This is a genomic window from Syntrophales bacterium, assembly GCA_023228425.1.
GTDB lineage: Bacteria > Desulfobacterota > Syntrophia > Syntrophales > UBA2210 > MLS-D.
On sequence record JALOBE010000005.1, the window covers coordinates 57,672 to 112,771 of the forward strand.

Here is a 55,100-nt window from a genome sequence, read left to right on the forward strand (position 1 = left end):
GGGGATGGTCCGCTTCGAGGCTTCACGAATCTGGAAAAGAGAGGCGGAGCGGGGCTGGTTGATGTCCTTGACCACCGTGAGAAGGGCGGGGAGGCCGGCCTCGACGATCTCCCGTCCCTCCTCCAGGAGGCGCTCCACAGTGATCAGACGGGCTTCCGGGTCGAGGCCGACGATCCTGAAGACATAGGTGAGTTGCGCGATGTCGAGCTGGCTGGCAATGCCCGGCCCCACCTGTCCCGTGTCGCCGTCGATGGCCTGTTTACCGCACAGAACGAGGTCGAATTTACCCAGTTTCCTGATTGCCAGTGCCAGGGTGTAGGAGGTGGCCCAGGAGTCCGAACCGGCAAAGGCGCGGTCGGAAAGCTGAACAGCCTCATCCACCCCCATTGCCACGGCCTCTCTGAGGGCCTTGAGAGATTGCGGAGGTCCCAGTGTCATGGCTGTAACCTTGCCCCCGAACTTCTCCTTCAGGCGAATGGCCTCTTCAATTGCGTACATGTCAACGGGGTTGATGATGCTGGGGATGCCTTCACGGATGAGGGTATGCGTCTCCGGATCGATCTTGACATCCGTTGTATCCGGTACCTGCTTCAGACAGACGACGATATTCACCGGGAACCCTCCCTCGGCGTTATAAGCCGATGCTTTACTGCGCTCTCCTTCGCCGCTGCGGCGTACCGCACAGTAGTCCTCATTCCTCAGGATGTGCGCGCCGTACCTTCAAAATCTTTTACAAGGCAATCGCGTTCGATGGTTACGACGACTTTTATTGCGGTTTCGCCAAGTATAGAAATAAGACTTGCCCGGGTCAAGGATATTCATTGCAGCCATGAAAAAACTTCTTGACTGTAGAACGTAAGTTCTATATAGTGCTATCCATGAAACAGAAACGAACCATCCAGAGCGTATCCGGACAGATTGGTCGGTTTTACCGGGAACACCGCCGCATGCCCTCATTTTCCGAGATGGTCGGCCTGTTGGGTGTCAGGTCCAAAAGCGTCGTCAATTTCTGGGTCGACAAGTTGATCGATGCCGGGCTTCTCGAAAAAGATCAGGCGGGGCGGTTGACCCTGACGAAGCGATCCTTTGCGATTCCCATGGTCGGCAGTATTCAGGCCGGGCTCCCCTCTCATGAAGAAGAGGTGCTTTCCGATGTCATTTCCCTGGACGAATACCTGGTTTCCAGGCCTGAGACCTCATTCTTGTTGCAGGTCAATGGTGATTCCATGATCGAAGCGGGCATCATGGAAGGGGATCTCGCAATCGTTGAAAAGGATAGAGAGCCAAAAACCGGTGACATTGTGATTGCCGAAGTGGACGGCGAATGGACCATGAAATATTTCCACCGGAAAGAGAACAGTATCGTGCTTGAAGCGGCAAACCCGAACTACCCCGACATCCATCCCCGCAGGAAACTCAGGATAGGGGGCGTTGTGGCCGCTGTAATCCGGAAATACCATACATGACGCTCTCGCAGAAAGTCGCTGAAACTATCGAACACCGTGTTCTTGTCAAAAGCTCTGCTGGCGCATCCGGAGGAATGAGACCCGGCTTCGAGATATGCTGCGGCGGCGAAGGAGGGAGCGCAATCAAACAACCGGCTATAGTGCCGGAGGTCATGTCCTTCGGTACCATTGTACGAAGCCGTCACAGATAATCCGGGGGCATTTTTCGAAAACCGCCGATAACCTTGCGTGAGGACGGGGTATGGAGACGCTGGGGTGTACAGATTCAAAACAACTGACCGATGGGGAGGCGGTATGTATTCGAAGCATGAAACCGGCGACATTCCTGCGACGGTTTCAGCGCCATATAGAAACATCCGACTGGGATGAGCAGATTGCCAGTGCCGGTTCCTTGTTTGACAGGATCTGCCTGGTTGCGGTTATCCTGTCGGGCATCGGCATCGTTCCCGTCATCATTGCCGTCCTCACCACGTAACCTCCTGCTTTCTTCCGAGTCTTACCATGAGAAGAATCCTGCACATCGACATGGACGCCTTCTTTGCCGCTGTGGAAGAGAAGCGAAATCCCGCGCTGAAGGGGAAACCCGTTGTCATCGGCGGCCGGGGCGATCCGACCAGGCGGGGTGTTGTTTCCACAGCCGACTATGAAGCCAGGAAATATGGTATTCATTCGGGGATGCCGCTGAGAACCGCATTCAAGCTCTGTCCCTCGGCGATTTTTCTTCCTGTAGATTGCGAGGCCTATGCCGCCGTTTCCCGTCGATTCAAAAAGGTGCTGGTCGGTGTCACGCCGATAATGGAGGATGTCGGTATTGATGAAGCCTTTCTGGATATTTCGGCTCTGCCGGACTCCAACGAAGCCATCGCCGCCGCTATCAAGGCTGGAATTTATGACGCGACGGGACTGACCTGTTCCATCGGTATCGCCCCGAACAAGCTCCTGGCAAAAATCGCATCAGACATGCGGAAGCCCGATGGTCTTACCATTCTTACCGACAACGATATAAAACGCGGGTTATGGCCCCTGCCGATCAGAAAATTACACGGGATCGGACCCAAAACGGAAGAGAACCTGAAAGCGCTGAACGTTGAAACCATCGGGCAGCTGGCACAATTCTCTCTTGAGACACTGGTCGGGCGATTCGGCCATTTCTACGGACATTACCTTCATGACGCGGCGAGAGGCATCGACGACAGACCTGTTGTAACGCACCGGGAACCAAAATCATTCAGTCGCGAGGAAACCTTTCAGGAAGATGTGAGAAACTGGCAGGCCATCGCCAGGACCATCGCGGAGCAGACAAAGGAGGTCGTTTCCGATCTCGTCGGGCAGGGCTACGGAGCAAGAACCGTGACAGTGAAAATCCGCTACAGTGACTTCCGGACGATAACGAGAAGCTGCTCAGTTTCTGAAAGTGTCAGAAAAGAAGATGACATACGACGCATGGCCTTTTCCTGTTTGAAGCGGGTCGATCTCGAGGGGAAGAAGGTCCGGCTGGTCGGCGTCAGGGTCGGCAACATCAAAACCTGTGAACCCCGGGGCAGCACCCGTTAAAAGGCACCCTTGAGGCATGTTGTTTCGATTGTGCCGTTGTGGCCGTGGGACGGTACACACTCGAGACGAGATCAATCCATATGTTCGAGGACTCTCTGTGAGGGCTGTTTTCCCAGGAGGACCATGCCGAAGTGTTCGTATTTTTCGCCTGTTCTCGGATCCGCGTCATGCCATCGCGCGAGAAACTCCCGCTCCCTCAGCCATGTGCGCCGGATCGAAGCGGGATCTTCAAACAGGAGAACATCCTTGTCAAGACCGATGGCTATGACGTAATGGCCGTGGTCCCATTCACGGCGCCACTCGTCGAGTGTCATGTACCGGTCCGCCCAGGCCTGCAGAAGGACGATCACCGGGGTTCCCATCCTGACATAATCCTTGACCTGGTTCAGCGACCAGTGCGTCCCGTATTTCACTTCGAAGCCGAAACGCCCGGCGACGCTGACAAGAGCCTGTGGAGGCGTTCCCTCTTTTTCGGATGTTTCCAGGGCTTCCATCAGCGCGTCTCCCCGGATATCCGTTCCGTAGTAATGCATCACCGTCTGCAAGGCCTGGGCACCGCAGTCGTAGTCATAGGTTTGCCTGCCACCGTGCAGATCGATCAGTGTCGGCTTCTGCGATTCGTGAATTGACCGGAGTGTCTGCACGAGGGATTCGGCAAATATCCGGCGAAGCCGGTTGATTTTCGCCACGTCGGGAGTGCCGTCCCTGTTCTTGAACAGGCCCTCACAGGTTTCCTGGATAAAGGCGGGTGCACGGGCTCCGACACGCTTTGCGGCATTGACTGAATGGGCGGCGCACACGTGGCCGTGAACACGGTAATATTCCGAACCGTTCACAGTGACCAGGACATCGGGAAGGCGCGTGCGCAGTTCGGCGGCATAGGTTTCCACGATACCATCGGGGCAGTAGTGAAGCGGCTTTTCATCGTCGTCGGTATGCTGAAAATTCATGATGTCGACCTGGTTTTCGACGATCCCGCGAGCGGGAACCGTGGAATGACCGTCGAACAGAAGTTCAGCGCCGGCGGAAATTGTCTGCTCGATGCTCCGGTGAAAGGGCTTCAGGTACTTTTCCGACCAGGCGGCACGCATGGATGGTGAGGGTTCACAGCCTTGCCGGTAAACAGGGCGTCCGAAGGCATCCAGCAGCGGGACGCTTTCTTCGATGCGGGCCGGGTCACGGTTCGCATCGAGGAGGATGCTGCAATAGGGGAAAACGATATGATGGTTCGCGAGGATATCCCGAAAATCGTAGAGCCATTGGGTATGCCAGTCGACATTTTTCACGAGGTCGGAGAGCTCGACAGACAGGTCATCGAGGGCAATTTCAGGAGGTATCACGATGCCGCTGTGGGGCACCACCACCAGGATATCCGAGCCGGTCGTGACGGTTGTCGCCCTACTTTTCACAGGCCATGATCTCCTTGCGAAAGACGAGTTTGTTGTCTTTGTCGCGATAGAAGTCTTTTAAAACGGCCGCCAGAGAGTAGCCGTGCTTTCGGTACAGGGCCCTCGCGGCTTCGTAGGGGGCCGTGGACGATGTCTCGATATAGACCGTTCCCCCTCCCTGGTCGGTGATGGAAGCCTCCATGAATGCCAGCAGTTTCGAGCCGATGCCGCGCCTTGCCGTGCCGGGATCAACGGCAATCCAGTAGAGATCGAAGGAGTGCGCCGTCATGGGAACCGGTCCGAAGCAGATATAGCCGAAAAGGGTCCTGTCCGTACCGTAAAAGCCAAAACCGCGGTACCCGCTCGCGGCTCCTTTTTGAAGAATTTCATCAACCAGTTCCATGGCCACACGGTGTTCTTCCCTGCTGAACACGCCCGTGGCCTGAAGAAGCAGGCTTACAGCGTTTCTGTCGGAAGGTGTAAGGGGTCGAATCACGGCTTGGACGTCCTGTTCAGGGCTGATGCAAGTATCCTTCCGATCATCTCCGCATAAGTGCCTCCCGTCTGCCCGAAGGCCGCGGCGAAGCCCGCGTCGGGGCTGAGGCAGGGGTTGGCGTTGATCTCCAGAACGGAAATCTCTCCCTTCGAGGTCAGCCGCATGTCTACCCGTCCATAGTCCCGAAGGTGAAAAAGTCGGAAGCAGAGAAGGGCCGTTTCCTCGAGGTCGTGTGCCAGGTCATCGTCGAGGTCGGCGGGGAATACTCGGGGACTGTTGACGTATTCCGGGGAATCCACATCCCACTTGGCGGCGTACCCCAGGATCGGGTACAGGCCTTCCGGGAAGGATGAATAATCGATTTCGGCCACAGGAAGTGGTGTCGGTGAAGGATTGCAGATGACGGACAGGTTGAATTCCCGTCCGTTTATATATTCTTCCACAATACATTCCCCGAATCGGGCTTGAGAGAGGGGCAGGAACTTCGCCAGCGCTTCAGGGTCTTCACAGATAGATTCCTGGTCGATTCCGATGCCGGCGTCTTCGAAGCGGGGTTTCACGATGACGGGGAATCTCAGGGTGTGGGGATTCCAGGGCGAATGTCCGTCGTATACCAGGAACCCGGGTGTGTTTATGCCCGACGCGGCCATGACCAGTTTCGCCATCCCCTTGTCGGTGCTGTACATGAGCGCTTGAGACGATGACCCGGTGAATGGAATGTCCATCAGTTCGAAAACAGCAGCGGGGTGGGGCCCCAGGGAGGCATCTTCATCGACGGTCTCGCACAGGTTGAAAATAACACCGGCATCGGTTTCCCTGAAGCGAGCCAGAAAGGCATGGAGGTCCCGGGTGAAGGGAACTCTGGAAAAAGGATAGCCCAAGTGACCGAGGGCCTCCTCCACGGCCTCCAACTGAACAATCACATCCAGGGATGCCGCGTAGCCGGGAGCTCCTTCGCTGGCAGGAACATTGTGAACCAGGGCGATCAGTGGTTTCTTCATAGTGCCATGGAGGCCGGCGTGTCTTCCATACGGGTCAGCGCGGCGTCAAGTATCGCCCTGATGAGGGACCTGTAGGGCATTCCCGTTCGGGAAGCGAGAATGGACAGGTCCGAATTTACCGGGTGAAGCCCGGCGAGAGGGTTCAACTCGATGACATTCGGAATACCTTCTTCATCTTCCCGGATATCGACTCGTCCGGCGTCACGGCAACCGAGGCCGCGCCATGCCGCGAGGGCCGTTTCCGCCGCTTTCAGGGCACCCCGATCCCGGACGAGACGATAGATCACCCGTTCTTTGTAGTGTTCCTTGTTCGCGAAGGAATATACTCCCTTTTCAGCGTTTCCCCGAAGCAGGACCTCAAGAACGCCGAGACACGCCGCCCTTTTGCCCGTTCCCAGGATTCCCACGGTAAACTCACGGCCCGGAAGATAGGTTTCAACCAGGGCCGGTTGCTTGAAATCGCCGATGATCCTGGCACAATGGGCGACAAGATCGGCACGGTTCGTTACCCGCGAGGATTCCCGGATACCCTTGCTCGTGCCTTCAGCAACGGGTTTTACGAAGAGTGGCCAGGGGAGGGAGATATGCTCCATATCTTCCGTATCCTTCACGACCGCAAAGTCCGGTGTAGGGATATGCAGGTCCCGCAGCACGTGCTTCGCCATTCCCTTGTGGAGCGAAAGGGCCAGCGTCAGAGGATCGGAGAAGGTGTAGGGAATGTCATAGGCCTCCAGCAGTGCAGGCACCTGAGATTCCCTTCCGAACCCCTTGAGTCCTTCGGCAATGTTGAAAACCAGGTCCCATCGGTCACCGGTTGCAAGGCGGGCCGTCAGTGCCCGGACGTTACCGATGGCGATCGGCTCATGTCCCAGCTCGTGGAGCGCTCCCGCTATCGCGTCGATGGTTTCCTTCGAGTCAAACTCGGCGACGGCTTCCCGGCTGTAGCCGGTGCTGAGGTAGTCGTCGATACGGTCGTAGGTCATGCCGATTCTCATGGCTAATGAACTCCTTCATCAATCAGCGCGTGGGAGAGCTCGGCATTGTCTCGGTAACGGTACATTTTCCCTTCGAAATTCTTCAGCAGAACCGTGTCTCCGTCATGTCCCATGACACATTCGGGCATTACCGGAATCTTCCCCCCGCCCCCGGGGGTGTCGATAACGTAGAGAGGAACGGCAAAGCCTGTCGTATATCCCCGCAGGTCCTTCATTATCGAGAGTCCCGTCGACAGGGATGTCCGGAAATGTCCTGAACCGACGATGGGGTCGCACTGAAAAAGATAGTAGGGCCGGACCCTCATGCGTAGCAGCCCGTGAAAAAGCTCCATGAGCGTGGAGGAGCGGTCGTTTATTCCGGAAAGCAACACCGTCTGGCTCTGGAGGGGAATGCCGGCGTCGGCAAGTTTTTCACAGGCCCGGCGTACTTCCTCCGTCAACTCCTCGGGGTGAGTGAAGTGCAGGTTTACCCACAGAGGATGGTATCGCTTCAGCATGCGCGTCAGGGGCTCCGTGATCCGTTGAGGAAGCACTACGGGCGCCTTCGACCCGATGCGCAGTATTTCCACGTGGGGAATGCGGCGGAGCCGGGTCAGGAGCCACTCAAGCCGGTCATCGGAGAGCGTCAGGGGGTCTCCCCCGGAAATGACCACGTCCCGGATCTGCCTGTTTGATTCAATGTATTCGATGCCCGCCCGCCACCGTTCAACAGTTCCCCCCCGTCCCGCTCCGGGACGCCCCACCATGCGGGAACGCGTACAATAGCGACAGTAGGTGGAGCAGAAATCGGAGACCAGGAAGAGGACCCTGTCGGGATAGCGGTGAACAAGGCCCGGTACGGGCGTGTGGGCGTCTTCGCTGAGGGGATCCTGCAGTTCACCCGGTGAATGGATCATCTCTGCGGTGACGGGAACAACGGTTCGCCGAAGGGGGTGCGAGGGATCGTCGGGATCGAGAAGACTCGCGTAATAGGGGGTAATCAGAAACGGAAAGCCTCCCGTTCCGAGGGAAAGAGCCGCCCGTTCATCATGGCTGAGGTTCAGAATTTTTTCCAGATCAGGGCCTGTTTCAAAGGCATTCCGTATCTGCCAGCGCCAGTCGTTCCACTGGGCGTCGGTGATCTCCGAAAAGAAACGTCCCCGAAACGCGGCGGTTCGGGAGCCCATGGACTCCCTTGCAGCCATTGTGTTTCCGGGGACTGTTCCGCTGTGGCTTGCCGGGGCCGTTCCCGCCTCCTGTCGTAGGGGAGGCTCCACCTCTTCCATTTCCATACTTTCCTGCTGCATCGTCATCACTTCTCCATTCCATCTGTAATGCCGGACAGGCACTGATCCTTTCACAGATCAGGCTTCCGTTACCTGTAAATTAGCAATCCATATGCCACAGTAATAACGTCTTATTATTACTACGATTATGTACTTGTCGCAGGTTGATTCAGGAACGCAAAGTTCCGCTTTTCCGTCCGGGGAATGGCGACGGCAGGTTTTATTGCGCTTAAGCTATTGAAATTATGGAGGATAATGAATAGGAACAGAAAGTTCCTGTTTTGTCATGACCGGAACCACGAGTTCCTGTCAGAGCGTCGACGGCTGGAACGGCGCTCAAAATGGTCGCCCGTCTCAAGGGTTTTTCCCCGAAGGCCGAGGGCCGGTACCGGGAGGTTTGAAATATTCCTTCCTGAAACCGTGTCGTTTCATCAGCTTCGAGATCTGACGCGTGGTGATCCCGGCACGGCGGGCCGTTTCTTTGATGCTTCCGCCTTCTTCCGTCAGAAGATCTTGCAGATAGCGTTTCTCGACGGCTTCAACGGCCCTGCGCCTCGTGTCGGCAAGCGTCGTGAAGGTGTCAACCGTGAAGGTCGGCGACGGGCCGTCGGTATCGAATAGTTCTCCCGGAAAGCTCTCCGGCGTGAGAACCGGTGATGTTTCGATGATGTGAGCACGTTCAATGAGATTCTGCAATTCACGAATGTTTCCCGGCCAGGAGTATTCCTGAAAGGCCGCGAGTACGTCAGGGTGCACATCATGAATGACCTTTGTGGAGAACTTGTTGAGCTTCTTCAGGAAAAAGGAAACGAGAAGAGGAATGTCCTCCCGCCGATCCCGCAGGGGAGGCATTTCTATAGGGAAGACGTTCAGGCGGTAATAAAGGTCTCTTCTGAATTGACCTTCATTGATGAGCTTCCGGAGGTCTATGTTCGTTGCCGCTATGACCCGGACATCGGCCTCAAGGGCTTCTTCCCCTCCCACACGGCTGAATATGCCGTCCTGCAACACCTGGAGCAGCCTGATCTGGGCGGCAAGGCTGATCGTTCCAATTTCGTCAAGAAAAACAGTTCCTCCATGGGCAATCTCGAATTTGCCCATCTGTCGCCGGACGGCCCCCGTGAAAGCTCCCCGCTCGTGACCGAACAGTTCACTTTCAAGAAGACTTTCGGGAATGGCGCCGCAGTGGACACTGATGAACTGCCCCTTTTTCCGGTTGCTGTGCCGATGAATCAGCTTGGCCAGAACGCCTTTCCCCGTGCCCGTTTCACCGGAGATCAAAACGGTGCTGTTCGTTACCGCCACGGATCGGACTTTGTCGAGAAGTTTCATCACGGCGGGACTCCTGGTCTGGATCAGCTCGAGGGCGTCTCCTTCCCAGAACTGGCTTTGCATGTAATCGAGGGTCGACTGGACGATTATTGACTCGTAGAGGCTTTCGGTGACGTATTTCACCTCGTCGGTATTCAGGGGGTAGGTCAAATAGTTGCTTGCACCTTCCTTGACGACGAGCACTGCTTCCCGGATCATTGCCTGGGGAGCCATGACGATTATTTCAATATCGGGATAGGCCACCCAGTAGAGCTGCATGGCTCCCTTGTAATTACCATCGGGACTGGACTTCCGCAACATGTCAAGATCTATGAACACAAGATCGTGACGATGGCGCTGGAGAAGATGAAGCGCCGCAGCCTGGTCGGACGCATGGTCGATCCTGGTTTGCGGACGGGAACGGAAGGAGGCCGCAATCTGTTGATAGGCATCCTGATCTGCCAGAACGAGAAATGATTTCATCCGATTCTCCGAAGCGATTGATAGTATGGCTTCTGGAGAGGCTTTTAGTACTCTTTTCGGAGGAAAACAAGAACTTTCATGGTCCTGAAACCGGGATGAATCAGGAGGCGCGGTGTTCAGGACCTTCCCGTGACCCCGGACCTTCCGGGGGGTTGAAGGGGTTGAGGGGAGGAGAGCAATCTCAACCCTTGCGTCCCGCCCCCGCTTTCTTATTTTCCGGCTTTGAAAGGTTCCGCACGCGTCTCCCGTAAGGGATGCCCAATTTTTTCAGTCTGCTTCGAAGCGTGCTGGGGTTGATTTTGAGTAACGCGGCCGCGCCTTCGGGTCCATGAATAACACCGTTTGTCATCTGAAGAGCCCGGCGGATGTAGTCGCCGGTCATTTGCTCGAGCCCCTGCATGCCCTCCGGCGCTTTCCGGAAATGTTCCGAAGTGGTACCATCTCTCCTGCTTCTGTCCAGAAAACGGAATTGCAGTGGAGCCTCGCGGTTCAAAATCATTTCCCGCTCCACAACATTTTCCAGTTCCCGCACATTGCCGGGCCACTCATAATTCATGAGGCGGTCGATAACACCCGGTGCAAGTTCCGGCTTTTTTGACAATTTCAATTGCTGAACCTTGATATCTATGAAATTGTTTACGAATGCCGGTATATCCACCTTTCTCTCCCGCAAGGGCGGAATGTGGATGGGAAACATGTTTATTCGGAACCACAGGTCTTCCCTGAATAGGCCCTTCCTCACCATCTCCTCGAGATTGCGGTGGGTAGCCGCGATGACCCGGATGTTCACGGAGATCGATTTCGAGCCTCCGACACGCTCAATGGTTTTGTCTTCGAGAACACGCAGTAACCGTGTCTGCGCATGGGCGGGCAAGTCTCCGATCTCGTCCAGGAAAATCGTTCCCTGGTCCGCCCGCTCGAACCGTCCGTACTTTTGCTCGACGGCGCCGGTGAAGGCGCCCCTTTCGTAGCCGAACAGTTCGCTGTCGATGAGCGTATCAGGGATGGCACCGCTATTTACAGCGATGAAAGGACCTTTGCGTCGGGGGGACAAATTATGAATCGCGCCGGCCATGACACCCTTTCCCACCCCCGTTTCTCCGAGAAGCAGCACGGGACTTTCCAGGGGTGCGATAACGCTGATCATGTCCATGACATTCTTCAGGCCGAAATCGGCGCCGATAATCTCATCGGGACACAGGTTCAGCAGATCCTTCTGAAGATACAGATTTTCTTCCCTGAGCAGCTCTTTAAGCCGGAGTGTCTCCTCGTGTTCGAGAGTGTTGGAAAGAGCGACGGCAAAGGCCTCGTTCAAAGGAGCAAGCCAACGCATATGCTGTTGTGTGTACCGGTCCGGACCCTTTGCCACAAGGGCGAGGGTGCCGAGCCTCTTTTTTTCAATGATCAGGCGCATAAAAATGATTGACGCATCGGACAGGTCCAGGGATGTCGTGAGTTGGTTATTTATGGGATCGTCTTTGGACCTGTTGATGATCCTGATATGCGGCATGTCGGGATTATCCATGGCCGCCCTGACTTCCGGTGTCAGCGGGGTCACCGTGCTGAGACGTCTGCTCGTAGAAGCCGTTGCAAGGGCTATGGTGTGTATTACACCGAGATCCTGTTCGTACAGTAACAGTAACAGCCTGTCCAGGGGGAAGGAGGTCTGGACGAGGTAGTCGAAGGACCATCGCAAGACCGTTGTAATGTTCAGACTTCCGCAAATGCGCTTTACCATCTCTCGAAAAAACTCATGCTCACCCATAGTATCTGTTGCCTCGAACTGCGATTTTTCGCAATGCTATACATTAAACTGCGATCTTTCGCAAGAAAAAACGTCGTATGTCCCGGTCAGGAGGGCTTCAGGCCCTCGTAAATACTTGCTATTAATAACAACAATTAATTGGCACACATTGTGTTAGGTAAAAGGTAGCGACACAGGAGAGGGTAGCAGCTATGCAGTGGATGGAGACCATCAGGTTACGGGTTGCCGGGGGTGATTGCCGGGAATTGGAAGAGACCCTCCAGCGGATTGCGGAAGACACGATGGATGGAAAGGTGGCGGAAATAAAGCTGTATCAACATGCTACGGTACGCAGTGACGGTATGATCGTTATCAAATGGGAGTCCGGCAATGTAGAACTTCAGGGAAGTGACGCGGGACGGTGCATCACCCATCTCCTGAAATCTTCAGTCCTGGCTTCCCATGCCGTTTGGGTGGAAAAAGAATGAACCGTCCGTGGGAGGTGATCGCGGAATACGACGACAAACCCTGTGTGTGGGGTAGTCGACCCGAACCCCGGGGGCTCGCGACCCCTGTGATGCCTGCAGAGGCAGCGCGGGAGGGTAAGATAAACAGTAACGATGAGGGATGAGGGGAGAAGAAAGGTCTCCGCCTCCTTCGTCACAGAGAGAATCAGAAGAGGAGTACAGAACAATGAAACGAAGAGATTTTTTGAAAGGTTTTGCGGCTACAGGAGCCGGTGTCGCCCTTTCCGGCGGAATCGTCGGAATGTCGACGGCCCATGCCCAGAAAGGGCGGGGTAAAGCGGAGGACTTCGGGGAAATCAAAAGCCTCAAGGTACATTGCATCTCCGAAACGAGCTGGTTCGATAACGCCACACTTGGCCGTGATATCAAGAATGCCGGTGGAATTAACTCAAACCAGTACGATGTTTCTTATGACGAGGAAAACCTTGGCGGCTATGCTGCCCTCGTGGAAGTGGAGGCCCTTGACGGCACCAAAACGAAATATCTTCTGGACTCCGGCTGGAGCCGGGACTGGATGGATTATGTCTTTGCTAAAGACGGAATCGATACAATGTTGAAAAACAAGGAAATCGATACCTTGATCATTTCGCACGACCATATCGACCACTACTTCGGTCTCGAAAGCACCCTGAAACATCAACCGGATATCAAAATTTACTTTCCCGGAACGTCCATGAAGAAAAGCTTCGAGCTTCTCAAGGGAGCCGATTTTTCTTCAACACCGGGCTGCCCGAAGAATACAGTGCCTCATACGGGTGAGCTCATTGTGACCGAGGAAAACAAGCTGTACAAGTTGCAGGATGGAGTGGCGATTGTGTTTTTCGACTGTCCCGCGACGCTCCAGGTAAGAGGCGAGAACGTCATGTACTTCAAGATTAAAGACAAGGGCTACGTGACAGTGACCGGTTGCTGCCATCCGGGTATTCTCACGCTCTTCAACTATTCGCGGAGAAACTTCAAGGATGGCGACAAGAACTACGGATGTTACGGCGGGTTGCACATATCGCCCTTTGAAGACTGGGATCCCCGCATGGACGACCTGATTCAGGGTCTGAAAGCCATGAAGATGACAAAGATCGGCTGTAACCACTGTACCGGGTGGATTTGGGCTGAAAAGGCCGCCCGTGAAGGTCTTGCCATCGTCGAGGGGACCGACAAGAACCTGTCGTACAAGAAGGTGGGTACCCTCGCTCGAGCGAAGACGTCCAATGTCTACTTGGGAAATGGTGATGACATTGTGTTTTAGACAGAATCAAGGCGGTGCTTGTTCGCTCTTGAACAGGCGGGTGGCGGATAGGCCGGTCCTGATGCGGCCGGTATCCGCCTTCCCGGCGGATCTCTTCGACAGATCCGGAGCCGGAAGATAGCTACTGGGGGTATGTCATGAATAACGTAAAAGATAACAATAACTGGATTGAATCGCGTGTTCTCGCTCCGCGATGGTCCGTCGGCATGTCAGGCTTGGCCTGCCTGGTTTTCCAGATTGTGGCGATCTTCGTCATCTGGTGGATCTTTTTCTCCAATGCGGGAATATTCAAGCTTTATACGCCATTACTTGGTTTTTCACTGGTGGTCTGGACGCTTCTTATAATTCTCTGGCAGGTGGAACTTTTTGACTTCTGGCCCTTCAGGCGCAGTTTCCTGGATAATGCCAACCCCATAGGGAAAGGACTGGCGCTTTCCCTGACGACAATTGTCGTATATCTTGTATTGGTTATGGGGGTTGTGTTTTTGCTGATAGGCAATCTGGGTGTGACATATTTCAACTGGAGCAGTCTGACCCAGTATGGAGAATTCGGTCAGGATCTGACATCCGCCAGGGAAACAGCTTCCTGGGCGATGCTCTCTCTCTCCGTTCCTTTTTTCCTCATCAGCACGTGGTTTATGTTCGGTATCGGAAAAGATCTCTTTCCCGAATTAAAACAACCAAGGAGGGGTATCGCGATGTGGTGCATGATCGCCGTCATAAGCGTCATACTGTACGCGATTTTCTTTCATCCCCACATTGGTTCCATGTTTTATCCCCAGCAGATATACACCGCCGTTCCACCCTGGTGGCAGGGGATAGCGCACACAAGGAGCGCTGAATTCAGTCTCGGCATCCTGTTTCTGTCCGTGGTGGCGGTATTTCTCACGATCCACCTCTGGGACGGCCGGCCCTTTACTCTCGTGTCGCGACAGCCGTGGCGGTTTATCTTTCTTGCGGTGGGAAGTCTTGTGCTGGGTTATGTCATATTCCGGATACAGCTGTATATTTTCGACTACCTCTGGTACGAGGCCTACATAGGCGGGCAGAACGAGGCCAATTTCGGCTGGCGATACAGCCATACGGTTACCATGGCCAACTTTGTTCTTGTCGTGGCCATTCTGCAGAATACGCTCTTCGGCCAGGCCTACGCGAGGCTTTCCGGGGTCGTTCGAGGAATACTCAAAACGGTGGTTGCCGTTGTCGTAGGGCTTCTGTTTGCCTGGGCATACTACAGTTGGGGTCCTCAACTCCTCGGGGTTTCGTCGGGAGTCTCCCACCCCTCGGAAAACGCCGCGGCATTCCTTATCATGATTATCAACCTGCTCTTGATACAGGATTTTTTCATGGATCGCTGGCCCGGGTACAGGAAGATACAACAATAAGACTTTTGCCGTTTCCGCGCCCCTCCCCGGGTGAAGGGCGCGGAAACGTTTTCTGAACGAGGTGGTGTGGTACCAATGACTGTACGAGAACGATATGACCCTGTCGCGTCTGTGGAAACGTTGATCAACGAAGTGTTGCTCAACGCCTTCCGGAACGATGGGGTTCGGGAACACCTTGGCTTTAAGCATGTTTCACAGGTCGTATCCGATAACGGATTTCCGGGGTGGTACCTGTGGTTCAGAGACATGTCGGGTGCTTTTTCCCTTGAAATACCCGAGATGGACGAGATTCCCGCCGGTGATGACGACACAGGGATACCCGGTGTGACGGGAAAAAACAGGGAGGACGTACGGCTTGCCATACGGTATTTTCCGGACACCGAGGAAGATGTTTTCGACTCATTTTCCTGGTATGAGCAGATAGTCAGATGCGGCCCGGATTTTGACGACATGGGCGTACCCGTCTTTAAGGGCAGGCGTGCCGTGAAAGATGACTACTTCGTGGTGGGCCACATGTCTGTCTCAAGAAACGGTTCGGCAGGGGTCGTTGACTTCAGTTGTCAGGCTCCTGAAAGATGGCAGGTATATCGTTCGGACGGGCTTGAACTTGCGGATTCCAACGGAACGGTTGTCCAGGTGCTTTCGCCCGGGCAACGGGACAGAAATGTTCCGGGATGGAATCTCAGCCGGTACTGTTTCGACAGAATCGTATCGGCATACAGTTTTCTTGTGTGCCGTCCGCCCTCGACGGTGGGCGCGTCCCTGGGGCCGTCGGTACGCTACATGATAGACAGTACCGACACGGTGAACGTCGAAAAAGGTCGGGAACTGAACTTCTTTTCACTCCTGGTTTCTTTCCGGCAGGGTGATCGGGTTCACGATGCCGAACGGCGCCTCATCCGTCAGGGCGGTATGATAGTAGGTCTGTGGGACGATGTGCGGACGGTTCCCCCTGACTGGAGCAATCCTTTGTGGCTGGATATTTCCGAACATTCATGCCGGCATGATGAGGGCTTGTTGTGTAATTGTTTTCGGGACCACTAGGACCGTTTCGTGCTGTATTGTTCCCTTGCGGAAATAAAAGACATCGGAGGCGCTCGAGACTAAACAGGAGCTGAGATGAAAAGGGTGGACCAATCAAGACGACGTTTTTTCAACGATTATTTTATCAAGAACACGATACGGGCCATTGTCGAATTTCATGAGACGTACAAAGAAACCCGCAATGATCTCGCCTATTTTGAATCCTTTGAGTCGGCCTATCCGCTCATTTCGGAGAGCTATTCCTTTCTGGAAGATGAGGCGAAGCGGCTGGATATCGATACCACCGGTATGTCGAAACTCGAAATTGTCAAAGAAATATATGATCGAAACAAAAAACGGTCCTGAGACATCCACCGCACGGAGGTCCGGACCGTTTTCGAAACAGTGCCGATTGATGAGGGAAGACCCTGTCCGGCGGGTTGATCTTTGAGAACCGGGACGCAATGGTGAGCATCGATAGTGGATGAAGGTGCGAAGGTGCAGAGACGATAAAGAGTGTTTACCATTGACCTCCGGGGCGGTTCTCGCTATATTCCCACTAATTCTGATTTCGACGGCTCCGTGAAAAATCACCGGAGGCATGATTTCCGGGACGAGAGTCGAATGCTTGATTACGCTCCCTCCTTCGTCACTTCGGCGTATCCCGAAGTACGCCTCATTATCGGCGCGTGAGGCATGGGGGCCATAACCGGTAACGGGTGTGTGATCTGTTGCACCGCAGTCACTGATTCACAAACAGGAGTCCGCTACGATGGAATATTCGATCCCGAACAATCTTGATGCCATTTTTGCCCCGCAGTCGGTGGTGGTGGTCGGCGCTTCGACCACACCGGGGAAGGTGGGACATGACATCTTCGCCAATATCCTTCAGGGGGGCTTTACCGGAACCCTGTATCCGGTCAATCCCACGGCCAAGTCCATTCTCAGCGTTCGAGCCTATCCAGCCATTCGGGAAATCCCCGATATGGTCGATCTTGCCATAATCGTCCTGTCTCCTCAGGGTACGCTGAAGGCGGTCGAAGAATCTGTGGAGCACGGCATCAAGGGCATCGTCATCGTATCCGCCGGTTTTCGCGAGGTGGGCGATGAGGGACGAAAGTTGGAGGACCGCATCGTGTCCATCTGTCGTGAAGCGGGAATCCGGCTTATCGGACCGAACTGCCTCGGAGTCATCAATCCCATCCCTGCCGTTCGCCTCAATGCCAGCTTTTCCTCTCACATGCCCGCCACGGGCAATATATCGTTTATATCCCAGAGTGGCGCCTTGTGTACCGCCGTTCTTGACTTTGCCGCCGACCGTGGGTTTGGTTTCTCTAAATTCGTTTCTATCGGCAACAAGGCCGATGTGGACGAACTGGATATTCTACGCTACCTTCATACCGATCCCGATACGGCGGTTATCATGCTCTACGTGGAGGAACTGCGTAGAGGTACGGAGTTCATAGAAGTTGTTAAAGAGATCACCTCCGGAAGTCGTCCGACCCCGGTGCTTGTCGTCAAATCCGGCCGTACAGGGGCGGGGGCACAGGCCGCGAGTTCCCACACAGGGGCCCTGGCGGGTACTGAAACGGTTTACGAGGCGATCTTTAAGCAATCAGGGGTAATTCGCGCCGATACGGTGGACGAATTATTTGATTTCGCGAATGTTTTTTCCTACAAGCAAGAAAGTGCCCTGGGCAAGTTGCGGCGCAAGCTGCCGAACGGGAACCGTGTGGCCATTGTCACCAATGCCGGCGGGCCGGGAATCATTGCTACCGATGTGACCGTTTCGTCGGAGTTGGAACTTGCCGCATTTCAGGACGAAACCATACGGGAGCTGGCCAGGCACCTGCCCCGGACCGCGAATATCCACAATCCCGTGGACGTTATCGGAGATGCTACCCAGGACCGCTACGAAAGCGCCCTGCGGACAGTCATCAACGATCCCGGGGTGGACGGAGCGCTGGTCATTCTAACCCCGCAGTCCATGACCAACGCTCTGGGAACGGCGGAAGCAGTGGTTCGTGTGGCACGACGGACCGGGAAGCCCATTCTCTGCTGTTTCATGGGAATCATCGATGTTTCCCCGGGAGTCAAGTTTCTTCAGGAACATGGCTATCCCGTATACAAGTTTCCTGAAAACACCGCAAAGGCATTCAGTGCCCTTTACAGATATGCCCACTGGCTCAATCGCCCCCAGTTACCGGAGCTCACCCTTGATCATGATCGGGAGAGGGCGCGCACAATAATCGAACGATGCGCCGCCCGGGGCCGAACCTATCTCGGAGAACTGGATGGCCTGGAGCTGCTTCAGTGCTATGGCTTTCAAACCCTCCCGACACAATTGGCCGGAAATGAACAGGAAGCGGCGGACATTGCCGAAACCATAGGTTTCCCCGTGGTCATGAAGATCGTTTCCGACCAGATCATACACAAGTCAGACGCGGGCGGCGTTATGCTGAATCTCAACAGCAGGGAGGAAGCCGGGGATGCCTTCCGCGGGATTATAGCCAACGCCGGCAGATATGATCCGGAAGCGCTGATTCAGGGCGTTCTGGTCCAGAAAATGGCTCCTGCCGGAGAAGAGGTAATCATAGGCATGAAGCGTAACGCCGTGGGTCCCCTGCTCATGTTCGGTCTGGGAGGTGTTTTTGTTGAAGTTCTGGGGGATGTTGTTTTTCGGCTCGCGCCCATTGCCCGGAACGAGGCGCATCGCATGATCCGGGAGATCCGGGGCTGGAAGTTGCTCCAGGGCTTCCGTGGCCGTCCCGTTGCAGATACCGATACCCTGGAACGGTTGATGATGTGTCTCTCCGACCTGGCGACGCATCATCCTGAAATTGATGAGATGGATATCAATCCGCTGCTGCTGCACGCTCAGGGTCACGGGGCGACCGTGGCCGATTGTCGTATCATCTTGCGCTTCGACTGAGAGGGCACGCCTTCGAGGGATCCTCATCGAGAGAGATGCAGGGCATCACGTAATTTACCTTGCAAGTAAGAGGGAAAATCTATAGCATGTGACCATTTCCGAAATGGAGGGCAGGCTGAACCTCTTCAGGTCCGTTCCAGGTTCAGAGATCTTCGGCTGTTCGAGAGCATGAGGCGGGGTCCGAAAAGCGCACGTTGTTGTCTCCCGGCAGCCGGTTCAGGGGAATTTCAGTGTGTTGACGTATGAGACCTTTATTGGTCATTTCGAGGGGCATCACGACGAGAAATCCATGTCCCGAGCAAAGTGACGGGGGAGAGGTCGAAATGACACAACGGATAGTTTTTCAAAGACTTTGACGTATGCCGGAAGAAGGAGTGAAATAGTATGAAAAGGTCATCCCTATCCAAAAAACCGTTCGAGAAGATCGTGGAAGAGCAGATCAACAGATGGCAGATTGAACAGAAGAAGAAGTACAAAAGCCCGATCCGTCCGGTAATTACCATGTCCCGGTTAGCCGGTGCCGGGGGGAGTATAATCGCGCAAAAACTGGCAGAAAGTCTGAGTATAGATTTCTTTGATTCATCAATCGTGACAAAGATCGCAGAGAACGCGAAGGTGAGCGAACAGGTTATCAAAACCCTCGATGAACAGGACCGGTCGATTTTTGATGAATGGCTTCAGGCTTTGGATGATCATCACCTCTGGTCCTACGAATACCTGGATCACCTTGTAAAAGTGGTGAGCGCGATCGGTGCCCACGGCTACGCGATCATTGTCGGACGAGGCGCCAGCTTCATCCTGCCGCAGGAAGTATGTCTCCGTGTTCTCGTGATCGCGCCGCTTGAAAAGCGAGTAGATTCCTTCGCTCAGCAGTACGAGGTTTCAGAAAGCGAGGCGAAAAAGCAGATTGTCATGGCGGATTCTGCCAGGAGAGGCTTTATACGCAAGTACTTCAGCACGGACATGACCGATCCGATGCATTACGACTTGGTAATCAACACGAAAAACCTCGATTTCGATGTGGCGGTAAACATCATAACAGAGGCTTTCAACTCGCGGCAGTGGTATAATTACAACCTGAAACGATAGGGTAGTGTGGCGGGACTTTCCGGTCGGTCAGGAAACAGGGCGAATCCTCTTTCCTGACCGGCTTTTTTGTGAGCGCGAGAGTGTCAGACCTTGTCTCTGAAGGTCATTTTCAATTCACTGACACCCGCGATAGTTCTTTTGTCAATATCGAACCCTCCTTTTTCAAAAACATGCAACATGGGAAGGTTGTCTGAAAAAACCTCCGCGGTGAACCCGATAAGTCCCTGGCGCTTGGCCAGGTAGGTCAGATACGAGAGCAACTCCGTGCCGATGCCCTTGTTTTGATAGTTATCTCCGACGGTAAAGGCGACCTCCGCTGTGTGTGTATCAGGATCAATAAAAAATCGACCGACACCGACAATCACTTCTCTGCCCGGTTCTCCGAGAACGGCAAGTATTGCCGCTTCCCTGGAATAATCAATCACGACAAATTCCTGGAGCTGTTCATGAGGTATATTAGTCCGGACAGTCATGAATCTCCGGCTGAGGCTGTTTTCCGACAGGGAATAAATAAAGTCCTTGAGCAGGTCTTCGTCACTGATTTTTATTGGCCTGAAACGGACTTCAAGACCTGACTTCGTCGTCCTGCGCGTTTCAAGTTCTGCGGGATAGATGCCCTTTTCTCCAGGAATGAATGCCTGGTCTCTGTAAATCAAGCCGGCTTTTTTGGCTTCGGAAACGAGCCACGGCCTGAACTTCGGATGGGCGATGGCGATGAGGTCCATTGCCCGTTCCCGAATGCTTTTCCCGTGGAGGTAGGCTATTCCGTACTCAGTGACAACATAATGGACATCTCCCCGTATGAGGGTGGCGCTGGCTCCTTCTCCCAGAAACGGTACAATCCGTGACAGTGTTTCTTGCCTTGCCGTGGATTTGAGGGTCAGGATGGTTTTCCCTCTTTTTGACAGAGGAATTCCCCTCATGAAATCCGCCTGCCCCCCCACACCGCTGTGGGATGTCTTGCCGATGGATTCAGCCGTTGCCTGGCCGGTAAGATCAATCTCCAGCGCGCTGTTGATAGCCGCCATGTTGCTGTGTTGGGAGATGATGAGGGGATTGTTGGTGTAGTCGATAGGACGGAACTCAATGGACGGGTTATCATGAAGATACCGATAGGTGTCACGCTTGCCCATACAGAATGTCGCAACGGTTTTGCCCCTGTCTATGCTTTTGCGCGAATTGTCGATAACATTGCGTTTCATAAGTTCCACGATTCCATCACTGATAAGCTCCGTATGAACGCCCAGATGTTTTTTCTCTAAAAGATTGGCGAGGATGGCGTTGGGAATGCTTCCGTAGCCCACCTGGATCGTATCACCGTCCTCAATGAGACGTGCTACGTTTCTCCCGATTCTCTGAGCGATCTCGCTGTCGGCCTGAGGCACATACTCGAGCAGTTCCTCGTCGTAGGCTACGGCGAAATCAATGTCATCGATGTGAATAAACGTGTCACCGTGTATTCGAGGCATATGGGAATTAATCTGTGCGATTACAACGGGCGCGTTCCTTACGGCGGACATTACAATGTCCACGCTTATTCCGAGACTCATGAAGCCGTGTATATCCGGCGGGGACGTCTGTATAAGGGCGACATCAATCTTGACAAGTCCCTCGCTCATGAGTTGGGGGACCTGGAAGAGAAAAATGGGGGTATAGTCCGCCAGTCCCGTATTGACGGCAGTACGTGTACTCTCGCCGATAAAGAAGGAATTGTGGCGGAAGTTTTGCTTGTATTTTTCCTGCGCGTAGGGGGCGACACCCAGCGTTCTTACGTGGATCACTTCCGCGTCGACAAAAGCCTTGGGCTTCGAGTCGACATAACTGATCAGGCTCTGGACAAGATACTGAGGCTCGGCACAGGCGGAGCCTATGAAAATGGTGTTACCTCTGTGAATATGGCTGAAAATTTTATCAATACTGTCAAATTTTTCAGGGCACGTATTACACCAATGGTCCAATGGCATGTCGAAATTTCCTTTTCAGAAACCTTGCTGGTACATATGTCCGACCCTTCTTCAGGCATCCATGAGGGTACTGAAGAATGTAACTTTCCATATCTTCATTATCTTACACACTTTTTAAAGTCCGTCAATTGTTAGTTTTTCAGGCATTTTTTCTTGACAAAAGTTTCCTGACAGGTCTCAAGTACGAACATGTGATCGCTGATGTTGCCGGGATGTAACGAGCGGGAATCACCATGTTTCACATCACCACCCAGCCGACCTTCACACTCGTGCTCTTGACGTAACGGTATCGACCCTTCTGGAGGAAGAGAGCTCAGTCATTCCCATATCGTTAGTTAAAAAACCAGCGTCAACTGATTGTTCGGGACGGAGCACGTTTCGGCTATTCCTATGAAGCCGTGGCCCACAAATTCTCGGATAAGGTGATGGAGCCTTTCGTTATCACTCTTCCCCGAAAGGCCAAGCGACGAACCCTATTGCTCCTCGAAATGACAAAATGAAAGGTCTCCCTTTAAGAGTCGTGCAAGCAAGGCGCATACGCCTTGAGGAATGAGGCGTACATTTGAGTGCGCCTCAGGCACGAAGGATGCTTGCAACGCAACATCCGGTTAGAGAGCCGGAGGTCATGCCTCCGGTACCATTTTACGAAGCCGTCAAATAGTACTCTACGGTGGATCGTGCCCGAATGATAGTTTCGATCCACGCCATAGAGCGTTTTTATGTCAGAAAAAAGCTCTGTAGTCAAGTCATGCCGAATGGCACAGTTGATAAAAAATAGCTTGTGAATACAGGTACAATAATGCATAGTACACAGATATTCGGGGGGTTGAGATTTCAACTCAAAACGGACGCCCCCACCGGGAATGGTCCGGCGATTCGTGCCCCTTCGTCTGGAACAAGGAACGACATCGGGTAGCCGCGCCGCCCGACTTTTCGTTGGATTCAAACACCGAATCGGGAAAGGAGAATGAAGATGAACAATGGAACGAAGAAACTGACAACAGCTTCCGGGGCGCCCGTCGCGGACAATCAAAATGTGATGACCGCCGGTCCCCGGGGGCCGCAGCTGCTTCAGGATGTCTGGTTTCTGGAGAAACTGGCCCACTTCGATCGCGAGGTCATACCCGAGCGACGTATGCACGCAAAGGGGTCGGGCGCCTACGGCGTCTTCACGGTAACCCACGACATTACCCGCTACACCAAGGCCAGGATAATGTCGGAGGTCGGCAAGAAAACCGAGCTCTTTCTGCGTTTTTCGACAGTGGCCGGCGAGCGTGGAGCAGCTGACGCCGAACGTGACATTCGCGGCACAGCCATCAAGTTTTATACCGAAGAAGGCAACTGGGATTTGGTCGGCAACAATACACCGGTCTTTTTTTTGCGCGATCCGTTGCGCTTCCCCGGCCTTAACCGCGCGGTGAAGCGTGATCCGCGTACCAACCTGCGCAGCGCCAGGAACAACTGGGATTTCTGGACCTCGCTTCCTGAAGCCTTGCACCAGATCACCATTACCATGAGCGATCGCGGCATACCGTTGAGCTACCGCCACATGCACATGTTCGGCAGCCATACCTTCAGCATGATAAATGCGCAAAACGAACGTTTCTGGGTTAAATTCCACTTCCGCACCCGGCAGGGTATAAAAAACCTGACCGATGCCGAGGCTGAGGCAGTGATCGGCACGTGCCGCGAGAGTCATCAGCGCGACCTCTATGAAGCGATCGAGGACAAGGATTTTCCGAGCTGGACGATGTTTATTCAGGTGATGCCCGAGAAAGATGCGGCCGGGATGCCATACAACCCGTTCGACCTGACCAAGGTCTGGTACCACAAGGATTACCCGCTTATCGAGGTCGGTACTCTCGAACTGAACAGGAACCCCGAAAACTACTTTGCCGAGGTTGAACAGTCGGCCTTCAACCCCGCTAATATTGTGCCCGGCATCGGTTTCTCACCGGACAAGATGTTGCAGGGAAGGCTCTTCTCCTATGGCGATGCCCAGCGCTACCGTCTCGGCGTCAACCATCACCAGATTCCTGTCAATGCGCCGCGCTGCACAACGAACATCTACCATCGTGACGGTTCCATGCGCGTCGACGGCAACCAGGGAAGTAGATTGGGGTATGACCCGAACAGCTATGGCGAATGGCAAGACCAGCCCGAATTCCGGGAACCGCCTCTGGCACTGGATGGAGCCGCGGACCACTATCCCCAGGACGACGATTATTATACGCAGCCGGGCAAGCTCTTCCGCCTGATGAATGCCGGGCAGCAACAGGCGCTTTTCGATAATACGGCCCGGGCCATGGGCGATGCGCCCACGGAGATCAAGATCCGCCATATTGGTAACTGCCTCAAAGCTGACCCTGCCTATGGCGAAGGTGTAGCCGACGCGTTGGGCATCGCGATGAGCGAAACGAAATGATACCGTGATGTGATCACGACGACGTCTTCGTACAAAGCGTCACAGCCCGCCTCCGGCGGGCCTGTATCACAAAACTAACGTGCTATAAGCGCGGGCATCGTTGAGTAGGAAAGTGTCCGATAGAGAAGGGTGTTACAAAAAGTCCTCGAGGCACGGCGCGCGCATTCTGATCACTGAGGCGTATCGTGGGGTACGTCTCAGTGACCAGGAGGAACAACGGCCGCGGTAAAACACGAACATGAGAGAAACGTACGTGGCGCATACTTACGTCAGGAACCATCCATCCTCGTCCGATGTTTCCTTTGGAACATGAGGAAGTCCAAGCACCATGTGCATCTTCTCAAGCAGATTGTTGACGTTGATCGGTTTGGCAATAAACATTCTGTTGCCCAGCATCCCATCACTGTCTTTAATCTCTGAATCCTTCACAATCGCGGTAACGAAGATAATGGGAATCGAGGCTGTCCGGGGGTTTTCCAGCAGTTCCTCAGCAACTACAGAGCCGGACATACCAGGCATCATAATATCGAGGAGAATAACATCCGGGTTTTCTTTTTTTGCCAGACTAACTGCCTTTCTGCCGTCGGTGGCGGTCATTACCTTGAAATTAGTCATCGCCTTGATCGCCTGCTTCGTAAGAGAGCAAAAATCTTCTTCATCATCGACTACGAGAACCTTCCTCACTTTTTCCGACATGGTACACCTCCATCACATCAGGTAGCATCCCTGGTAATTGCCTCTTATCGATAACGATCGATGACAGATCGTATGAGAGTCTCGATTTTTTCAAGATTGAAGGGCTTGGCAATGTACGCATCGGCGCCTGCTTCAAGAGCCTCCTCCGCGACCGTTTCATTAATAAGGGCGGTCATGATGACGACTGCCGTCCGGGGATGAGAGCTTTTTATCCGTGTCAGGACCTCCATTCCGTGTATCCCCGGCATAAGGAGATCGAGCAGGACTACGTCAGGATTAAGGGTTTCGACCTTTCGCAGTGCCTCTGATCCGTCAACCGCAGCATATACTCTGTAGCCCCTGGAAACAAAATATTCAGACAGATACCCTACCATTTCCTTTTCATCATCGACAATGAGAATTTTGCTCCGATCCTTTGAATTAATCATCCGGCTGTGATGCGGCATGGGTATTTCCTTTTACAGGCAGTTGTATGATAAAAGTGCTTCCTCCCCACTCATTGTTTTCAGCCCAGATGCTGCCGTTGTGCTGTTGAATGATTGCATGAGATATCGACAAGCCAAGACCCATCCCTTTACCCTGGCTTCGCGTGGTATAAAAGGGCTCGAAAATCTTGCGAATATTTTTTTTCTCAATGCCTGTTCCTGTATCAGAGACAACGATTCTCAGAAAAGTACCCTTGCTTGTCTCCTGATATTTTTTTGTTTCTATCGTCAGCAGCTTATGGTCCACTTTTTCCATGGCAGCCATCGCGTTCGAAAAAAGATTTATCAATACCTGCTCGATCCTCTTCCTGTTCAGAGGAATTGCCGGCAGCGATGGATCCAGCAGGACGTCAGTCATGACTCCCTCTATCTTCATCTGAGTCCCATATACCGTGATAACCCGGGAAATCACGTCGTTGATATCTTCAGGGATCATATCGTGCTGGGTTTCGGGCCGCGAAAGCTCCTTCAGATTATCGGTGATCGCGACAATTCTGTCGATCTGGTTCATGCAGACGTTGAGTTTGTCGGAGACATGCGGGGGGATGTTTTTCATGTGTCCCACGATCTGCAGGGCCACGGACATGATGCCCACGGGGTTTAGTATTTCATGGGCAACACCCGCCGATATGCGGGTTAAGGAGGTCAATTTCTCTGATTGCTGCAGCTGGGTTTCGAGGTTTATGCGCTCTGTTTCATCCCGGAAACATTCAATGGCCCCGATAACGGTCCCCTCCGCGTCTCGAAGCGCCGATGCCGTGGCCGTCAAATACAGACCCTGTTTCGATAGGGCGGGTGTGAGGGCTTCCCCGTAAAGAGTATCTCCCTGCCATCCGATACGGGAATGGTCTGTGTGCCCCTCGAGCTCGGGGTGGAGGACTATGTCGATCAGCATGGGCCTCCTGTCTCCGTAAAAAGGAAGAGCGTATTCAGAGTCGTTCTTGCCGAGCATATCTTCTTTTGCGGTGCCGGTTAGTGCCTCAATTGCACGGTTCCACGCAATGATCCTTCCTTCATTATCGATAACCATAGTAGGGTCGGGCAGAAACTCGATGATACTTGACAAGGTGTCCTGCGACCGTCCAAGTTCTTTCCAGGCTTGCTCCCGTTCCGCGACCGCCTGTTTACGGGCGGTTATATCTTCATAGAGAACCTGGAACTGTCCCTTCCCGTTCCACAGAACGGGTTTTCGCCAGACCTGCAAGTGACGGGTTGTCCCATTTTCCCCCATGATTTCGATTTCGTATTCCTCTCGTCCGGCTATGCCGGAGCGTCGTTTTTCTCTACGAACCTCGCGCTCCTCGAGGCTTTTCATAGTATAGAGAGGAGCCGGAGAAACCTCTTCGCTGCTGCTGTCGTATCCAAATATATCCAGGAAGGCACGATTTACATACAGCGTATCTCCCTCGTTCGAGACTATGCGCACACCGAAAGGAGAATCTTCAAGCGACTGTCGGAAGTTATGCTCGCTTCTTTTCAGGACTTCCTGGGCATTCTTGCTTTCAACGATAGATTCGATGTTTCCCAGAAAGGAGACAACGAGGTTGGCGTCCTGATCATCGTAATCTGCTGCTTTGTTGGCGACAGCCACGATGGCGGTGATCTTCCCCCTGGAGAGTCCGGGAACGATCATCAGGTTTCGCAGAACGACATGACCTTCAGGGAACCCTCCCCGCAGATGCCCGACGGCGGTTAAGTCGTTTACTATCAGAGGTCTGCGGGTGCGGATAGCCTCGGCCCAGAGGCCTGCTCCCGCAACAGGAAAGGTGGTGGGCTCGTTGATTACAAAGCAGCTTCTCCTTGCCTTTTCGGAGAAGGAATGAACGGTCATGACCGACTCATCCGTATTCAAATAGCCGAAAAATGCCAGGGGGCTTTCCGTCAGATCCGTTATCGACATAATAATCTGATCTGCGACGCCTGCCATATCGTCCGCGGGAAGAAGCGTAACATTCCAGAGTGCCTCGAGTCTTTTGACGGCAATACGTAAGATTTCCTGGGATTCTCTTTTTTCCGTTATATCCCCCGCGAATCCGTGCCAGAGCGTGCCGCCGTCCGGTACGTGCTCGGGCGTAGCCTTTCCCATGATCCATCTGATCCCTCCGCCGGGAATCCGGACACGAAATTCGCATCCCCAGTCACGCATGTCCTTCGCTGACGATTCAATCGATTTCAGTAACATATCTCGGTCTTCAGGTACGACAACATCCATGATGGGTGCGAAACTCTCGCGCACATCATCGGGAGTACAGTGAAAAATATTCCTGATGCTTTCAGTGGCAAAGGGGATACGGTAGGTTCCATCAGGATTCCGCATGAACTGGTAGATGATTCCCGGTGTATTGGCAGCCAGCTTATTGAGCCGGATGAGGCGTTCTCTGGTAATCGCTTCGAGTTTCTTGCGTTCTGAAATGTCCCGTACGATCATACAGGCTCTGTGCCGACCTCGTCTGTCGGTGAATGGTTTCGACGACACTTCCGCGGGGAACGTCTCACCCGTGGCCCGTACAAGCGTCACCTCCGCATTCGCGACCAGGCCGTTTCTTTCCTGTTCTTCCAGCACCGCCGCCAGGCGGGGATCGGAATCATCCACCATTTTGTTTCGACCAATCGTACGGATCTCATCAATCGACCTGCCAAACAGAGCGCAGGCCGCCGGGTTGGCTTCGAGGACCTGGCCGGCAGGAGAGACTGACAGGATGGCGTCGTGAGACTCTTCAAAAAGAGTGCGATACTTTTCTTCACTTTCCCGGAGTGCTTCATGTGCGAGGTGCAGATCGGTTACTTCACGGGCGAATATGGCAACACCGGTCACCCTGTCCTCGTCGTCGAAGACGGGGTAGCAGCGCTGGTCGAAGGTCCTTCCTTCTCGGGTATCTTCAAAAAAAACCGGTTTACCCGTGGCAATCACTTTGTCGTATTGATACTTTCTGCGTGTGGCTGTTTCTCTCGGGAAATGGTCATATAAACAGGTTCCCTGAAATTCCTGAAGTTCCTTTCCTAATCTCCGGGATGCCGACGTATTTGACAATAAGACGATACCTTCCGGATTGATCAACACCATGCTTTCCTGGACGGCATCAAAAAATGCGCTTATTGTCCTGTCTTTTTTGCGAGATTCCTCTTCCGCCCACTTTCGTCCGGTAGTATCCCTGGTAACTCCGTGAATCTCGGCCAGCGCTCCTTGATCATTGCGGATCCCACTGATAAGGGTTTCTCCCCAGCGGGTCGAACCATCTTTGTGATAATACTCGGATTCAATAGTTACGGTCCTGTCCGGGTCCGCAATAGCCTGCTTTTCGAGGGCGAGTTCCCGTGCCAGAGTATCATACACAAGTGACAGTGACGCCGGCGTCAACTGGTCGGCAATACTCTGAAGCCCCCATTCTTCAGGGGTGAATCCAAGCATCTTTTCAATTGAAGGGCTGACATAGATAACGCGCAGATCCAAATCCCGAATCCACACGACATCCGTCATTTCCTCGGCAAGGAGTCTGTATCGTGCCGCCCTTTCGCGCAGTGCTTCCTGCTCTTCCAAGAGAGAGAGCTCTTTGCTCGGATCTTGAGTGGTCTTCGACCGGTCGGCCATGAATCCTCCCTATAGACCGTCGCAGCATATAGAACTGAAACATGGTAACAGTGGTGGGAACGACGAATAATCTTAAGTTTAATCGAATTTTATGGAAATGTCAAAAAAAAGAAAGGGAATCAGCGAGAGGGTGAGGTTTTTCCTCCGTTGCCTGTCGTTCTTCACCCATAGCCTGCGGTGGAACGCGACTTTCATTGTAGGGTATGAAGTCGGAAAAGGGGAGGATGGCGGCTTGTATTATCGCTACGCCGGCACATTTTCCCCTTATCGATGCCTTGGCAATCACCAGCTAGACAATACCGGCGGATACACCGTATTCCATTTCCAGCCTCTTGCATATGCCGGTGATTTCTTCCCTCCGGTAAATCTTTCGCGAGCCGGGGAAATATACCCTGTCCAATGCCTTGTACTTTCCCACGCCAAGGTTATGGTAGGGTAGCACATCGACATGTTCGACGCCCAGTCGCAGAAGAAACATTCCCGCCCGCTCAATGTCGGAATCAGCATCATTGATGCCGGGAATGAACGGTAGCCGAATCAGGACTTTTTTGCCCAAAGCGAGCGTTTTTTCCAGATTGCTGATGATCAGCGCATTGGAAACACCGGTCAGGCGCTCGTGCTTAGACGGGTCGATGCATTTTATATCCCAATACAGAAGGTCGATGTAAGGGAGGACTGATCGCACCTTTTCCCAAGCGGCGTATCCGGAGGTGTCGAGAACGCAGTGAATGCCCTTTTCTTTCAGTTTCCTTGAAATTATGCGGATGAATTCCGCCTGCATAAGCGGTTCTCCTCCGGAAAAGGTGACCCCTCCGCCTGAATTGCGATAAAAAAGACTGTCTTTTGTGGAAGCAGCGACTATTTCTTCTGCCGACATCGATCTCCCGGACATTATCCTTGCGCCGGAGGGACAAGCGTCGGCACATATCCCGCAGGCCCTGCAGGCCGCCCTGTCCAGAAAGACCGTTTTGTCCTTCTTAATCGTATTGGCTCCGTTTGGACAGGCTTCTATGCAACTGTAACAGGAAAGACACAGGTTTCTATAATACAGGAGTTGTACTTTCTCGCTTTGGGATTCGGGATTGCTGCACCAGGAGCATTTAAGCGGACATCCCTTGAAAAAAACAGTTGTTCGGATACCGGGCCCGTCATTCAGAGAAAAGTTTTGAACATCAAACACCATGCCATCCACAGTTGATTTCGCCTTAGCAGGAAGTGATCGTCAATTCTGAAAGCTCGGCATTGACGTCCTCGTAAAAAGGTACCGGGGGCATGCCTCCGGTACTGTAGCCGGATGCCTGATTGCGCTCCGGCCTTCGTCACTGCGGCGTACCTCACAGTACGCCTCATTCCTCAAGACGTGCGCGCCGTGTCTCAAGGAGCTTTTTAAAAGCCGTCCTCTATCGGGCATCGATTTTTACGAGATCGTCAGCATCGTTCTTCTGATGATTTCATCTTGTATCCCCTTGTCGAGCCGGACGAAATAGGCACTGAAACCGGCCACCCGTACAGTCAGATTCTTATATTTTTCGGGATTGCGTTGCGCCTCCACCAGGGTTTCATTGGAGATGCTGTTGAATTGCACATGATATCCGCCTAAATCAAAATAGGATTTAATCAGAGCTATGACCTTTCTCATCCCGTCTCCGTCTTTAAAAATCGACGGATGGAGTTTCATGTTCAGATGGTTTGATGAGTATTTTACCGTGTCCAGCACGCGCGCCGCGGAACGGGCAAGGGCGGTGGGACCGGCAACATCAGTTCCCGCCTGGGCGGAAACACTGCCGTCGCAGAGGGCGAGACCGCTTTTTCTTCCGCTTGGCAAAGCCTTTGTTCGCGCTCCCGTGTGCCAGTGCAGGGAATGAGAATATGCCTCCGGTACGGAAGGATTTCCCATGCAGTCTGGTTGCCTCGTCGCTTCCTCATAGAAAATATCGAACCACTCCCGGGCTATATCGTCGACGTAAGGATCGTCATTGCCGTACTTCGGAGCCTTGAGGCACAGCTTCTGAATCCGTGAATATTCTGTGCCCTGGAAATCAGCCTGCAAAGCATCTGTGAGTTGGCTCATCGACAATACTTTGTCGTCGAAAACCAGCTTTTTGATAGCGGCGAGCGAATTGGCCAGATCGATATTCCCAACGATTATTGTTCCCATTTCGCCGAAGCACTGGCCGCCTTCACTCAAATCAGTCGCCGTTTCGATGCAATTGTCTATTATTGCCGACGAAAAGGTCTGGGGAAGAATTTCCGCCTGCAGCGCGAATCCTGTTGAATCGAAAAAACGACATTGTTCCAGGAGATAGGCGAGCTGCTTTCTGACCGCGTCGTGCAATTCCTGGTAAGAGGTGAACGCCGCCGGATCGCCTGTTTCCAGGCCGACCTTTTCCCCTGTATAGGGATCGATGCCGTTGTTCAGGGCAATTTCAAGCATTTTTGCCACATTAAACGCCCCCTCCCAAGGGGGATTAGTCAAATTACCCAGCACGCTGACAACACAGGAACCCAGCACCGTTCTTTCTCGGGCATCTTCCAGGGAAACACCGGGGAAATTATAGAGCCAGCGTTCGATCGTCTTGTCGGTATTATGGAACTGAGGCTGTCCCAAGCCGGAATCCTTGATCAATTCCATGCACTTGAGCAGAAAGTCCTCGGGCATTTTGTCGGTGTAATAGCAGGCCAGGCCCGGTTCGATTACCTTCATCTGTTTCTGGGCTTCGAGCAGCAAGTAATCCAGTTCCGTCGTGCCGTCATCTCCTTTCGCCGTATAGCCGCCCATGCTGATCCGGCAGGCGTTGAATCCCTGGCCTGCCGTACTCCAGACGTTGGATGCATAGATGGTGGCTCCCATGATCTTTGCGAAAAAACCCTGAATAAGTTCGATTGCCTGTTTTTCAGTGATTCTCCCTTCTTCCCGGTCCCGGAGATAAAGCGGGGTGAGGGGTCGGGATATGTTACCGATGGCTAACCCTGCCGGACAGGACATTTCGATTACAGAGGCCATATAAAGCAACAGTGTGGACTGAATACCTTCGTGAAATGTCCGCGCCGGGTTTTCCGGCACCCAGTCCAATACCGTGGCCATGTGGTAGAGTTCTTTCTTCCGCCCGGGATTCTTCTCCGTTTTTGCCGTTTCCCGGGCGAGTTCCGCGTAGCGATGAGCCCAGTTGATGACTGCCTGCAGGGACTTGCGCATGGCCCTCAACAAAATTCTCTGTTTCGTTGTCTGGATCGTTCCAATGGGCGGCAGACTTTTTTCCTTGGCGGCGATTTTTTCCAATTGAGCACGAAGCCCCCCGGCCGCCATTTGAGCCGGTTCCGTACAAATAACCGAAGGGAGGGGAAGGCCGCAGCCGTCGATATACATCCCCGTTTTGCCCAGGGTTGCCCAGTCCGTTCCCGTTGACTCCTCAAAAATCGACCGCGCTCGTGAATAGGCGCATGTATCGCCCCAGACTCTAACGGCTTCATGAATATCCTTCATGGCCTCATCATCGATGACATACTCTCCCATGGTATTGTGCAGGCGGTAGCCCTCAAGGTTTTTACTCATCCAGCGGCAGGATATTTCTATCCAGGGCATTGCCGAGAGCTTATATTTGCCGAAATCGCCGACCAGGGGATTGTCGTCAATGAAAAGGGTCTTCTCCCCCAGATATTTTTCAAAATACGCGGCCCTTCGCTCGGCCGGAGGAAGCCCTTCCGTTTCCTTGTAAGATTCCAGAAGCACACGGATTCGCTCAGTATCAACATAGACAGGCGAGTCCAGTATTTCTTCCTTTATTTTTTTCATGCGGGGACTCAATAGCGAATTGTGGGACATACTCCGACCTCCTTCGTACGGGGGAAATAATACTTATGCCGGTCGATCGATGCATCATGGATATGCCGGCAATGTGCGGAAAAGAATGCTCCCTGGAGGGCAAAACAAGACCGCTGATCGTGATCGTCCAGCTAAACCATTTGGTGTGCCCTGTCAATTAGTCATTTTAACCCGGACCATCCTCCATTAGCCTTAGCCGAATTGAACCACTCAAGACGGTGGCCTGTGCTCGGGATCGCGGCATTGTTCCGGACATATTCTAAGGGAAACAATCAAAGACACATGTTCGATCCGACCAATCCCCCGTGACGTGTCGTTTTCCAGGCTGTACGGGCTGGTGCCGGCCGTCGGTGGTGTGTGGAGGTCGAAGGCAGGGAAAAACAGTGACGGCTTCGTACAATGGTAACGGAGGCATGACCCTTGGTATTATAACCGGATGCTTCGTCGCATTCATTCCCTCGTCACCGTGATGTGCATCACGGAACGCCTCATACCTCGGGATGCGTGTGCCGTGCGTGCCCGCGAACCTTCTTACGAAGCCGTCATAGGTGCTTCAGATTCACGTGCCAGATCCTTCCGGGAAAAGCATAGAAACCGTATTCATGAAAACCGTCAAAATTGGGCCGAAGGCCAGACTGCCACCCATCAACAGACCAACCGAGGCCGATTCCAATAATTCCTCGCGGGTCGCTCCGGCTTCTTTCGCCTGGGCGGCGCGAGCGGCCACGCAATATTCTGAGCCATGGGCAATACCGATGGCAAGGCACATCAATGTCTTGGTTTTTCGATCCAACGCACCCGGCTGGAGAGCGGTTTCATTTAGATTCGTGAATGCTTTCAGGGTGTTCTTATCGGCTTTATGAAATCGCGCCACTGCACCTTGAAAACCGTCAAGAAATTTTTTTGGATCCTCTATCATGGAATGTGTCCTCCTTTCCTGGTGAACAGTTAGAATTCTATGGTTTGTGAACAGATTGTCGACACGTGATAAGCCTCCCCCTGAAGGTAGCAATCCGTAGAGACCTTTAAAACTATCGATTTTGTCATTTCGACCGCAAGGAGAAATCTTGCAACATATCGATATTAAAGAAATATTTCTCGTCGCGATGCTCCTCGAAATGACAAAATTCAGATAAAGGTCTTCCGTAGTGTACCTTATTCTCGAAAGAGGTCAATTTTTGATTTCACAACGCCATCGCCAGTTCTCGCCCGTGACACTGGCGGAAGCCTTCTTCTGCTTCCTCGATGATTCGAGGGGATGGCTATCACGTGAAAGGGTTTGATCGCGTTGACTCCTGAAGGCACAGTCGTGGAACGGCACGGTTCGTACGAATCACGCCGCACGAGGTATTCGCCGCTGAGGGAAACGACCTGACGATGACGGCCGACATCACGCACCCAGGTGTCTGATGCCCCGGGTTAAATCCTCCATCTTCAGAGTCGGGCTGAGATCTGGTGAAACCCGGGACGGCAGGAGTAAGTTAAACAGGTAAGTACGTCCCTCTTGACACCATTCTTTCAGGCATCATGGCCCCTGAATAGCCAGACCTCATTTTTTCCCAAAGGTACGTGGCAGCACTCTCTATCGTTTCAAGCTCTTTTATAAACCACTGAGACGACTCGAAGGTCTCTTTTGCCTCACCGGCCCAATGAAGGAAGGAGGAAATAGTCCCCCAGTGTTTAAGGAGCTTTTCATGCTCCCATTCAATTAGTGGAGGACTGTTCGGGATGAGTGAGAAAATAGTCCTGGTAAAAATGACAAGCTGACGATAATCGGGACTGAGCTTACGAATAATCTTCGCCAACTTGATGCCTCTGCCTTTGCACTTTTCATATTCTTTCCGGTCAAGTTGACCCCCTACGCTCATGATTAGTTCCTCAAAAAGCAGATGCTCAATTGCCAGCCGAATCAAAGAATAACCTTCCCGATATAATATCGAGTAGTTGACGATTGGCGAAATCAGGGGCTTGCATAAAGCAAACTCAGCGCAAGGGTACCAAAAAGAGAACGTTGCTATTGACATCCTTGACTCGGACCTCGCCGGTGCCGTACTCGACTGTTTTTCCATCTTTCAGGATCACGAAATAGTCGGCTCTGTCCCTAGTCCAGCCTGTTACAAGGCGGTGAGAGTATTTTAGCGCCTCATATTCACCTCGCGCTTGATAACCGTCTGGATTACCCAAGGTCTGAATTACTTCCTGTTTTGGCATTCCCGGTCGGAGACGTGACATCAACTCGCCGGTAGCACAACCGGTCAAGATGAAAAGGATGGCAAGCACTGCAGCGTATTTCTTCATGTGTTTTCTCCTCCAAACCTAACGAAAAGCTCACCCGGAGCGGGCCAGCGGCCCGCGATCGGGTGCAGCGGTTGGTTATGCCAATTTACTTTAATCTTATACACTTATAGTCACGCTTATTGCCCAAGTTGTTTTATCTTGAGTAAACTATGACAGAAAAGAATAGTCCCTTGCAAATGGCTTTACGTCTATTCCGTCAGTGCCAGGAACCTGCACAAACAAGCCTCTACCTCTGCTGACCACATTAAATTTGAGCTGCCCCTTAGATTCGCTCATATCTTTACCATATTTCTCAAAAAAATTCTCCGGAAGAGGAACATCTATAACTTCTCCATTTTCGCGCTGGCATAAAAGCACGGCATGATCAAAGCCTCCAGCTGGCAAACCAAGAAACCAACGATATGGTTGTCTTTCTGTAGCAACAGCAAGGCCAACCAGTTTTCCTGACCTAGTACGAAATATTGTCTTTCCTTTAATCAACTGGAGGTGGATACCTTCTGCCTCGCGTTTTCTTAAGAACTCACTACGAATTTGTTCTCCAAGCACTCTTGAGGCAACCATCTGCGCTGATCTTGACCCACTAACAGGGGTGGTCACAACACGCCGAGTTTTTGATTGTGTTATTTGTAGAGTGCCACTTTTCAGTCCTTCAAGTTCTGAAGTAATTTGTTTATGGCGAGAAATAAGATTTTCAATTTTTTCTAATTTTTCACTTTCTGCCAAGACAATGTCGGTTTTCCCTTCACTAGCCGCTTTGGAGATAGCCGATAATATTTTGTTTTTCTCGTCTTGAAGCTCTGTTAAAGTACCCATGCGATGACCTCCTGAGTTAAGTTATATTTTCTATGACTCATAAGATAACAAAGTGCAAGTGCAGTGTCAAGTGTTTTTTTATTCATTAGGGCATAACGCTTGAGTTAAGCCGCGCCGCGAAGGAGATATTGTCAAATGTTGTGGATCGAGTTCCGTACCCTTCGTCATGTGATCATGCCGCTTCCTGCAATTTTCCGTTGATGAACACTCTGTTTTCCAATACCAGGGGAATCATGGCATACCCTCTGAGCTTCTTCCAGGTCTTCCGGGCCGGCTTGAAGACCATGGTCAGGGTGGCCGTCCGGGATCCACATCCTTTGGTTCGCTTCGTTCGATGCCGGACCGTGGCGAAGGTCGATTCAATAGGGTTGGTGGACCGTATATGAATCCAGTGCACCGCAGGAAAATCATAGAAGGTAAAGAGCACCTCTTTATCTTTTTCAAGACACGCCACGGCTTTGGGATACTTGTCCTTGTAAGCATGCACAAAGTGATCACAGGCTTCCAGGGCCGACTCCTTGCTCTCGGCATGATACATGTCATGGATAGGGAACGTTGCCTTCGACTGCATACTCTTGGGAAGCGTGTCCAGGATGTTGGCAGTCTTGTGTACCCAGCAGCGCTGTTCTCGACAGCGGGGGAATACCTCCTCAAGGGCTGCCCAAAACCCCAGGCAGCCATCGGCAGCGGCGAGACGGGGGGCATTCTTCAGGCCCCGACGCCGCAGGTCGAGAAGAACCTCCTTCCAGCTGGTCGTGCTCTCACGATAGCCGTCACCGATGGCCACCAGTTCCTTGTTGCCTTCCTTGTCGGTGCCGATGATTACCAGGATGCACATCCGGTCATCATCAAGGCGAACGTTGAAGTACATGCCGTCGGCCCAGAAGTACACATACTCCTTGTCGCTCAGATTGCGCCGGGACCATTCCTGATAGTCTTCTTCCCAGGATGCTTTCAGCGGAGATGGTTCGTTTGGATAGCGTGCTGTGCCGTCTTTTTGGGTGGTCTTGCTCTGCCGAGTTCAAGGCGCTCATTCGTCTTTTCGGTTGGTTTGACATGCTGACGAATGAGCGTGTGCAGGGGAACATGTATCGACGGCTGTTTGACAAGCTTCCTTCCATGAAGAGTGTCGCCCTTGACCTTGATTCGACGGTGGTGACCCGTACCAGGCAACAGGAGGGGGCCGGTCGCGGCTACAATCCAGCCCGGCACGGACGGCCGAGCCATCATCCGCTGTTGGCGTTTATTGCTGAGTATCGGCTTGTTGCCACCTTCTGGCTTCGCCCGGGGAATGTGCACAGTGGGACAACGTTTTGCAATTTCTCGAATCCACCCTTGCCCATCTGCCGGGCAAGACCGTAGGCCTTTTGCGTGCCGACAGCGGATTTTTTGATGATTCCTTCCCTTTCTCTCTGCGCTGGAGTTGTAGCATATTCCTTATGTGGTTGCTGCGAAGCTGACCTATACCCTACAGCGGGCGATTTACAGGGCAGGGAACTGGTGGGCGTTGAAGCAGGGGATCGAGATTACCGAAATCGAGTACCAGGCAGCCGTTTGGAAGAAGGCACGCCGCATTATCGTCATACGGCAGTCCGCCTCAGACCGGGAGTCTCCCGGCAAGAGCCTCAGTCTGTTTGCTGATGATCCGGCGGCCAAAAGATGGCGATACAGTGCATACGTAACGGACTTGGCATTGCCGACGGTTGAGGTCTGGCGCACCTGCCGGGGAAGGGCGGATGCGGAAAGCCGGATCAAAGGGGTGAAGGCCGATTTCGGGCTCGATGCCTTCAACATGAAGAAGTTCTGGGCGACCGAGGCGGATTTGTCCTTTGCCATGCCGGCGTACAATCTGATGAGTCTGTTTCGTCAGGCCGTAATGAAGACCCGCGTGAAGCACACCCTTTCCACTTTGCACGGGATGATACTGGCGGTGGGCGGTTCATGGAAGGGCGGCAACGGCAAGAATCATTTGCTCTTGTCTCTCCCACGAAAGAAACAGGCTTGGTTCAGCGGTCTGTGGGCCAATAGCCTCAGACCTACCATGCGGCGAAACCTGATCCTACAAATTCTCTAATGGAAAATCTGGGTTAAATAGTTAAGTACGTCCCTCTTGACACTGTACCCCATTTGGGATACGCTCGAGCAAACTCACATGGAGGTGTAGCAATGGCTAAATCATCCACCATCAGAGCCAGAATTGAGCCCGATTTAAAAGGCAAGGCTGAGCACATATTCCGCCGGCTTGGGCTGACGACAACTCAAGCGATTACGCTTTTTTATAAGCAGGTCGAATTAAAAAAAGGGTTGCCTTTTGACGTAGCCATTCCCAACGAGGTCACTCGCAAGACCTTTACCAACACGGATGCGGGCCGTGAACTGATTATTTGCAATGATGCCGATGATATGTTCAAAAAGTTGGGCATCTGATGCCGGCGCCCGTATACACAAAGCAGTTTGAACGCGACTCCAAGCGGATGAAAAGACGCGGCAAAAACCTCGAAAAACTGAAAATAATAATCCGTTCTTTAGTGGCCGAGGAACCCCTTGACGACATTCATCGTGACCATAGGCTGATTGGCAATTGGAAGGGGCGACGGGAATGCCACATTGAATCCGACTGGCTGTTGATTTATGTAATTGAGTCCAACCGCGTTGTCTTCGAGCGGGCGGGAAGCCACGCTGACCTATTCCAAAAATAAAGCGAGCTATTCGGAGAACATGCCCCGTAATGAGCATTCATAATGGAGATTGGCGGGACGACACAAAGAGACGACGCCCTACGTGAAATAGCAACCAACCGGTATGGCTTGATATGATTATGATGTTTCTGTCTATTCTATTGCACCGATGGGCAACTATCACAAGCATGAAAACCTATTGCAATTTTGCCACCGTTTTGTCATAGACATACACTGTAATCTGCCAGACAACTTCCACCCCGACCGAAAAAGAAAGCGACAGCGGGAGAGGCATTCAAGCACGAAACACCTCTTCTGCGACGACAGCACAATAACCCATCCGCCGACCCATGAACACAGAGACTGTCCGACAGGGATGACTGTTTTGCCGAAGGAAAGGTTTTTGAAGGAAAGAAGTATGTGTTGCATCCGGTTGCGCAGGGGGCAGAGGTGATACGGGCCCGCAAGCCGAGGCACCTTCCCGTTGTCATGACCCGCGCTGAAGTAAGGGAGGTGCCGGCGAACCTGTCCGGCGACAAGCGGCTCGTGGCCGCGATGAATGCCGTGGGTACTCGGAATAATTGACAGTATCGCGGTTCATTGCATATATTCATCGGCGTCATATACGGACAGGAAAAGACAATCGCGGGTCTTATGTGAATCCGCCCATACACTGTCGGGCATAAAGGAAACAGCACATGGACTTCTTGCTTTTACTGGTTGTCATTGCCGTCATCGCAGCCGTTCTATTCGTCGTCGTAAAAGCCAAAAAAGGCGGTGGTGCCGGCGAGGCGCCGTGGCCCTTCTATGCAAAGAAAGCCAAGGCCTTGGGTTCAGCAGGTATTCGTATCGTGCGCTGGCAAGCCAGATCCATCCCCGATGAGGCTACCATCAAAGCTGCGTTCGCTCATGCCCAACAAGGCGATCCAGCCGACAGTCCTGCCTCCGCTTCGCTTCGGTAAACCCGCGGCTGAGCTTGGTCGGTTCGCTCATCATGGAATGAGGAATGTAATAACCGACGTGGAGGTGGCACCATGAAGCACCCAATCCGCATATCACTCTCCCTGCTCGCAGGGTTCCTCACCGTATTTTGTTTTTTTGCGCAATCCAATGCGCAACCCGGTTCTTACCCGGGCGCAGAAAAAACTGATCCCGGGCGGATGGGTTGGATGAAGGGATTTCCCCCGCCGCCAGAAAAGCTGATTATGCAGCCGGAAGCGGATTTTTTCAGCTTTCCGAAGTTGCGCTGGACGGTATGCCACATTCGGGAACTGATGCCCACAAAGCAAGTGAGCAGGGGTATCGAAGCGCCGGTCCCGTTATTCTACGCACTCGATGATGATATTGATGCCGTGAAATTCACGCCCATGAATGGCGCAAAACCCATGACATGGAAGGAATCCCTGTCAGCGAATTATACCGACGGCATTCTCATTCTTCACAAGGGCCAGACCGTTTATGAGAAATACCTTGGTTGTCTCGACGAGATGGGTACGCATGCCGCCATGTCGATGACCAAGTCGATTACGGGACTCCTGGCCGAGATCCTGGTGGCTGAGGGACAGCTGGACGATAAAGTGAAGGCTGCCTCAATTGTCCCGGAACTCAAGGATAGCGCCTTTGGCCGTGCGACTGTGCGCCAGATCATGGACATGACCACGGCTCTTGACTACAGCGAGGACTACGCTGACCCAAAAGCGGATATCTGGATTTATTCAAAGGCGGCGAGCCCACTGCCGAAACCAAAGGATTATGAAGGTCCGAACGGCTATTTTGAGTATCTGCAAACCGTCAGGCAGGACGGCGTCCACGGCGAGGCTTTCGGCTACAGGACAATCAACACGGATGCGCTTGGCTGGGTGATATCGCGGGTCACTGGCAGGGATCTTGCGCACCTGTTGTCGGAGCGTATCTGGAGCAGGATGGGCGCGGAGTTGGATGGATATATGACCGTGGACGCCAAGGGAACACCGTTTGCGGGCGGCGGACTCAGTGCAGGTATGCGGGACTTGGGACGTATTGGACTTCTATTGCTCAACGACGGCAAGATCAATGGGCAACAGTTGTTCCCGAAAGAGGTTGTGGAGAACATCCGGGCCGGCGGTAATAAGCAAGCCTTTGCCAAGGCTGGCTATGAAATGCTTAAAGGCGGGAGCTACCGCAGTATGTGGTGGGTGTTCCATAATAAGCATGGTGCTTTTGCTGCACGTGGAGTTCATGGTCAAACCATCTATGTGGACCCAACCGCCGATATGGTCATCGTGCGCTTCGCGTCTTTTCCCACGGCGAATAACGCGCAGATTGATCCAACCTCCTTGCCGGCCTATCAAGCCGTGGCTGAGTATTTGATGAAAAAGTGACACGCAGACAAAAATGTGCGAGAGACTATGTACGACTATCGCTTTGGTCATGGGGGTACCTCCTTTGGGGTTTTGGAATATCATCGGTGGTACCCCTTTCTCGTCAGTGACACAAGATATGATACATTACCACCCCGACATCTGCCGCTGGTCTCTTGTTGCCTTTGTATGCTAACATCCTTCTTCTCCTGCCCGCCCTACAGTAATTTATCAAGGGGTAGCTGTCTCAATTACATTGGCACAGAGGGGTTGAGCTACGGGCCATCCAGTCAGACATAATGGGTGATCTGCGAATCCTAAGAAACATGATTCTTCATGCGAAGGGCATCATGCGTCCCGATAAGCACGAGGGAATAAAGAGGCTGAGCGATATGTTTGATGCCAATCAGCCAGTTCATGTCCCCTATGAAGGTATGTATAAGATATTTGTCTTTATAAAACAGGATTGCGCAAGGATGCTTTTCGACTGGCTTGGCGTGAAGGATGCGCCAATTCTGCCCGAGGAAATGATTGATGTCGCCATTCAAAAAAGCAAAGACAATGGTCTCGGAAGAGCGAAGACTCTCCCGTAAGGAGATTTTCTGCAATGGATATTCCACGGATCTTCAACATTACCGAAAGTGCTCACCGCATCCATAATCCGTTCACACCCGAAAAGCTCGCCACTCTCGGCGCGGCGCTGCGTCTGGAAACGGGAACCCGAGTGCTCGACCTCGGCAGCGGTTCGGGGGAGATGCTGTGCACCTGGGCACGCGATTACGGAGTCATCGGCACCGGCATCGACATGAGCCGGTTGTTCACCGAGCAAGCGAAACTCCGCGCCGAAGAACTCGGTGTCGCCAATCAAGTCAAGTTCATTCATGGCGATGCCGCCGGCTTCGTCTCTGACGAGAAGGCCGGTGTGGCAGCCTGTCTGGGTGCCACGTGGATCGCCGGGGGAGTCGCCGGCACCATCGAGCTTCTGGCGCAGAGCCTCCGCACCGGAGGGATCATCCTCATCGGCGAGCCCTACTGGCGGCAGTTACCGCCGACGGAAGATGTTGCCAGGGGGTGCCTTGTCGGCTCCATCTCCGACTTTCTCCTGCTTCCAGAACTTCTGGCGTCTTTCTGCCGCCTCGGCTACGACGTCGTAGAAATGGTTTTGGCAGACCAGGACAGCTGGGACAGATACGAGGCGTCCAAGTGGCTCACCATGCGCCGATGGCTTGAAGCCAATCCTGACGACGAGTTCGCGAAAGATGTTCGAGCCGAACTAACCTCAGGACCCGAGCGTTACGCCGCTTACACGCGTGAATACCTGGGCTGGGGCGCGTTCGCGCTGATGATGCGGTGATGAGGGATTAGCGGGCGACTCAGAAAGTGGGGAAAATCCAATCATGCCTAACAACTCATTCAAGCCGATGCCGCTTCGCGGCGCGGCTTAATTCAGGTGTTCGACGAGAAAAGCGTGGCACCAGTAGAAATCGTAACGACAACCGATGCTGCCGCAAGGCTGGATGAGCTCCTTTGGGCAGTTCTGTGGCAGCCCTTGGGCCTGCCGCGTGATATACGTCACACATTCAGCGTGGAGGGCGAGGAATTCGAGTTACTTGCTCAAGAAAATGGGCAAGTGGTCGGAGGATTGGTTGCTGTATGGGCCGGGGGTACCGACATTGAGCTTCGGCATCTGGCTGTCGCTTCTCATGCCCAAGGACACGGCATCGGCCGCAGTCTTGTCACGGAACTCTACCGTATCGCCAAAACCAGGAACTGTCGGCGTATTCATACCATCGCTCGCAATACATCTGGTGAGTTCTTCAGAACGCTTGGGTTTCAAACCGCTCCGGGTCGGGCACCGGAACACCCCATTTTTCTCGAACATGGCATTACATTCGAACTCATAGAGAAATTCGTCGAATCGGATAGCCGGGAGGACTAACCTCCCAGCCCCCACACCACTTCCGCAGGAAAACCGCTGGAGAGACATGACTACAGCCAAGCAGGGACGACCCAACATGTATCAGTGATAACGTAATATTCTGAATGTAAAGGGGAGGCCGTCGGCATAGCATGAGTAAATACTGAAGAACAGTGGTAGCCTAAACTTTTCTATTGACTAGTTCAAGTGTTTACTTTATATTGTGGCTTGATTTAGGGCGAACCAGGAGAAGACCATGAGAATAGACAGGGCTGATGGTGTAGAGACGCGACGGAAGCTGCTTGATGCGGCGGGGGTGCTCTTTGCCGAAAAGGGCTATCATACCACCAAGACAAGCGATATCTGTGCTGCCGCCGGGGCCAATGTGGCCGCGCTGCACTACCACTTTGGCAGTAAGGAGAAGATGTATGCCCTTACTTGGCAACATGAGTTTGACAAAAGTATCGCCAAGTATCCCCCGGATGGCGGTGTGTCGCCCGAGGCATCGGCAGTCGAGCGTCTGCGTGGACATACCAAGGCTTTGGTGCAACGCTCGATGGACCCCGAGAGTCGTGATTTTGATATCGCCCGCCGCGAAATGTCGAACCCCACCGGGTTACTGAGCAGGGCCATCACCGTCGCCATGGAGCCGCTGCGCAAGATGCACCTGGAGTTGATCCGCGCCATTCTCGGGCCTGACGCCGCCGAGCAGGATGTGCAGTTGTGTGCCATGAGCGTCCATGCGCAGTGTGTGGGGGCGCTGATGCAGGCCCGGCAGCGTCGCATGGCCGCCAAAGAGCTGACACCATCGCCGCCCCCCATGCCACGCTTTAGTGCCGAGGTGCTGACCGACCATATTGTCCGCTTCAGTATGGCCGGCTTGCTGGCGGTACGGGCAAAGCAAGACGCACATTAGAAAGCATACAGGAGCCATTAATGTCTTGTAACATGAAAACTACACCTCAATTCCTTTTCCCCATGGGAGAGGATCAGGGTAAAGGGTGCGGACGCAGTCCGCATTGTATGCCTAAACAATTTCACTGTGTCATTCCGCTGTTTTTAACGCTGACAGCAGTTGTGCTGCTGCTGGCGGGGTGCATGACGGTTGGACCCGATTATGAACCGCCGGTAACTACCCTGCCACAAGCTTGGAACACTGACGTGCCAGCTTCCACCGCAGCACCGGAGCTGGCCGAATGGTGGCGCATATTTGCCGATCCGTTGCTGGACAACCTGATGGTCTGTGCCCAGACAAATAACCTTGATCTGCGTCAGGCCGAGGCGCGTTTGCGCCAGGCCCGTGCCCAACGTCTGCTGGCCGGTGCCGACCGTCTGCCGACTCTTGGTGCCGGTGGTTCGGCCCGGCGCTCACAAAACCGTCTCGGCAGTGGCGCAGATGGCACCACCACCTATGACAGCAGCTTCGACGCGAGCTGGGAGGTCGATCTCTTTGGCGGTCAGCGCCGTGCCGTGGAAGCGGTTGAGGCGTCACTGCAGGCGTCCAGGGAGTCGCTGCGTGATGTGACGGTTTCGCTGCTGGCCGAGGTGGCACTCAACTATGTGCAGTACCGTGCGGCGCAGTCACGTCTGGCCGTGGTCGCCGGCAATCTGCTGGCGCAGACCGAGACCTATCAACTTACCGTCTGGCGACACGAGGCCAGCCTGGTGACCCAGCTCGATGTTGACCAGGCGCGTATGAGTCTGGAGCAGACACGCGCCGAGTTGCCTGCCCTGCGCACAACCTTGCATCAGACAGAGCATCAGATCGCCTTGCTGCTGGGGCGTACACCCGGTTCGCTCGTTGCTGAACTTGAGAGCAGTGCGCCACAAATACCGTTGCCGGCCGCCACGCTGTCCATCGGTTTTCCGGCCGACATTCTGCGGCAACGCCCCGATGTGCGTCAGGCAGAGCGCAAGCTGGCGGCACAAACAGCGCAGATCGGTGTCGCCGCTGCGGCACGTTATCCCAATCTGACTCTCGGTGGCTCCATCGGCTATAGTGCCCTCTCGCTGGGTGATCTCTATGGTTCGGCGGCGCGCACCATTCAAGGCTTTGTCTCGGCCGGACTGACCCTCTTCGATGGCGGACGCATCCGGCAGCAGGTCGCTATCCAGACCGCCATGCAGGAGGAGTCGTTGGCGGCTTACCAGGCTACGGTGCTGACAGCCCTGAAAGAGGTCGAGGATGCACTGGTGTCGCTGGTCAATGAGGCCGAGCGGCAGACGGCTATGGACGCGGCCGCTGCGGCTGCTGCCAGCGCTTTTGCCCTGGCGCAGGAGCAGTATGCGGCGGGTCTGACCGATTTTCAGAGCGTCCTCACTTCGCAGCAGTCGCTGCTCGCAACGCAGAACTCGCTGACCTTGAGCCACGCCGAAGTCGCCAGTGCCGCCATTCGCCTCTACAAGGCTCTGGGTGGTGGCTGGAGTGCCGCACCGGAGAGCAACAAGAGCGACGAATTTGAGAATGAAGCAATTACCGGAGAGAAACTATGAGCAGCGACAATAACAGAGCGAACGACCAGCAGATTGCCGAAAAACTGGGTCTACACCACAACCCGGCACGGCGGCGGCTGCGGCGGCTGCTTATCGTGGCCGCAATAATTTTGTTAATAGGGGGGGTGGCCTGGAGGGTTCAGGGCCAACGTGCCAAAGGCGAGGAAGTACACTATGAGACCGTGTCGGTGACACGCGGCGATCTGGTGGAGACGGTCAACGCTACCGGCACACTGGCACCTGTCAATGAGGTTGAGATCGGCTCGGAGATTTCGGGCACCATCCTCTCCGTCTATGTCACCTACAACGACCATGTCACCAATGGTCAGGTGTTGGCGCGTATCGACACCTCCAAACTCGAAGCGCAAGTGCGCCAGTCGGAAGCGTCACTGGAGGCGGCACAAGCCAAGGTGCTGGAAAATGAAGCCACCCTGCACGAGGCTGAGGCACAACTGGCACGGCTGCGTCAGGTGCATGAGCGCAGCGGCGGTCAGGTGCCATCGCGTAACGAACTCGACACTCAGGAGGCGACTGTCCTGCGGGCACGCGCCGGCGTGGCCAGTGCCAAGGCCGAGATCGCCAAGGCCGAGGCGACCTTGAATGTCACCCTCTCAGATGTCGAAAAAGCGGTGATCATCTCGCCGATCAACGGGATTGTGCTCGATCGTAAGATCGAACCGGGACAGACCGTGGCGGCTTCGTTCGAGGCCCCGGTGCTCTTTACACTGGCGGAAGACCTGACCAAGCTGGAGCTGCAGGTCGATGTTGACGAGGCCGATGTGGGTCGGGTGCATGAAGGGCAGGAGGCGACTTTCAACGTTGACGCTTACCCTGACCGCAATTTTCCCGCTACCATCATACAGGTGCGTTATGGCTCCAGGACTACCGACGGCGTTGTCACTTACACTACGGTACTGAATGTCAGCAACGACGACCTCTCCCTGCGTCCGGGGATGACCGCCACCGCCACCATCACCACCCGCAAGGTCACAGCGGTGCTTCTGGTTCCCAACACGGCACTCCGTTTCGAACCGCCGCGCGTTGAAGAGCCTGCTGCGGGTGGACAAAATAATGGCAGTAAACCGAGTCTGATCAGTTCGATCATGCCACGTCCACCTCAACGCGACAGGAATACGAATAGTGGTGATAGAAAGGGTGCCAGACCACCCACCGTTTATGTGCTTGAAGGCGGTGAGGTCCGCCCCGTATTTGTGACCACAGGGTTTTCGGATGGCATTAACACCCAGGTAACCTCGGACGAGCTGGCCGTGGGGACACCACTTGTAGTTGCCGGAAGGGTAGGGCGCAAATGAGTGAGCAACATCAAACCCCAACGCCTGCGCCCACACCCGTGATCGAACTGCGTCAGATCACCAAAATCTACGGTCAGGGTGATGCCGCCGTGGCGGCTTTGAATGGAGTTGATCTGGCAATTCACACCGGCGAGTTTGTTGCCGTCATGGGACCCAGTGGCTCGGGTAAGAGCACTGCGATGAACATTCTGGGGTGTCTTGACAGCCCCACCTCCGGCGCATACCGCTTTCAGGGCGTTGAAGTCGGCGGTCTGACACGCGACCAACGTGCCCTGCTGAGGCGTAACTATCTGGGCTTTGTCTTCCAGGGCTTCAACCTGCTCAACCGCACCTCGGCATTGGAGAATGTCGAGCTGCCGCTGCTTTACCGTGGCGACTCGCGCCACGTCCGCCATGAGCGGGCACGTCAGGCACTGGCCGCGGTGGGGCTGACAGGTCGTGAAAAACATACACCCGGCGAACTCTCCGGTGGCCAGCAGCAGCGCGTGGCAATCGCCCGTGCCATGGTCACCAAGCCCACCGTCCTGCTGGCCGATGAACCGACCGGCAACCTCGACTCGGCATGCAGCGTGGAGATCATGAACCTGCTCTGTACGATCAACCGCGATCATGGAGTGACGGTAATCATGGTCACTCACGAACCTGAGATGGCGGCCTTTGCCAAACGGACAGTCAACTTCCGTGACGGGGTGATCGAGAACGACCTCATCAATCAGGGAGGTGTCTAATGTTATGGAACGCCTTGCTCCTGGCCTTGCGCGAGTTGCGGCGCAACAAGATGCGCTCTTTCCTGACCATGCTGGGAATCATCATCGGTGTGGCGGCGGTGATCACCCTCGTCACGCTGGGAGGCGGTGCCACGCGACAGGTCACCGATCAAATCTCCGCCATGGGGAGCAACCTGCTGATGGTGCGCCCCGGCAAACACATGGGGCCGGGTCAGTCATCGGGTGCCCGTCCCTTTAAGCTGCGCGACGCTGAAGCTCTTGAGCGTGAGATACCTGATCTGGCGGCGGTTTCGCCGACCATGAGCAGCGCTGCCACCGCCATCTACGCCAATGAGAACTGGAACACCACCATCTCGGCGGGAACCGAGCAGTTCTTCTTTGTCAACAACCGCAAGCTGGAGCTAGGGCGCCTCTTTACTGCCAACGAGGTACGTTCCGGCGCGGCGGTCTGCGTGATTGGCGAGACCATCAAACAAAAACTCTTTGACGGGGCCGATCCGATTGGGGCACGGCTGCGACTCAACCGCCTCTCGTGCGAAGTAATCGGCACTCTGGTCGCCAAGGGACAATCATCCATGGGGCATGATCAGGACGACCTGGTAGTGATCCCGTTACGTACTTTTCAACGCCGTGTGGCTGGTAACACCGACATCAGCATGATCCAGGTCTCGATGCGTGATGGTGTGGAGACAGAAGCCGTGCAAGCCGAAATCAAGCGGGTGCTGCGCGAACGCCGTCACCTCTCCGTCACCCAGGAAGACGACTTCGACGTGATGGACATGAAAGAGATAGCCACCATGCTCTCCGGCACCACCAAGGTGTTGACCGGTCTGCTGGGGGCGGTGGCGGCAGTCAGTCTTCTGGTTGGGGGTATCGGCATCATGAACATCATGCTGGTCTCCGTCACCGAGCGTACCCGCGAGATCGGCACCCGCCTGGCGATTGGTGCTCTTGAGTGGGAGGTATTGTTACAGTTTCTGGTCGAGGCGGTGGTGCTCTCCTCCTGCGGCGGTCTTATCGGCATTGCCATGGCCATGACTACCTCTTTCGCCCTAACCAGCGTTCTGGAAGTCCCCTTTGTTTTTAACGGCACCATCATTATCACCGCCTTCCTCTTCTCCGCTGCCGTCGGTGTCGTTTTCGGCTACTTCCCGGCACGCAAAGCCGCCCAGATGAACCCGATAGAGGCCCTGCGGCATGAGTGAGTTATTGTTACGGGGTACGTGATTTCCTTGGAGTATCGATGTGAAAAGCCGCTAACCATCAAATTCAGCGGACACAAAGGGAAGGGCCGCGCCGCTGATTCCTGGCGTGTGTGCCGGGTATGGCACAGAACCGGCGAGGTGAAAGTCCTCGCGCCAGCTATTCGCGGAGCCGAAGGCCGGGAGAAAGGCAAGGGCGTCATCGTGAGCTGGGATCTGAAGGAAGCTCGATCCAAAAGCGCGAGGCGACGTACAGGAACCGGATATGAGGTGTGGCACATCCGGGACAAGCGGGCACGTGACCACGAAGTCCTCCATCCGCAAAGGGGTGTGCTTTATAAATCCGGTTCCTACACGCAGGAAGCTCTGTGCCTTACCCCGGGATGTCTGCATGGCGTCCGGAAGGAAGGTATGGTCGAGATACTGGGGCACCGACGGAAAACCGGTCGGCAAACGGAGAAGACAAAGTTCGACCTGAAGCCGCCCGATGTGGACTGGGATGGCGGCAGCGTCTGGACATTAAGTCGGCAAAACAATTGTGGTTGCCATTGAGATACAGGGTAGATTGTTTACCTCGAAGGCCGACACCGTCAGTCCGAAGGTACACCAATGGGCTTAACCGGGGGGACATTTAACACCGATACCGACACTCTTCCGGCAACAGCCGGTGAAGGGGGTGCCGCGGTCCCGGCGTGCCATTACGAAGGTCATCACCAGCATTCCTTTTCATGCGCCGGCGGGATACACGCCTGCGGCTGATCATCAACAGCACGCAGATCCGAGATACCGATACGCCCGTGCTCTTCGCCCATTCAACCATGGAAAGAATCCCTCCCTTCTGCTCCACCGTCAGCCATGTTCCCTCTATCGCGCCCACGAACCCCCATTCGTTTTTTCTCAGGATCGCCGGCTCCACTGCCTGTTCGGCAGGCACGCGTTCTTTTTCCTCAAGATCGCCTTTCAGGGCTTCACATAGGCGGACAAGGGCACTGTTTTGGATCGTGCCCCGGGACGATCAGCCAAACGCTCAAGGGCGCCTTCCTTCACCTTCTCACGGATGCGAAGCAGGTCGGTGGAATAGAGGCCCTCACGACGCAACACCTCGCCCACAGGTGATGTTCCGCTCCGGGTTTCCAAAAATATCTGATACTTCTTCTCAGGCGACAAAAACCGCCGCTTCTTGACCGACGACGGCGCTGACACGGGCTGCTTTGCTTTCTATCATGGCATGCTCCTTCTCGAACTCCAACGCAAGGCAACTCCGGTCGCCCTACAGGCTCCCTTCGTTGCCTTGCCATCCTTCACCATACCATGTAGTGTAATGCAACCTCCATTTTGGGACACGAATTCAGAAACGGGGGGCATCTCCAACACACACGACCGTTTGCCAACAATTTCTCCCCCAATCGACTTCCCGTTTGTCCTCACAAATCATATTTATTACCGCATCGGCCCCTAATTGAGCTGCGCGGATGCGAACGCCTTGCTTGGCTTCATCCAGTGGCTCGGCGAACCGCTTGCATATAGATTGCGTTTGCAAGCTATTCCTTCAACTGGCCCAAGTATTCTGTAGCTGTTTCTCGGAATAGAACCGGCTTCGAAAATCACCGTCTCAGCTACCCTTTGTCTCTCGAGAGAGGTAAGGGAAGATACAGATGGATTTGATGCGCAGCCAACAACCAAGACGAGGGCGCATCCAGTTAAAATCACTTTAATTTTATGGCTCATAGTAATCCTCCTTACACCCAACGCTAGAGTTAAGCCGACGCCAATCGCGCAGCGATTGGTGTTCGGCTTGAACGACTTGTTAGGTGTAACCGATGAATTGGTTTCTTTTGATTTCGCTATTAAGAAACTCACCGAACCACCACCATTTATACTGCACACTATCAACTACTTCTCCGGCAATTTTTTGCTCAATTGTGGTTCTGTAGGCTTTAAAAGCCTTTTCAGCCGCTCCATGGGTGCCATCTTGGATGTAGTAGTCATGGAGCCCGTTAACCATAAAACGTTCTCGGTAATTAAGGCACATAGAATTAGAGGCATCATTTCGTTGAAGCCAGTAATCCTTTGCTTTAGAGTCAAGCTCTATGCGAGGCGAACCTGTTTTAGTTTCAATTAGATAGGCATTCTGGTAGGCGAGACCAACTATATTTGAATCGGTGTGCCAAACCGGACCAATCGAAATACCACCTCGAATCAAATATCCTTTTGCTAGAAATATATGAGTGAGCTGGATAGCTCTCATAACCAAAATAGACAGGCCGCAATAGCTGCTCATTTTGTCCGAGGTTAATGGGGCGCTTAAAATGATACTGTCTGATATCGAAATATGCCTTGGAATTAGCTCCTTAGGCACTGAAGAATCAACCCTTCCATCCAATCCAGGAACGGCGGTTTCTAGTGTTTCGACTAACTCTTCAAGAAATGTTTGATTCTTGGAGTCTGCGTTTTCTACTACTGACTTAAAACCTAAAACATCAATAAATGCTACCGCCCGCTCTTCAAAAATTATCTTTGGCACGTAATCTCCTCTGCATATCTTTCTTGCAAGTTTATCGGAGATTTCGGTGTGGCGTGGCACCGTCTCCACAGAACCATTCGCAGGGTTCATCCAAAGCGAATGACACCGCCTTCTCTTTTGAGGTAGCAACCATGCCGACGCAGATACCGCAGTAGAGCCTGTCTTTTCATTAGATTGCGACGACCTCACGGATGGCATCTTCTGGCAATCCGCGCATGGCGTCCTCGCGCCGATCTTCCAGGATAAGTGAGATCGCTTCCGCTAAACTTGCTTTGCATTCTTCGATTGTCTTGCCTTGCCCATTTGCCCCTGGAACCTCAGGGCAGTACGCAATGTACCAATCTCCATCCTTCTCAATAATTGCTGTAAACTCATTATGCATGATGCACCTCCTTGTCTTTCCCGTTTTTTAAAGAGGCGAAAAAAGAATCTATCAGTTCACGATGCCTTACAAATTTCCCTTCGAGTACTGCTCTCAGTTCCCCCAAGTTCTGATCCTCCAAAAGCCGGTCAATTTCATAAGCCCTTTTGCCAAGTTGCCTGCAGTACTTGTCAATAACCGTTTGAGGGGCTATATTCCTTCTTTGAGCGACAAGGTTAGTGGCTTCGGTTCTATTTCGACCCGAGTTCTTCACCTCATAAATGACTTCAAGTATCTGTGCCAAAGCCTTCGAGACACCATTAGGGAAACTTTTTGGAATGTTATTTCTATTCGCCTGATTGGGACGGGGCATTTCTCTCCCAAGGAGGATTCTGTTTAATACCGAGTTTGGCGTGTCTTCAAACGGCTCGGCCTTACTCTTCAGATAATTCCAGACCTTCTCGTCAATTTCGATTTTATAGGTATGCATGATTGTCTCCCCCTTCCATTGCGTTTAACACATTATACGAAAGTACTTGTAGTATGCCAAGTGGAAAAAGGGAGGGAGAGAATTATTTACTGATCTATTCTTGGCATAACGCCTGAATTAAACCGTGCGCGAAGCGGCATCGGCTTGAATGAGTTGTTAGGCATGATTGGATTTTCCCCACTTTCTGAGTCGCCCGGTAATCCCCTCATCAGCGCGAACACGCCCCAGCCCAGGTATTCACGCGCGTAAGCGGCGTAACGCTCGGGTCCTGAGGTTAGTTCTGCTCGAACATCTTTCGCGAACTCGTCGTCGGGATTGGCTTCAAGCCATCGGCGCATGGTGAGCCACTTGGACGCCTCGTATCTGTCCCAGCTGTCCTGGTCCGCCAAAACCATTTCCACGACGTCGTAGCCGAGGCGGCCGAAAGACGCCAGAAGTTCTGGAAACAGGAGAAAGTCGGAGATTGTGCCGGCAAGACACTCCCTGGCAACTTCTTCCGTACAAGGCCGGGGAATATCTCGATGGATTGGCGCACGAACTGGCAAGAAAGGATGATGTTTCACGCATAGTTATTGAATCGGAGCAGGAACTGTGACTGAAACCAGAAATCATCCCACATCTGTGTCGGAGTGATGAAATGCTGAATTGTCCAAACCCTTGGGAGACAACGAGAGGTCCTTTACCTGCCCGTGACGGGCCGCTCGCCCAACAGCAACGCGATCTGATGAGCGCCGGCACCTTCCTGGGCCAGCAGGCCGGGCAACTCCAACGGTCATGACCCGATTCTATAAAAGATTCAAAATATAACAAATTAATTTCCACTACTTATAGCAATCTTCAACTGATATTTTTTGCCGCCGAACAGCAGCACAAATGTCCGAGGCCTTGCTTTTATTCTTTTTAAATATTAAGTATCTACCTATGAGGTTATTCTTTGAACACTTGTATAAGAAGATATTCTCCAGGTTTCTCTTAAAAAAAACATATAAACATATTATTGCAACTGATGATGAGCCTTCCCGGGCAGAGTTGTTGAGCATAGAACAACTCAGACATTTTTCCGGCAAGCAGGCACGGGAACATAAAACCGAGTTTGGCTCAGGATACAACCTTCTGCTTCCCCGACTGGATGATAATGCCCGCGCATTGAGGGAAACGCACGAGTTGCTTGTGCGCGCGGATACTGCCGGACGACGGATGTCGCCTACGGATGAATGGCTCCTGGATAATTTCTATCTTATAGAGCAACATATAGAACTGACGCGCATTCACTTGCCCAGGCGTTACAGCCATCTTCTGCCCAGAATAAGCCAGGGCCCTCACGCCGGCCTGCCTCGCGTATACAGTATGGCGACAGAGCTGATTGCCCATCTTGATGGCCTGTTAAGCGCGGAGGCGACAAGCGCATTTGTAAGTGCCTACCAGAGCGTGGAAGCTCTTAAGCTGAGCGAACTTTGGGCAATCCCCATTTCTTTGCGACTCGGCACGATAGAAAACCTGCGCCGTGTTGCCCAGCGTATTGCCAGGCGTCGCAGGGAATTGGATGAAGGTATTGCCTGGGCGGAACGAGTGCTGGAAGCGACAGCCAAAGAACCTAAACGGCTGATTCATCTTTTAGCCGAATTCGTGGACACTCAGCCGAAACTCAGCGCTCCTTTCCTCTCCGAATTTGTGGGACGGCTTCAGGGACAGGGTCCGGCTGTATCGATCATTCTTAACTGGATAGAGCAAGCCCTTGCCGATGAAGGCACAACGGTCACACAACGCTTGCAAAAAGACAGTCACGAACAGGCGGCGGAACACCTTTCCGTTACCAACAGCATAACCAGCCTGCGCTTTCTTGACGGCATGGACTGGAAGAATTTCGTGGAGGAGCATAGCCGGGTTGAACAGATACTGCGCCGTGATCCGGCCGGAGCCTATTTTTCTCAAGACTTTGCCACCCGCGACCATTACCGGCACATTGTAGAAAAACTTGCCAAACTATCGAGGCGCACAGAGCCGGAAGTGGCCCGGATGGCGGTTGAACAGGCAAGCCGCGCTCCCCTCAAGCCGGGTTGCGCACGGGCCCGGCATGTAGGCTCTTACCTTATTGGCAGACAGCGCTTTGCGTTCAGAAAATTGCTTGGCTGCCCGTGGACACCCCGCTCCACCTTAGGCTTGATTTTCAGACGCTTCAGGATCTTTTTTTATTTAGGCTCCATCTTTCTTTTGACTCTTTTTTTTGCTCTCTTACCGCTTGGGTTTTTTAATTTCACTCCGGGTGACCGGCGTCTGTATGTCATACTGATATCCGCAATTATACCGGCATCCACCCTGGCTTTGTCTTTGGTAAACTTTGCCGTGACAACCAAGGTGGCTCCTCACCCACTGCCTCGCCTTGACTTTTCCGGTGGAATTCCCAAAGAGCATCGGACAATGGTGATTGTTCCCACTTTGTTGGGCAGTCAAAGTGCGTTGGATTCTCTGCTTGAAGGACTGGAAATCCGTTATCTGGGAAATCGTGATCCAAACCTGCATTTTGCCTTACTGACTGATTTTCCCGATGCTGATACGGAAACCATGCCTGACGATGCAGATCTTTTAGAGCGGGCGCGAAAAGGTATCGACATGCTCAATACCCGCTACCCCCGTAAAGACGAAAGCACAACCTTTTACCTTTTTCACCGTCCCAGAATCTGGAATCCGCACGAGGGATGCTGGATGGCTTATGAGCGAAAACGCGGTAAACTGGAACAGTTCAACGCTTTACTGCGAGGTGAGGGGCAGGAAGCTTTTTGTGTTAAATTTGGCGATTTAAGCCGGTTGAAAACCATTCGCTACGTGATAACGCTGGATACGGACACAGATCTTCCCCGCGGCTCAGCTCACGGCCTTGTCGGCGCGATGGCTCATCCCCTTAACCGGCCGCGCTTTGACACTGACCTGGGACGGGTGGTAGAAGGAGACCTTTGCACAACTCCCTCATTATCCCTTTCCTTCACGTTCACATAGGCCCTGAAAAACTATGCTATTCAAAGCTATCATACTAATATGACTTGACATTCAAACGTTTT

At 53.4% G+C, this 55,100-nt stretch carries 49 protein-coding genes and 2 pseudogenes (1 of these 51 only partly in view); 26 read left to right on the top strand and 25 right to left on the bottom strand.

The features are described 5' to 3' along the window. On the bottom strand, positions 1–612 hold the 5' portion of the coding sequence (locus M0Q23_03055; GenBank protein MCK9527624.1) for an electron transfer flavoprotein subunit beta/FixA family protein. It extends 189 nt beyond the left edge of the window; the window shows 612 of its 801 coding nt (coding positions 1–612); the start codon lies at positions 610–612; the stop codon falls past the left edge of the window. A gap of 266 nt (positions 613–878) precedes the next feature. Here M0Q23_03055 and lexA point away from each other — a divergent pair, with 266 nt between their 5' ends. The 3 genes from lexA to dinB all read left to right on the top strand — a co-directional run bounded on the left by lexA (position 879) and on the right by dinB (position 3,020). Beyond that, positions 879–1,466, top strand: coding sequence for a transcriptional repressor LexA (lexA, locus tag M0Q23_03060; protein MCK9527625.1), 588 nt, complete (start codon positions 879–881; stop codon positions 1,464–1,466). Between the two features lie 307 nt (positions 1,467–1,773). Continuing rightward, complete coding sequence (locus M0Q23_03065) at positions 1,774–1,941, top strand: hypothetical protein (protein ID MCK9527626.1); 168 nt, start codon at positions 1,774–1,776, stop codon at positions 1,939–1,941. Positions 1,942–1,967: 26 nt separating this feature from the next. Then, positions 1,968–3,020, top strand: coding sequence for a DNA polymerase IV (gene dinB, locus M0Q23_03070; protein ID MCK9527627.1), 1,053 nt, complete (start codon positions 1,968–1,970; stop codon positions 3,018–3,020). Positions 3,021–3,091: 71 nt separating this feature from the next. Here the strand turns inward: dinB and M0Q23_03075 are convergent, their stop codons facing one another. From M0Q23_03075 to M0Q23_03105, 7 genes are all read right to left on the bottom strand, one after another. Then, positions 3,092–4,429 carry an N-formylglutamate amidohydrolase gene (locus tag M0Q23_03075; GenBank protein ID MCK9527628.1) on the bottom strand — a complete coding sequence of 446 codons (1,338 nt, stop codon included), beginning with the start codon at positions 4,427–4,429 and terminating at the stop codon, positions 3,092–3,094. Continuing rightward, on the bottom strand, positions 4,419–4,904 hold the full coding sequence (locus tag M0Q23_03080) for a GNAT family N-acetyltransferase (GenBank protein ID MCK9527629.1): 486 nt from the start codon (positions 4,902–4,904) through the stop codon (positions 4,419–4,421). Before M0Q23_03080 ends, M0Q23_03075 begins: the two co-directional genes overlap by 11 nt. After that, positions 4,901–5,905, bottom strand: a complete 1,005-nt coding sequence (locus tag M0Q23_03085) for a hypothetical protein (GenBank protein MCK9527630.1) — start codon at positions 5,903–5,905, stop codon at positions 4,901–4,903. The genes M0Q23_03080 and M0Q23_03085 overlap by 4 nt, the downstream gene beginning before the upstream one ends. Next, positions 5,902–6,900 carry an ATP-grasp domain-containing protein gene (locus M0Q23_03090; protein MCK9527631.1) on the bottom strand — a complete coding sequence of 333 codons (999 nt, stop codon included), beginning with the start codon at positions 6,898–6,900 and terminating at the stop codon, positions 5,902–5,904. The genes M0Q23_03085 and M0Q23_03090 overlap by 4 nt, the downstream gene beginning before the upstream one ends. A 2-nt stretch (positions 6,901–6,902) precedes the next feature. Continuing rightward, positions 6,903–8,192: a KamA family radical SAM protein gene (locus M0Q23_03095; GenBank protein ID MCK9527632.1), complete on the bottom strand. Its 1,290-nt coding sequence runs from the start codon at positions 8,190–8,192 to the stop codon at positions 6,903–6,905. 327 nt (positions 8,193–8,519) lie between these two features. Continuing rightward, positions 8,520–9,959: a sigma-54 dependent transcriptional regulator gene (locus M0Q23_03100; protein ID MCK9527633.1), complete on the bottom strand. Its 1,440-nt coding sequence runs from the start codon at positions 9,957–9,959 to the stop codon at positions 8,520–8,522. A gap of 181 nt (positions 9,960–10,140) precedes the next feature. Further along, positions 10,141–11,697, bottom strand: coding sequence for a sigma 54-interacting transcriptional regulator (locus tag M0Q23_03105; GenBank protein MCK9527634.1), 1,557 nt, complete (start codon positions 11,695–11,697; stop codon positions 10,141–10,143). Between the two features lie 218 nt (positions 11,698–11,915). Here M0Q23_03105 and M0Q23_03110 point away from each other — a divergent pair, with 218 nt between their 5' ends. The 7 genes from M0Q23_03110 (at position 11,916) to M0Q23_03140 (ending at position 19,905) form a co-directional block, all read left to right on the top strand. Next, on the top strand, positions 11,916–12,191 hold the full coding sequence (locus M0Q23_03110; protein MCK9527635.1) for a hypothetical protein: 276 nt from the start codon (positions 11,916–11,918) through the stop codon (positions 12,189–12,191). A 205-nt stretch (positions 12,192–12,396) separates the two neighbouring features. Continuing rightward, on the top strand, positions 12,397–13,476 hold the full coding sequence (locus M0Q23_03115; protein ID MCK9527636.1) for an MBL fold metallo-hydrolase: 1,080 nt from the start codon (positions 12,397–12,399) through the stop codon (positions 13,474–13,476). 137 nt (positions 13,477–13,613) lie between these two features. Beyond that, the gene (locus M0Q23_03120; protein MCK9527637.1) at positions 13,614–14,861 is read left to right on the top strand and encodes a hypothetical protein; all 1,248 of its coding nucleotides are present in this window, start codon (positions 13,614–13,616) and stop codon (positions 14,859–14,861) included. Between the two features lie 75 nt (positions 14,862–14,936). After that, positions 14,937–15,905 (top strand): hypothetical protein, encoded by a 969-nt coding sequence (locus M0Q23_03125; protein MCK9527638.1) that lies wholly within the window; start codon positions 14,937–14,939, stop codon positions 15,903–15,905. Positions 15,906–15,980: 75 nt separating this feature from the next. After that, on the top strand, positions 15,981–16,250 hold the full coding sequence (locus tag M0Q23_03130; GenBank protein MCK9527639.1) for a hypothetical protein: 270 nt from the start codon (positions 15,981–15,983) through the stop codon (positions 16,248–16,250). A 406-nt stretch (positions 16,251–16,656) separates the two neighbouring features. Further along, complete coding sequence (locus M0Q23_03135; protein MCK9527640.1) at positions 16,657–18,816, top strand: acetate--CoA ligase family protein; 2,160 nt, start codon at positions 16,657–16,659, stop codon at positions 18,814–18,816. Positions 18,817–19,200: 384 nt separating this feature from the next. Continuing rightward, positions 19,201–19,905, top strand: coding sequence for a cytidylate kinase-like family protein (locus M0Q23_03140; GenBank protein MCK9527641.1), 705 nt, complete (start codon positions 19,201–19,203; stop codon positions 19,903–19,905). Between the two features lie 83 nt (positions 19,906–19,988). On the opposite strand, the gene M0Q23_03145 is transcribed toward M0Q23_03140, so the two are convergent. Then, the gene (locus M0Q23_03145; GenBank protein MCK9527642.1) at positions 19,989–21,869 is read right to left on the bottom strand and encodes a GNAT family N-acetyltransferase; all 1,881 of its coding nucleotides are present in this window, start codon (positions 21,867–21,869) and stop codon (positions 19,989–19,991) included. Positions 21,870–22,842: 973 nt separating this feature from the next. On the opposite strand from M0Q23_03145, the gene M0Q23_03150 reads away from it, so the two are divergent. Further along, a complete protein-coding gene (locus M0Q23_03150) occupies positions 22,843–24,294 on the top strand; it encodes a catalase (protein ID MCK9527643.1) in 1,452 nt (483 codons plus the stop codon). A 264-nt stretch (positions 24,295–24,558) separates the two neighbouring features. Here the strand turns inward: M0Q23_03150 and M0Q23_03155 are convergent, their stop codons facing one another. The 10 genes and pseudogenes from M0Q23_03155 to M0Q23_03200 form a co-directional block, all read right to left on the bottom strand. Continuing rightward, positions 24,559–24,990, bottom strand: a complete 432-nt coding sequence (locus M0Q23_03155) for a response regulator (protein ID MCK9527644.1) — start codon at positions 24,988–24,990, stop codon at positions 24,559–24,561. A 44-nt stretch (positions 24,991–25,034) separates the two neighbouring features. Continuing rightward, complete coding sequence (locus M0Q23_03160) at positions 25,035–25,436, bottom strand: response regulator (GenBank protein MCK9527645.1); 402 nt, start codon at positions 25,434–25,436, stop codon at positions 25,035–25,037. After that, positions 25,411–29,064, bottom strand: coding sequence for a PAS domain S-box protein (locus M0Q23_03165; GenBank protein ID MCK9527646.1), 3,654 nt, complete (start codon positions 29,062–29,064; stop codon positions 25,411–25,413). Before M0Q23_03165 ends, M0Q23_03160 begins: the two co-directional genes overlap by 26 nt. A 289-nt stretch (positions 29,065–29,353) precedes the next feature. Next, on the bottom strand, positions 29,354–30,247 hold the full coding sequence (locus M0Q23_03170) for a glycyl-radical enzyme activating protein (protein ID MCK9527647.1): 894 nt from the start codon (positions 30,245–30,247) through the stop codon (positions 29,354–29,356). Between the two features lie 234 nt (positions 30,248–30,481). Further along, positions 30,482–32,887, bottom strand: coding sequence for a hypothetical protein (locus M0Q23_03175; GenBank protein MCK9527648.1), 2,406 nt, complete (start codon positions 32,885–32,887; stop codon positions 30,482–30,484). 559 nt (positions 32,888–33,446) lie between these two features. After that, positions 33,447–33,806, bottom strand: coding sequence for a carboxymuconolactone decarboxylase family protein (locus M0Q23_03180; GenBank protein ID MCK9527649.1), 360 nt, complete (start codon positions 33,804–33,806; stop codon positions 33,447–33,449). 562 nt (positions 33,807–34,368) lie between these two features. Continuing rightward, positions 34,369–34,755 (bottom strand): hypothetical protein, encoded by a 387-nt coding sequence (locus tag M0Q23_03185; GenBank protein ID MCK9527650.1) that lies wholly within the window; start codon positions 34,753–34,755, stop codon positions 34,369–34,371. Between the two features lie 115 nt (positions 34,756–34,870). Continuing rightward, complete coding sequence (locus M0Q23_03190) at positions 34,871–35,185, bottom strand: hypothetical protein (protein MCK9527651.1); 315 nt, start codon at positions 35,183–35,185, stop codon at positions 34,871–34,873. 147 nt (positions 35,186–35,332) lie between these two features. Then, entirely contained in the window at positions 35,333–35,998 is a 666-nt protein-coding gene (locus tag M0Q23_03195; protein MCK9527652.1) for a hypothetical protein, read from the bottom strand. A gap of 172 nt (positions 35,999–36,170) precedes the next feature. Then, a pseudogene (locus M0Q23_03200) lies at positions 36,171–36,962 on the bottom strand (IS256 family transposase). Positions 36,963–37,505: 543 nt separating this feature from the next. On the opposite strand from M0Q23_03200, the gene M0Q23_03205 reads away from it, so the two are divergent. The 14 genes from M0Q23_03205 (at position 37,506) to M0Q23_03270 (ending at position 49,221) form a co-directional block, all read left to right on the top strand. Beyond that, entirely contained in the window at positions 37,506–38,072 is a 567-nt protein-coding gene (locus M0Q23_03205) for a transposase (GenBank protein ID MCK9527653.1), read from the top strand. A gap of 92 nt (positions 38,073–38,164) precedes the next feature. Then, positions 38,165–38,425, top strand: a complete 261-nt coding sequence (locus M0Q23_03210) for a type II toxin-antitoxin system RelB/DinJ family antitoxin (protein MCK9527654.1) — start codon at positions 38,165–38,167, stop codon at positions 38,423–38,425. Positions 38,426–38,472: 47 nt separating this feature from the next. Then, positions 38,473–38,697: a type II toxin-antitoxin system YafQ family toxin gene (locus tag M0Q23_03215; protein ID MCK9527655.1), complete on the top strand. Its 225-nt coding sequence runs from the start codon at positions 38,473–38,475 to the stop codon at positions 38,695–38,697. A 677-nt stretch (positions 38,698–39,374) separates the two neighbouring features. Then, positions 39,375–39,638 carry a hypothetical protein gene (locus tag M0Q23_03220; protein ID MCK9527656.1) on the top strand — a complete coding sequence of 88 codons (264 nt, stop codon included), beginning with the start codon at positions 39,375–39,377 and terminating at the stop codon, positions 39,636–39,638. A 72-nt stretch (positions 39,639–39,710) separates the two neighbouring features. Next, a complete protein-coding gene (locus M0Q23_03225; protein MCK9527657.1) occupies positions 39,711–41,036 on the top strand; it encodes a beta-lactamase family protein in 1,326 nt (441 codons plus the stop codon). A gap of 305 nt (positions 41,037–41,341) precedes the next feature. Next, a complete protein-coding gene (locus tag M0Q23_03230; GenBank protein ID MCK9527658.1) occupies positions 41,342–41,608 on the top strand; it encodes a hypothetical protein in 267 nt (88 codons plus the stop codon). A 14-nt stretch (positions 41,609–41,622) separates the two neighbouring features. Continuing rightward, positions 41,623–42,369 (top strand): class I SAM-dependent methyltransferase, encoded by a 747-nt coding sequence (locus M0Q23_03235; protein ID MCK9527659.1) that lies wholly within the window; start codon positions 41,623–41,625, stop codon positions 42,367–42,369. Positions 42,370–42,483: 114 nt separating this feature from the next. Continuing rightward, the gene (locus M0Q23_03240; GenBank protein MCK9527660.1) at positions 42,484–42,954 is read left to right on the top strand and encodes a GNAT family N-acetyltransferase; all 471 of its coding nucleotides are present in this window, start codon (positions 42,484–42,486) and stop codon (positions 42,952–42,954) included. Positions 42,955–43,189: 235 nt separating this feature from the next. Continuing rightward, positions 43,190–43,849 (top strand): CerR family C-terminal domain-containing protein, encoded by a 660-nt coding sequence (locus M0Q23_03245; GenBank protein MCK9527661.1) that lies wholly within the window; start codon positions 43,190–43,192, stop codon positions 43,847–43,849. A gap of 107 nt (positions 43,850–43,956) precedes the next feature. Beyond that, positions 43,957–45,426 carry an efflux transporter outer membrane subunit gene (locus tag M0Q23_03250; GenBank protein ID MCK9527662.1) on the top strand — a complete coding sequence of 490 codons (1,470 nt, stop codon included), beginning with the start codon at positions 43,957–43,959 and terminating at the stop codon, positions 45,424–45,426. After that, positions 45,423–46,739, top strand: a complete 1,317-nt coding sequence (locus M0Q23_03255) for an efflux RND transporter periplasmic adaptor subunit (GenBank protein ID MCK9527663.1) — start codon at positions 45,423–45,425, stop codon at positions 46,737–46,739. Before M0Q23_03250 ends, M0Q23_03255 begins: the two co-directional genes overlap by 4 nt. Next, positions 46,736–47,467, top strand: a complete 732-nt coding sequence (locus M0Q23_03260) for an ABC transporter ATP-binding protein (protein MCK9527664.1) — start codon at positions 46,736–46,738, stop codon at positions 47,465–47,467. The genes M0Q23_03255 and M0Q23_03260 overlap by 4 nt, the downstream gene beginning before the upstream one ends. Further along, positions 47,467–48,672, top strand: a complete 1,206-nt coding sequence (locus tag M0Q23_03265) for an ABC transporter permease (GenBank protein MCK9527665.1) — start codon at positions 47,467–47,469, stop codon at positions 48,670–48,672. Before M0Q23_03260 ends, M0Q23_03265 begins: the two co-directional genes overlap by 1 nt. A gap of 27 nt (positions 48,673–48,699) precedes the next feature. Continuing rightward, positions 48,700–49,221 (top strand): hypothetical protein, encoded by a 522-nt coding sequence (locus tag M0Q23_03270; protein MCK9527666.1) that lies wholly within the window; start codon positions 48,700–48,702, stop codon positions 49,219–49,221. 79 nt (positions 49,222–49,300) lie between these two features. On the opposite strand, the gene M0Q23_03275 is transcribed toward M0Q23_03270, so the two are convergent. The 6 genes and pseudogenes from M0Q23_03275 to M0Q23_03300 form a co-directional block, all read right to left on the bottom strand. Next, positions 49,301–49,603 (bottom strand): hypothetical protein, encoded by a 303-nt coding sequence (locus M0Q23_03275; protein MCK9527667.1) that lies wholly within the window; start codon positions 49,601–49,603, stop codon positions 49,301–49,303. A 26-nt stretch (positions 49,604–49,629) separates the two neighbouring features. After that, a complete protein-coding gene (locus M0Q23_03280; protein MCK9527668.1) occupies positions 49,630–49,806 on the bottom strand; it encodes a hypothetical protein in 177 nt (58 codons plus the stop codon). Between the two features lie 670 nt (positions 49,807–50,476). Continuing rightward, complete coding sequence (locus M0Q23_03285; protein MCK9527669.1) at positions 50,477–51,193, bottom strand: hypothetical protein; 717 nt, start codon at positions 51,191–51,193, stop codon at positions 50,477–50,479. 169 nt (positions 51,194–51,362) lie between these two features. Further along, the gene (locus M0Q23_03290; protein MCK9527670.1) at positions 51,363–51,575 is read right to left on the bottom strand and encodes a type II toxin-antitoxin system HicB family antitoxin; all 213 of its coding nucleotides are present in this window, start codon (positions 51,573–51,575) and stop codon (positions 51,363–51,365) included. Further along, positions 51,568–52,044 carry a hypothetical protein gene (locus M0Q23_03295; GenBank protein ID MCK9527671.1) on the bottom strand — a complete coding sequence of 159 codons (477 nt, stop codon included), beginning with the start codon at positions 52,042–52,044 and terminating at the stop codon, positions 51,568–51,570. Before M0Q23_03295 ends, M0Q23_03290 begins: the two co-directional genes overlap by 8 nt. Before the next feature lie 206 nt (positions 52,045–52,250). Further along, a pseudogene (locus M0Q23_03300) lies at positions 52,251–52,544 on the bottom strand (SAM-dependent methyltransferase). 373 nt (positions 52,545–52,917) lie between these two features. On the opposite strand from M0Q23_03300, the gene M0Q23_03305 reads away from it, so the two are divergent. Then, complete coding sequence (locus tag M0Q23_03305) at positions 52,918–55,038, top strand: hypothetical protein (protein MCK9527672.1); 2,121 nt, start codon at positions 52,918–52,920, stop codon at positions 55,036–55,038. Positions 55,039–55,100 lie beyond the last annotated feature (62 nt).

What these genes read in the sequence shown, in the direction of transcription:
- lexA (MCK9527625.1), top strand. Translation starts at nt 879, where the DNA reads ATGAAACAGAAACGAACCATCCAGAGCGTATCCGGACAGATTGGTCGG.
- M0Q23_03065 (MCK9527626.1), top strand. Translation starts at nt 1,774, where the DNA reads ATGAAACCGGCGACATTCCTGCGACGGTTTCAGCGCCATATAGAAACA.
- dinB (MCK9527627.1), top strand. Translation starts at nt 1,968, where the DNA reads ATGAGAAGAATCCTGCACATCGACATGGACGCCTTCTTTGCCGCTGTG.
- M0Q23_03085 (MCK9527630.1), bottom strand. Translation starts at nt 5,905, where the DNA reads ATGAAGAAACCACTGATCGCCCTGGTTCACAATGTTCCTGCCAGCGAA.
- M0Q23_03090 (MCK9527631.1), bottom strand. Translation starts at nt 6,900, where the DNA reads ATGAGAATCGGCATGACCTACGACCGTATCGACGACTACCTCAGCACC.
- M0Q23_03095 (MCK9527632.1), bottom strand. Translation starts at nt 8,192, where the DNA reads ATGACGATGCAGCAGGAAAGTATGGAAATGGAAGAGGTGGAGCCTCCC.
- M0Q23_03100 (MCK9527633.1), bottom strand. Translation starts at nt 9,959, where the DNA reads ATGAAATCATTTCTCGTTCTGGCAGATCAGGATGCCTATCAACAGATT.
- M0Q23_03105 (MCK9527634.1), bottom strand. Translation starts at nt 11,697, where the DNA reads ATGGTAAAGCGCATTTGCGGAAGTCTGAACATTACAACGGTCTTGCGA.
- M0Q23_03110 (MCK9527635.1), top strand. Translation starts at nt 11,916, where the DNA reads ATGCAGTGGATGGAGACCATCAGGTTACGGGTTGCCGGGGGTGATTGC.
- M0Q23_03115 (MCK9527636.1), top strand. Translation starts at nt 12,397, where the DNA reads ATGAAACGAAGAGATTTTTTGAAAGGTTTTGCGGCTACAGGAGCCGGT.
- M0Q23_03120 (MCK9527637.1), top strand. Translation starts at nt 13,614, where the DNA reads ATGAATAACGTAAAAGATAACAATAACTGGATTGAATCGCGTGTTCTC.
- M0Q23_03125 (MCK9527638.1), top strand. Translation starts at nt 14,937, where the DNA reads ATGACTGTACGAGAACGATATGACCCTGTCGCGTCTGTGGAAACGTTG.
- M0Q23_03130 (MCK9527639.1), top strand. Translation starts at nt 15,981, where the DNA reads ATGAAAAGGGTGGACCAATCAAGACGACGTTTTTTCAACGATTATTTT.
- M0Q23_03135 (MCK9527640.1), top strand. Translation starts at nt 16,657, where the DNA reads ATGGAATATTCGATCCCGAACAATCTTGATGCCATTTTTGCCCCGCAG.
- M0Q23_03140 (MCK9527641.1), top strand. Translation starts at nt 19,201, where the DNA reads ATGAAAAGGTCATCCCTATCCAAAAAACCGTTCGAGAAGATCGTGGAA.
- M0Q23_03145 (MCK9527642.1), bottom strand. Translation starts at nt 21,869, where the DNA reads ATGCCATTGGACCATTGGTGTAATACGTGCCCTGAAAAATTTGACAGT.
- M0Q23_03150 (MCK9527643.1), top strand. Translation starts at nt 22,843, where the DNA reads ATGAACAATGGAACGAAGAAACTGACAACAGCTTCCGGGGCGCCCGTC.
- M0Q23_03155 (MCK9527644.1), bottom strand. Translation starts at nt 24,990, where the DNA reads ATGTCGGAAAAAGTGAGGAAGGTTCTCGTAGTCGATGATGAAGAAGAT.
- M0Q23_03160 (MCK9527645.1), bottom strand. Translation starts at nt 25,436, where the DNA reads ATGCCGCATCACAGCCGGATGATTAATTCAAAGGATCGGAGCAAAATT.
- M0Q23_03165 (MCK9527646.1), bottom strand. Translation starts at nt 29,064, where the DNA reads ATGGCCGACCGGTCGAAGACCACTCAAGATCCGAGCAAAGAGCTCTCT.
- M0Q23_03170 (MCK9527647.1), bottom strand. Translation starts at nt 30,247, where the DNA reads ATGGTGTTTGATGTTCAAAACTTTTCTCTGAATGACGGGCCCGGTATC.
- M0Q23_03175 (MCK9527648.1), bottom strand. Translation starts at nt 32,887, where the DNA reads ATGTCCCACAATTCGCTATTGAGTCCCCGCATGAAAAAAATAAAGGAA.
- M0Q23_03180 (MCK9527649.1), bottom strand. Translation starts at nt 33,806, where the DNA reads ATGATAGAGGATCCAAAAAAATTTCTTGACGGTTTTCAAGGTGCAGTG.
- M0Q23_03185 (MCK9527650.1), bottom strand. Translation starts at nt 34,755, where the DNA reads ATGAGCGTAGGGGGTCAACTTGACCGGAAAGAATATGAAAAGTGCAAA.
- M0Q23_03190 (MCK9527651.1), bottom strand. Translation starts at nt 35,185, where the DNA reads ATGAAGAAATACGCTGCAGTGCTTGCCATCCTTTTCATCTTGACCGGT.
- M0Q23_03195 (MCK9527652.1), bottom strand. Translation starts at nt 35,998, where the DNA reads ATGGGTACTTTAACAGAGCTTCAAGACGAGAAAAACAAAATATTATCG.
- M0Q23_03210 (MCK9527654.1), top strand. Translation starts at nt 38,165, where the DNA reads ATGGCTAAATCATCCACCATCAGAGCCAGAATTGAGCCCGATTTAAAA.
- M0Q23_03215 (MCK9527655.1), top strand. Translation starts at nt 38,473, where the DNA reads ATGAAAAGACGCGGCAAAAACCTCGAAAAACTGAAAATAATAATCCGT.
- M0Q23_03220 (MCK9527656.1), top strand. Translation starts at nt 39,375, where the DNA reads ATGGACTTCTTGCTTTTACTGGTTGTCATTGCCGTCATCGCAGCCGTT.
- M0Q23_03225 (MCK9527657.1), top strand. Translation starts at nt 39,711, where the DNA reads ATGAAGCACCCAATCCGCATATCACTCTCCCTGCTCGCAGGGTTCCTC.
- M0Q23_03230 (MCK9527658.1), top strand. Translation starts at nt 41,342, where the DNA reads ATGATTCTTCATGCGAAGGGCATCATGCGTCCCGATAAGCACGAGGGA.
- M0Q23_03235 (MCK9527659.1), top strand. Translation starts at nt 41,623, where the DNA reads ATGGATATTCCACGGATCTTCAACATTACCGAAAGTGCTCACCGCATC.
- M0Q23_03245 (MCK9527661.1), top strand. Translation starts at nt 43,190, where the DNA reads ATGAGAATAGACAGGGCTGATGGTGTAGAGACGCGACGGAAGCTGCTT.
- M0Q23_03250 (MCK9527662.1), top strand. Translation starts at nt 43,957, where the DNA reads ATGCCTAAACAATTTCACTGTGTCATTCCGCTGTTTTTAACGCTGACA.
- M0Q23_03255 (MCK9527663.1), top strand. Translation starts at nt 45,423, where the DNA reads ATGAGCAGCGACAATAACAGAGCGAACGACCAGCAGATTGCCGAAAAA.
- M0Q23_03260 (MCK9527664.1), top strand. Translation starts at nt 46,736, where the DNA reads ATGAGTGAGCAACATCAAACCCCAACGCCTGCGCCCACACCCGTGATC.
- M0Q23_03265 (MCK9527665.1), top strand. Translation starts at nt 47,467, where the DNA reads ATGTTATGGAACGCCTTGCTCCTGGCCTTGCGCGAGTTGCGGCGCAAC.
- M0Q23_03290 (MCK9527670.1), bottom strand. Translation starts at nt 51,575, where the DNA reads ATGCATAATGAGTTTACAGCAATTATTGAGAAGGATGGAGATTGGTAC.
- M0Q23_03295 (MCK9527671.1), bottom strand. Translation starts at nt 52,044, where the DNA reads ATGCATACCTATAAAATCGAAATTGACGAGAAGGTCTGGAATTATCTG.
- M0Q23_03305 (MCK9527672.1), top strand. Translation starts at nt 52,918, where the DNA reads ATGTCCGAGGCCTTGCTTTTATTCTTTTTAAATATTAAGTATCTACCT.